Annotated in this window: 39 protein-coding genes and 2 tRNA genes; 22 read left to right on the forward strand and 19 right to left on the reverse strand. The window is 52.4% G+C overall.

All coding sequences use genetic code 11. From position 1 onward, the window contains the following. Positions 1-367: 367 nt before the first annotated feature. Both BUB38_RS14190 and BUB38_RS14195 read left to right on the forward strand, forming a co-directional pair. Positions 368-2,689, forward strand: a complete 2,322-nt coding sequence (locus BUB38_RS14190; RefSeq protein WP_073161397.1) for an ATP-dependent helicase — start codon at positions 368-370, stop codon at positions 2,687-2,689. Positions 2,690-2,796: 107 nt separating this feature from the next. Then, positions 2,797-4,317, forward strand: a complete 1,521-nt coding sequence (locus BUB38_RS14195) for a sensor domain-containing diguanylate cyclase (RefSeq protein ID WP_073161398.1) — start codon at positions 2,797-2,799, stop codon at positions 4,315-4,317. Here BUB38_RS14195 and BUB38_RS14200 read toward each other — a convergent pair whose 3' ends face one another. Together BUB38_RS14200 and hflX are read right to left on the reverse strand one after the other, a co-directional pair. Then, positions 4,318-4,899, reverse strand: coding sequence for a phosphatidylglycerophosphatase A family protein (locus BUB38_RS14200; RefSeq protein WP_073161399.1), 582 nt, complete (start codon positions 4,897-4,899; stop codon positions 4,318-4,320). Positions 4,900-5,098: 199 nt separating this feature from the next. Continuing rightward, entirely contained in the window at positions 5,099-6,280 is a 1,182-nt protein-coding gene (gene hflX, locus BUB38_RS14205) for a GTPase HflX (protein ID WP_073161400.1), read from the reverse strand. A gap of 51 nt (positions 6,281-6,331) precedes the next feature. Here hflX and BUB38_RS14210 point away from each other — a divergent pair, with 51 nt between their 5' ends. From BUB38_RS14210 to BUB38_RS14220, 3 genes are read left to right on the forward strand one after another with little or no spacing between them, the layout of a single operon-like run. Then, positions 6,332-8,911 (forward strand): hybrid sensor histidine kinase/response regulator, encoded by a 2,580-nt coding sequence (locus BUB38_RS14210; protein WP_073161401.1) that lies wholly within the window; start codon positions 6,332-6,334, stop codon positions 8,909-8,911. A 14-nt stretch (positions 8,912-8,925) separates the two neighbouring features. Next, positions 8,926-10,005 carry an ABC transporter permease gene (locus BUB38_RS14215; protein WP_073161402.1) on the forward strand — a complete coding sequence of 360 codons (1,080 nt, stop codon included), beginning with the start codon at positions 8,926-8,928 and terminating at the stop codon, positions 10,003-10,005. Beyond that, positions 9,998-11,107 carry an ABC transporter ATP-binding protein gene (locus BUB38_RS14220; protein WP_073161403.1) on the forward strand — a complete coding sequence of 370 codons (1,110 nt, stop codon included), beginning with the start codon at positions 9,998-10,000 and terminating at the stop codon, positions 11,105-11,107. Before BUB38_RS14215 ends, BUB38_RS14220 begins: the two co-directional genes overlap by 8 nt. Positions 11,108-11,142: 35 nt before the next feature. Here the strand turns inward: BUB38_RS14220 and BUB38_RS14225 are convergent, their stop codons facing one another. Then, a complete protein-coding gene (locus BUB38_RS14225; RefSeq protein ID WP_073161404.1) occupies positions 11,143-11,832 on the reverse strand; it encodes an NAD-dependent deacylase in 690 nt (229 codons plus the stop codon). A gap of 10 nt (positions 11,833-11,842) precedes the next feature. Then, positions 11,843-13,222 (reverse strand): M20/M25/M40 family metallo-hydrolase, encoded by a 1,380-nt coding sequence (locus tag BUB38_RS14230; protein WP_073161405.1) that lies wholly within the window; start codon positions 13,220-13,222, stop codon positions 11,843-11,845. 154 nt (positions 13,223-13,376) lie between these two features. Here BUB38_RS14230 and BUB38_RS14235 point away from each other — a divergent pair, with 154 nt between their 5' ends. Continuing rightward, a complete protein-coding gene (locus tag BUB38_RS14235) occupies positions 13,377-14,564 on the forward strand; it encodes a beta/alpha barrel domain-containing protein (RefSeq protein ID WP_073161406.1) in 1,188 nt (395 codons plus the stop codon). Between the two features lie 14 nt (positions 14,565-14,578). Further along, positions 14,579-15,349: a redoxin domain-containing protein gene (locus tag BUB38_RS14240; protein WP_073161407.1), complete on the forward strand. Its 771-nt coding sequence runs from the start codon at positions 14,579-14,581 to the stop codon at positions 15,347-15,349. 177 nt (positions 15,350-15,526) lie between these two features. On the opposite strand, the gene BUB38_RS14245 is transcribed toward BUB38_RS14240, so the two are convergent. Then, positions 15,527-15,883, reverse strand: coding sequence for a hypothetical protein (locus BUB38_RS14245; protein ID WP_073161408.1), 357 nt, complete (start codon positions 15,881-15,883; stop codon positions 15,527-15,529). 83 nt (positions 15,884-15,966) lie between these two features. On the opposite strand from BUB38_RS14245, the gene BUB38_RS14250 reads away from it, so the two are divergent. Next, positions 15,967-16,467 (forward strand): hypothetical protein, encoded by a 501-nt coding sequence (locus BUB38_RS14250; protein ID WP_073161409.1) that lies wholly within the window; start codon positions 15,967-15,969, stop codon positions 16,465-16,467. A gap of 42 nt (positions 16,468-16,509) precedes the next feature. On the opposite strand, the gene BUB38_RS14255 is transcribed toward BUB38_RS14250, so the two are convergent. The 8 genes from BUB38_RS14255 to BUB38_RS14290 form a co-directional block, all read right to left on the reverse strand. Further along, on the reverse strand, positions 16,510-17,751 hold the full coding sequence (locus BUB38_RS14255; protein ID WP_073161410.1) for a formylglycine-generating enzyme family protein: 1,242 nt from the start codon (positions 17,749-17,751) through the stop codon (positions 16,510-16,512). A gap of 19 nt (positions 17,752-17,770) precedes the next feature. Next, positions 17,771-18,610: a diadenylate cyclase CdaA gene (gene cdaA, locus BUB38_RS14260; protein ID WP_073161411.1), complete on the reverse strand. Its 840-nt coding sequence runs from the start codon at positions 18,608-18,610 to the stop codon at positions 17,771-17,773. Continuing rightward, positions 18,597-19,487: a dihydropteroate synthase gene (gene folP / locus BUB38_RS14265; protein ID WP_073161412.1), complete on the reverse strand. Its 891-nt coding sequence runs from the start codon at positions 19,485-19,487 to the stop codon at positions 18,597-18,599. Before folP ends, cdaA begins: the two co-directional genes overlap by 14 nt. A gap of 38 nt (positions 19,488-19,525) precedes the next feature. Further along, positions 19,526-21,721 carry an ATP-dependent zinc metalloprotease FtsH gene (gene ftsH, locus BUB38_RS14270; protein ID WP_305774184.1) on the reverse strand — a complete coding sequence of 732 codons (2,196 nt, stop codon included), beginning with the start codon at positions 21,719-21,721 and terminating at the stop codon, positions 19,526-19,528. Between the two features lie 54 nt (positions 21,722-21,775). Next, positions 21,776-22,720 carry a tRNA lysidine(34) synthetase TilS gene (gene tilS, locus BUB38_RS14275; RefSeq protein ID WP_073161413.1) on the reverse strand — a complete coding sequence of 315 codons (945 nt, stop codon included), beginning with the start codon at positions 22,718-22,720 and terminating at the stop codon, positions 21,776-21,778. A gap of 107 nt (positions 22,721-22,827) precedes the next feature. After that, complete coding sequence (gene hisI / locus BUB38_RS14280) at positions 22,828-23,178, reverse strand: phosphoribosyl-AMP cyclohydrolase (RefSeq protein WP_073161414.1); 351 nt, start codon at positions 23,176-23,178, stop codon at positions 22,828-22,830. A 68-nt stretch (positions 23,179-23,246) separates the two neighbouring features. Then, the gene (locus tag BUB38_RS14285) at positions 23,247-24,521 is read right to left on the reverse strand and encodes a glutamate-5-semialdehyde dehydrogenase (RefSeq protein WP_073161431.1); all 1,275 of its coding nucleotides are present in this window, start codon (positions 24,519-24,521) and stop codon (positions 23,247-23,249) included. 320 nt (positions 24,522-24,841) lie between these two features. Then, a complete protein-coding gene (locus tag BUB38_RS14290; protein ID WP_073161415.1) occupies positions 24,842-27,691 on the reverse strand; it encodes a glycoside hydrolase family 2 protein in 2,850 nt (949 codons plus the stop codon). A 216-nt stretch (positions 27,692-27,907) separates the two neighbouring features. Between BUB38_RS14290 and rplU the strand changes: the two genes are divergently transcribed. From rplU to BUB38_RS14325, 7 genes are all read left to right on the forward strand, one after another. Beyond that, positions 27,908-28,393 carry a 50S ribosomal protein L21 gene (gene rplU / locus BUB38_RS14295; protein WP_073161416.1) on the forward strand — a complete coding sequence of 162 codons (486 nt, stop codon included), beginning with the start codon at positions 27,908-27,910 and terminating at the stop codon, positions 28,391-28,393. A gap of 3 nt (positions 28,394-28,396) precedes the next feature. Then, a complete protein-coding gene (rpmA, locus tag BUB38_RS14300) occupies positions 28,397-28,657 on the forward strand; it encodes a 50S ribosomal protein L27 (protein ID WP_073161417.1) in 261 nt (86 codons plus the stop codon). Positions 28,658-28,727: 70 nt separating this feature from the next. After that, positions 28,728-31,157, forward strand: coding sequence for a hypothetical protein (locus BUB38_RS14305; RefSeq protein WP_254794971.1), 2,430 nt, complete (start codon positions 28,728-28,730; stop codon positions 31,155-31,157). A 30-nt stretch (positions 31,158-31,187) separates the two neighbouring features. Beyond that, a complete protein-coding gene (locus tag BUB38_RS14310) occupies positions 31,188-31,976 on the forward strand; it encodes an inositol monophosphatase family protein (RefSeq protein ID WP_073161418.1) in 789 nt (262 codons plus the stop codon). A gap of 377 nt (positions 31,977-32,353) precedes the next feature. Then, a complete protein-coding gene (gdhA, locus tag BUB38_RS14315; RefSeq protein ID WP_073161419.1) occupies positions 32,354-33,703 on the forward strand; it encodes an NADP-specific glutamate dehydrogenase in 1,350 nt (449 codons plus the stop codon). Positions 33,704-33,993: 290 nt separating this feature from the next. Further along, positions 33,994-35,964 (forward strand): glycoside hydrolase family 5 protein, encoded by a 1,971-nt coding sequence (locus tag BUB38_RS14320; RefSeq protein ID WP_073161420.1) that lies wholly within the window; start codon positions 33,994-33,996, stop codon positions 35,962-35,964. A gap of 138 nt (positions 35,965-36,102) precedes the next feature. After that, positions 36,103-38,187 (forward strand): FISUMP domain-containing protein, encoded by a 2,085-nt coding sequence (locus tag BUB38_RS14325; RefSeq protein WP_073161421.1) that lies wholly within the window; start codon positions 36,103-36,105, stop codon positions 38,185-38,187. 8 nt (positions 38,188-38,195) lie between these two features. Here BUB38_RS14325 and ligA read toward each other — a convergent pair whose 3' ends face one another. Together ligA and BUB38_RS14335 are read right to left on the reverse strand one after the other, a co-directional pair. After that, a complete protein-coding gene (gene ligA / locus BUB38_RS14330; protein WP_073161422.1) occupies positions 38,196-40,358 on the reverse strand; it encodes an NAD-dependent DNA ligase LigA in 2,163 nt (720 codons plus the stop codon). 48 nt (positions 40,359-40,406) lie between these two features. Beyond that, positions 40,407-40,961 carry a manganese efflux pump MntP gene (locus tag BUB38_RS14335; protein WP_073161423.1) on the reverse strand — a complete coding sequence of 185 codons (555 nt, stop codon included), beginning with the start codon at positions 40,959-40,961 and terminating at the stop codon, positions 40,407-40,409. A 35-nt stretch (positions 40,962-40,996) separates the two neighbouring features. Between BUB38_RS14335 and BUB38_RS14340 the strand changes: the two genes are divergently transcribed. Genes BUB38_RS14340 through BUB38_RS14360 form a run of 5 tightly spaced genes read left to right on the forward strand, consistent with a single transcriptional unit; the run spans position 40,997 to position 45,020 of the window. Beyond that, positions 40,997-41,368: a c-type cytochrome gene (locus tag BUB38_RS14340; protein ID WP_073161424.1), complete on the forward strand. Its 372-nt coding sequence runs from the start codon at positions 40,997-40,999 to the stop codon at positions 41,366-41,368. Next, complete coding sequence (locus tag BUB38_RS14345) at positions 41,365-41,898, forward strand: cytochrome c3 family protein (protein WP_073161425.1); 534 nt, start codon at positions 41,365-41,367, stop codon at positions 41,896-41,898. The genes BUB38_RS14340 and BUB38_RS14345 overlap by 4 nt, the downstream gene beginning before the upstream one ends. Before the next feature lie 4 nt (positions 41,899-41,902). Further along, the gene (locus tag BUB38_RS14350; RefSeq protein WP_083542239.1) at positions 41,903-42,784 is read left to right on the forward strand and encodes a 4Fe-4S dicluster domain-containing protein; all 882 of its coding nucleotides are present in this window, start codon (positions 41,903-41,905) and stop codon (positions 42,782-42,784) included. Continuing rightward, on the forward strand, positions 42,784-44,574 hold the full coding sequence (locus tag BUB38_RS14355; protein WP_073161426.1) for a c-type cytochrome: 1,791 nt from the start codon (positions 42,784-42,786) through the stop codon (positions 44,572-44,574). The genes BUB38_RS14350 and BUB38_RS14355 overlap by 1 nt, the downstream gene beginning before the upstream one ends. Further along, positions 44,571-45,020, forward strand: coding sequence for a hypothetical protein (locus tag BUB38_RS14360; protein WP_073161427.1), 450 nt, complete (start codon positions 44,571-44,573; stop codon positions 45,018-45,020). The genes BUB38_RS14355 and BUB38_RS14360 overlap by 4 nt, the downstream gene beginning before the upstream one ends. Here BUB38_RS14360 and BUB38_RS14365 read toward each other — a convergent pair. Together BUB38_RS14365 and BUB38_RS14370 are read right to left on the reverse strand one after the other, a co-directional pair. Continuing rightward, a complete protein-coding gene (locus tag BUB38_RS14365; protein WP_073161428.1) occupies positions 45,001-45,786 on the reverse strand; it encodes a glycosyltransferase family protein in 786 nt (261 codons plus the stop codon). The genes BUB38_RS14360 and BUB38_RS14365 overlap by 20 nt on opposite strands. Positions 45,787-45,811: 25 nt before the next feature. Further along, positions 45,812-46,822 carry a PorV/PorQ family protein gene (locus BUB38_RS14370; RefSeq protein WP_073161429.1) on the reverse strand — a complete coding sequence of 337 codons (1,011 nt, stop codon included), beginning with the start codon at positions 46,820-46,822 and terminating at the stop codon, positions 45,812-45,814. A 74-nt stretch (positions 46,823-46,896) separates the two neighbouring features. On the opposite strand from BUB38_RS14370, the gene BUB38_RS14375 reads away from it, so the two are divergent. Then, positions 46,897-46,969 (forward strand) — tRNA-Lys (locus BUB38_RS14375). 49 nt (positions 46,970-47,018) lie between these two features. Next, positions 47,019-47,092 (forward strand) — tRNA-Pro (locus BUB38_RS14380). A 140-nt stretch (positions 47,093-47,232) separates the two neighbouring features. Here BUB38_RS14380 and BUB38_RS14385 read toward each other — a convergent pair. Beyond that, a complete protein-coding gene (locus BUB38_RS14385) occupies positions 47,233-47,943 on the reverse strand; it encodes a hypothetical protein (protein ID WP_073161430.1) in 711 nt (236 codons plus the stop codon). Between the two features lie 365 nt (positions 47,944-48,308). Then, positions 48,309-48,509, reverse strand: coding sequence for an IS3 family transposase (locus BUB38_RS17070; RefSeq protein ID WP_083542242.1), 201 nt, complete (start codon positions 48,507-48,509; stop codon positions 48,309-48,311). Positions 48,510-49,305: the final 796 nt, after the last annotated feature.

A 49,305-nucleotide genomic window follows, 5' to 3' on the forward strand; every position in this document is an offset into this window, starting at 1 on the left:
TTTTGTCGCCAGCAGCTTTATAAACCAACATGCGGCTCTAAAGAAAGTCAACGGGGCGTCCGTCCGGTGCGCAAAAGACTACTAATCGGATAACTCTGTCAAGTTTTTTCGTACGGCCAGGGTCAGATTGCATAAACGCGTTTTGTTAGCTGTATTCTAACTGCAGGCTCTGTCAGTCCAGACTGTATGCTGCAAACCTACTGTAAATATGCTTTGGCGCCGAAGCTAATAAACAGCCTTGAAATGGCGTTTCTGGAGTAAAAATGCAGTTTTCGACGGGCTGACAAAACGGACTTTTTATGCTAGTTGCTCAAATGTGTATGGGGTGACTTGACAGAGCCTTTGTTAAAGTGTATTTTTGTGCAGTATGGATTTGCTTTCTAAACTAGACGCAGAACAGCGTGAGGCTGTTGAAAATACCGAGGGCTTTATTCGTGTGATTGCCGGGGCTGGTTCCGGCAAGACCCGCACGCTTACCCATCGCTATCTGTATCTGGCTAGGGAGCTGGGGATTTCTCCATCCAATATTCTTTGCGTTACCTTTACCAACAAGGCCGCCGGCGAAATGAAGAACCGAATCCGCACCATGCTCAAGGGCGACGATTCCGGTTATATTTCCACCTTCCACGGTTTTTGCGTACAGTTCCTTCGCGAAGATATTCATGTGCTGAATTATCCCAAGGAATTCATGATTCTTGACGAAGACGATCAGAAGACCTTGCTAAAGAAGTGCTATGCCGAACTGGGCCTGCACCTGAACGACCTTAAGATCAGTAGCGTCATGGATTTCATTGGCGGTCGCAAGGCCAACGAGGCGGATTATGTTTCCCTGTTTGCCGACAAGGATGCCGAAGGCCTTTTGGAATTGGTGGAGGCTGCGCCTGATAAGTGGCATCGGGTTTATTACCGCTACCTATATGAACAGCGCAAAAATTTTGCGCTGGATTTTGATGACCTCATTCTGGTAACGCTTTATATTCTGGAACGCTTCCCCGAAAAGCGGGAGAAGTGGGCCAAGCGCATGATGTATGTGATGGTGGATGAATTCCAGGATATTGACGGTCAGCAGTACCGCCTGGCGGAACTGCTTTGCAGCTACCACAAGAATCTTTTTGTTGTGGGGGACCCGGACCAGACGATTTATACCTGGCGGGGGGCCGATGTCAACCGCATTCTTGATTTTGATCGCCACCACGAAGGCTGCAAGACAATCCTTCTGCAGAACAATTACCGTTCGACGCCCTCGATCCTGAAAATCCCGGATTCCGTTATCAAGAATAACGAGTTCCGTATTCAGAAGGTGTTGAAGCCCACCAGGGCCGGCGGCAAGACGCCTGTGTTTTACCACGCCAAGAACACCCGCAAAGAGGCGGAATGGATTGTGGAACGGATCAAGCAGGCAATCGATAACGGCGTCAGTCCCAAGGATATCGCTGTCCTTTACCGTATGCATTCCCAGTCCCGCTCTGTAGAAGAAGCGCTGATGTCTTCGGACTTGCCTTACAAGGTTTACAGCGGTATCGGATTTTACCAGCGCCAGGAAGTGAAGGATGTGCTTTGCTACTTGCGTATGCTGGTATACGGCGACGACTTGAGTTTTTTGCGTGTGGTGAATACGCCCAAGCGCATGTTTGGCCCTAAGAAGCAGGCTATCTTGCAGAATTACGCCACTAGCCGCGGGCTGAATCTTTACGATGCCCTTCTAGAAATTTATGTGGCCGCCGAGGCGGAAAATGCCGCCGTCGAAAATGATGCTGTAAAGCCTGACCTGGATTGTGCCGCTTTCATGGCCCGCACCAAGGTGGGCGAGTTCGTCAAGCTGATCGAGAAGTACCGCGGGCTTTACCGCGATATGGCCGTCAGCGATGTGCTGACCAAGATGCTCCGCGAAACCGGCTACGAAGAAATGCTTCGCCTGGATGGTGACGAAGACCGCCTGGGTAACCTTGCCGAACTTAAGCAGGGCGTCATGGAGTTCGAAAAGAACTTCGAAGAAGATGCTACCCTTGATGAATACCTCCAGAACATCGTGCTGTTCACAAATAGCGATGGCTTGGGGGATGGAGCCGGCGATGGGGCGGGCGGTTCCTCTGACTCATCCGCTGAATCTGCAGAAGTCCGCAAGGATAAGGTTCAGCTCATGACCATCCACAACGCCAAGGGCCTGGAATTCCCTTATGTGTTTGTCTGCGGCCTTAACGAAGGCTGCTTCCCGGTAAAGCGTGTCAAGAACAAGGCTCAGCTAGAAGAGGAACGCCGTCTGGCCTATGTGGCTCTGACCCGCGCCGAAAATGTGCTGTGCATCAGCGATTCCGAAGATAGCGCCGGTGACGATGTCCAATGTCGCTACCCGTCACGGTTCCTGCTGGAAATGGATATGGACGACCTGGATGTGGTTCAGGGTTTTACCGAGGAATGGTACCGCGCCGCCAAGGAACATATTGCCGAGGTGGATCGCAACCGCGAACTGGGCGAGAATCTGGATGGCGAATCCGGTGTGGATGGTGTTGTCGGCAAGAAAGCTCCCATTGCCAAGTTTGGGGAAGGGGACCGTGTCGTTCACAAGATTATGGGGGCGGGTACCGTGGTTGGTGTCGATGCCGAGAACTTATACTACGAAGTCAAGTTCGATAAGATTGCGACTCACAGGGCAATTCAGTTCGATTACCCCCTGCAAGCCGAAGAATAGATCTATTCACTCCAAATTAGGCCAAAAATACCTTTTTTTAGATGATTTTCCTACGAAGTTGATTGGAAAATGTTCCCACGGGTATTTTTTTATTTACTTTAAAACTGATGAAACGATTTTTTGAATGGTTGCGCAGCTACATCCTGTATGCTTGTATTGATCCTAGGGAGTTTCCCAAGATTAAGACGGCTATGGACCGTAATAACCAGGCGGCCCTTCATGCTTTTTCAAGGATCGCGGTGGTGCTGTTTGCTACGGCCCTATTGCTTTCCCGTTCATTCCAGATTGAAGTTAAGATTGACCAGAATTTCGGTTACAGTTTTGGCCTGGTTCTATCGCTGATTATTTTCTTCGCCAACTACTATCTGGTTCCCCGCAAGCCCAGGTTGCTGCCTTGGCTGATATACCTGTTTGACTGTGTTCTGTTCGGCTTTGGATTCCTGTTGGCCTTTGTATGTTCGCCAAACCAGCTGACCATTTCGCTTTTGGTCATGTTCGCCATCGTGCCCATGTTCTTTACAGACCGCCCTTATCGATTGGCGATCCTGTATTTCGTTTTGGAATTGCTGTTCATTCATCTTGTGAAGATTTTCAAGCCCGCCGAAATGGTGAATCTTGAAATTGTGAACATGGTGGTCTACAGTAGCGTGGGCTTGATTCTTGGAACCTACATGACCCGAATGAAGCTGGAACGTTTTGTGTTTGAGTATCGAGTTAATGAATTGACGAACCAGGAACAGCTGACGAAATATTTGAAGTCCATTTCCAATATTTACGTTACCATGTATCATGCAGACCTTGATACCGGGATGTTCATGGAACTTCGTAATGATGTAGATGCCCTGAAGCCTTATGGCGCCATGGGCCCTCATGTGGAGCAGATGTTACATCATGGTGCCTTGCAGACTGTGGATCCCGATTTTCTTGAAAACGCAAAGAAGTTCCTGGACTTAGGGACTTTGAAGGAACGTCTGAAAGGGAAGACGACCATTACTCATGAATTCCTTTCGCAGAGCGGGATGTGGTGCCGCGCCCGTTATGTGAACGTGGACTTTGACAAAAAAGATGAATTGCCCCGCTACGTGATTTTTGCGGTGGAAAATATCAGCGAACAGAAGCAGCGTGAAAAGGCCTTGATTTCCCAGGCGGAAACCGATGCCATGACTGGCCTTTACAACCGCAACGGTGGCGTTTCCAAGATCAAGGAAAAGATGCACGACCGCCTGCAGGGAATGCTTTGCCTGTTTGACATAGACAAGTTTAAGTCCATCAACGACAATTATGGCCACCAGGCTGGTGACAAGGTGATTGTGGCTGTAGCCGATGCCATGCAGAGGACCTTTCGTGACGTCGATGTGCTGCTGCGTCTAGGTGGCGATGAATTTATGGTATTCCTGAGCAAGGTGACCAACGAGGAGTTGGGTGCACAGGCCATTGGACGATTCTTTACGGAACTGAATAAGGTCTCTATTGAAGGCCTTGAAGATTACAATATTGCCGTAAGCCTTGGTGCCACCTTCTTTAGGGGCGGCAAGGTTGACTTTGATGACCTTTATCGACAGGCCGACGACTGTACCTACGAAAGTAAGAAAATCGAGGGCCGTTCCTTTACCTTCTGGCGCGGCTGATTAAAGTCCGATTCCGAATGCGATGGCGCCCATGAGGATGCCTGCGTAAATACCGCCCAGCAAGTCATCTGCCATGACGCCCCATGCTCCGGGGAAGGCTTCGAACTTGTGGATACCTAGGGGCTTCAGGATGTCGAAGAATCTGAACAGTCCGAAGGCCACTGCAAGGGTCCAGGGATGGGCGAGTATACTTGCATTAGAAATAAATGCTAACGACATGAAAATGCCGCAGACTTCGTCAATGACAATCCAGCCCGGATCTTCGGTCTGCGTATCCTTCATGGCCTTCTTGACAAAAGGGATGGCGGCGAAGAATACGAAGATGGCGGCGATAAGGAAGGCGCTGTTCAGACCGGCGGATGTTCCGCGGATGCCCAGGTCGGGTGTGCCGATTTTGGCAAATAGCAATGCCATGGGGTAGGCGACGATGGCGGCGGCCAGGCTTCCCATGGTGCCGGGTGCCTTGGGGCTCATGCCCGAACCGAAAAAGGTGCAAATCTGTGCGGAGATGAAGTCGGTACCGCGCCACTGGTGAGGGACGCGCTTCTTGCCATATTTTTCTTTAAGTTCTTCTTTGTTCATAATTTTTAGGTATCAGGTACGAGGTCGGAGCCTGCGGCTCCTTTCAGCTAAATAGTCGCGCCGAAGGCGCCAAAGTTAGGTATGAGGTATCAGGTACGAGGGCGGAGCCTGCGGCTCCTTTCAGCTAAATAATCGCGCCGAAGGCGCCATATTTTAACTCATAACTCATAACTCATAACTCATAGCTCATAGCTCTTCACTATTCACTCTTCCATGGTGATTCTGCTTCTTCCTTGATTTTTTCTGCTTGTGCTTCTCGCTTCTTGTGCCAGTTGGATAGCTGCTCCCTGAAGGCTTCTCGCAGGCGTTCCATGCCGATGTTTTCGCGGGCGCTGACCTGGATGGCTTCGGGATAGTTTTCAAGCAGTTCGTTTCGGCGGGCTTCGTCGCAGACTTCCACCTTGTTGAATACGCGGAGGCGGGGTGTGTCCTTGCTGATGATACCTTCCAGAGTCTTGTGGGTGACTTCCAGATGTTCGCGGTAGTCGGGTGCGCTTCCGTCAACCACTTCCAGGATGCAGTCGGCGTGGGCGGCCACTCCCAGGGTGCTCTTGAAAGTTTCGATCAGGTTGTGGGGGAGTTTGCGGATAAAGCCCACGGTGTCGGAGAGGATGATGTTCTCGCCGTCAAGGAACAGCTTGCGGGTGGTGCTGTCCAGAGTGGCGAAGAGCTTGTCTTCGACGTAGACGTCGGCACCGGTGAGCCGGTTGGTAAGAGTACTCTTACCGGCGTTGGTGTAACCAACGATGCCGACGTGAAAGATGTCGTTGCGGTTTTCCGCCTGGCTTTCGCGGGCGTCCTCGATTTTTTCAAGTTTTTTCTTCAGTTCCTGTATGCGCTTGCGGATCAGTCGACGGTCCGTTTCCAGCTGGGTTTCGCCAGGGCCCTTGGTTCCAATACCGCCGTTATGTTGTCTACACAAGTGGGTCCACGCACCGGTAAGGCGGGGCATCATATACTGCAACTGGGCCACTTCTACCATGAGGCGGCTTTCGGCGGTAACGGCATGCTTTGCGAAAATGTCCAGGATTAACCCTGTGCGGTCAAGGACCTTGATTCCCGGCATTCTCTGTTCCAGGTTGCGGACCTGGGAACCGGATAGATCATCGTCGAAAACCACCATCTTGGCGTCGTTTTCTTCAAGGGCTTGTTTTACCTGATTTACCTTGCCTTCTCCAATAAGGGTAGCGGCATTGAATTGCTGAACCCTCTGTAAAAAGCTTTGCACAACTTCAGCTCCGGCAGTTTCTGCCAGTCGACCAAGTTCCGCCAATTGTTCGGTGGCGAGCCAGGGACGCACTTTTGGAGTGGCGATACCAACCAAAATGCAACGTTCCTTCTGGTCTTTCTCTTTCTTGTGCTCAATCGTCTTTTCTCTCATACGACTACATATTAGAAATTTGTTATTATTGTGTGCGAAAAAGGGCCTCCTATGGAAGACAAAAAGAACAACAGACCGATGGACATGAATCCCAAGTTTTTACTTGCGACTTCTGTTGCCGTTGGCGTTTTTATCGCTGCCGCTTTTTTTGCATACATTGTCCGTGAAGCTCATGTGAGACAGATTGAAATGTATGTCGCATGGGAAGTTAAGCAGAAATCGGAACTGCTGAATCATCATCTGGATGCATCCCGCGTAAAGGTTCAGTTGATGGCTTCGGAACTCTCTCGTCGGCTAAAGAGTTTGCCCGTTACGCCGGCTGCTGTTAAAGAGGTGGCGGAAAATAGTGAGGACTTTTTTGACTATGTGGACTTCCTTAGGCTCGATGGGGTCCTTGTAAGCGAAGACAATCAGTTCGATCTTTATGATGAACCCCTCTATAGGGAAGCCATTTCCAGAAAGAACAACGTCTTCTCCATTCTGAAGTCCAAGAGGAGTTTGCAGGCCCTAGCAGGATTTGTACAGCCCGTAACATTTAAGGATTCTGTTGTGGGCTATCTGGTGGGCTCCATGGGTGGCCGTACAAAATTACGCCATTTGCTTGATTCCTCCTTGAGTAACCGCCGTGCGTACGAATACATTCTGGATTCCAAGTTGAACGTGGTCTCTTCTCTGGATGAGGCGGAATATGGCCTCCCGTTCAGGTCTGTGCTGACTGGTAATTTTGCCGATCGCAATATGGACTTGTTCCGTAAGGCCGCCTTGGATGATTCCATTGTTGAGTTCACCTATGGCGACGAGAACGGTGCCCACGTAGCCGGTGTTTATGCCATTGGCGATTACGGATTTTACCTTGTGGTCCGGGTCCCTCCGGAAGAAATTTCAAAGGTTTCTATCCAGGTTGTGGTTGGCGCCCTTCTAATAGCCTTGATCATCGTCTTGATTGTTTTCCTGGTAATCTACTTGATGAACCGGGCCAGCCGCATGATCCATACAGAAAACAGGGACCACTTCCAGAGTGTGGTCGGCGCCTTGGCGGAATCGTACGCCAGTGTCTTCGAAGTGAATCTGGATACGGGTGAAAACCAGTGCATCCGTATTGCCCCCATTCTCGTTCAGAAGGCTGGCGCTCTCTTTAGCGGAGACGCCAAGTATAATCAGATCATGGCTGTGTACGCCAACCGTATGGTTATTCCCGAAGACAAGGCCTTGTTTGATCAGGTGTTGACCCTTGAAAAGGTGAAGGAGGCTTTTGCCAACAGGTCTCAGTTTGATTTCGTATTCCGTACCCAGGGGAACGGTACGACCCATTATATCCAGGCTCTTTTCGTAAGACCTTCCAAGATTCGTCCGGAATTTGTGATGGGCTTCAAGAACTTTGACGAAACCATGGAGTTGGAACGTTCAAAGCAGAAGAAACAACTGGAACAGCGAATCGCTCTGGAAACCGCCCTGGAAAAGGCTCGCTCTGCCGATAAGGCCAAGTCGAAGTTCCTGTTCAACATGAGTCATGACATCCGCACACCTATGAATGCGGTACTTGGCTATGATACGTTGGCCCTGCAGTATTTGTGGGAACTGGGTCTGCCTCCCGAACAGACTGAAAAACTTTCTCGCTGTCTGAATAATATCCAGATGTCCGGCAAGCAGCTGATGGGCTTGATTAACTCCGTGCTGAACATGGCTCGCATTGAATCGGGCGAAGTGTTTCTGGAAGAGTCTCCCACTGTGGTGGCCGAACTGACAGGCGAAGTTGCCGTGACCTTCGAAGAAACTGCTCGAGAAAAGAATATCATGCTTCTGGTGTCCAGAAACATGGGTCACAAGTATATTTTCTGCGACAAGGTTAAAGTCCAGCAGGTGATTCTGAATGTGGTCAGCAATGCGGTGAAGTATACCGAGAACGCTGGAACTGTCAGAGTGAACTTCCGCGAAATGCCTCACGAAAAGGAAGGCTGGTGCTATATGGTGACTACCGTTGAAGACAACGGTGTGGGTATATCAGAAAGTTTCCTGCCTCATATATTCGAAGATTTTGAACGCGAACGGTCTGCGACGATTAGCGGTGTCGTTGGTTCTGGCCTTGGCCTGAGTATCGTCAAGAAGTATGTGGACTTGATGGGTGGTACCATCGAGGTGAACAGCAAGGTTGGCGAAGGTACCAAGGTCGTGGTGAAAACTCCTCACCGTGTTGCAGAAAGCGATAGCGTGGGTGATGGTAAGAATTCGCCGAAGTACATTGCTAACCTTCAGGGCAAGCGAATCCTTCTTGTAGAAGACAACAAGTTGAATCGCGAGATTGCCGAAGAAATGCTGAAGAGTTTTGGCGTTCATGTGGAATGTTCCGAAGACGGCATGGAATGCCTTGAAAGGTTGGAACGTGAACCGTCTGGCAGCTACGACTTGATTTTGATGGACGTGCAGATGCCTCGCATGGACGGCTATGAGACGACCCGCAGAATTCGTCAAATGTCTGACCCGCTCAAGGCCTGCATCAAGATTTATGCAATGACTGCAAACGCCTTTGCCGAAGATGTCCAGGAATCGGTGAATGCCGGCATGGATGGGCATATTTCTAAGCCGGTTGACTTTACCAAGTTCTATAACCTTTTGCAGAAGGTGTTTAACTAGGGCGGGCTTGGCACATGAAAGTTCGATTGACTCAAGAAACCTTGAATCGTCTGAGACGTTTCCGCAGGAATCGTCGGGCTTTCTGGTCGCTTGTGGTTCTTGTGGCGGCTTACCTGCTTTCGTTGACTTGCCCCTGGACCGTGAACGACGAACCCCTGTACATGAGCTACAATGGCAAGAGCTATTTCCCGGCCTTTGCCCGATATAGCGACAAGGACTTTGGCGGTAGCTATGATACCGAGGCCGATTACGGTGCCTTGTTTGCTGCGGTTCGTGAATGCGAAGAAGATGCCGCCGAAGGTTTTACTCGAGCCGGTGGCTGTCCTGATCTCTGGACCATTATGCCTCCTGTGGCTCATGACCCGCTGAAGGCCGACCTGGATAATGACGGTGCGCCGCCTTTCGCCCCCAGCGCCAAGCATTGGCTGGGAACGGATTCCAATGGCCGCGACGTTCTGGCCCGCTTGATTCATGGTTTTAGGATTTGTATCAGCTTTAGTCTACTGCTAACGGTTCTGGGTACGTTCCTGGGAATCGTCATTGGTGGCATTCAGGGCTATCTTGGAAAGTTCTGGGATACCGGCATGCAGCGCATTATCGAAATCTGGTCTTCGCTGCCCATGCTTTATGTGGTGATTCTTATTGGCAGTATCTATGGCCGCAGTTTCTGGCTTCTGATTTTGATTATGGCTGCTTTCAACTGGATTTCGCTCAGCTACTATATGCGTGCCGAATTCATGAAGTTGCGCGGCATGACCTATGTGCAGTCCGCCCGCGTGTTGGGACTTGGACATCGTCATATTTTCTTCAAGGAAATTTTGCCCAACGCCATGACGCCTGTGGTGACGCTGTTCCCCTTTACCTTGATTGGCGGAATCGGAAGCCTGACCTCCCTGGATTTTCTTGGCTTCGGTCTGCAGCCGCCTACACCTAGCTGGGGCGAACTGATGAGCCAGGGATTGAATAATCTTTACGCCCCCTGGATTTCTGTAAGTACGGTGGCGGCACTCTTTGTGACCTTGCTTTTGACCACTTTTGTAGGCGAAGGTGTTCGCGATGCCATGGATCCCAAGTCTGGAGACCGCTATGAGTAACACGGTTCTTTCTGTAAAGGATTTGTCGGTGGCCTTCGGGGCTGCCCGCCTGCAGGTGACGGACGGTGTTTCCTTTGACATCCATGCCGGTGAATTCTTTGCGCTGGTGGGGGAGTCTGGTTGCGGTAAGAGCGTGACCGCCATGAGCATCTTGCGATTGCTGCCTCAGCCCTCCGCAAAAATTGTCAGCGGCGAAGTGCTGTTTGCTCCCAGCGCCATTCAGAACGCGTCTCAAGGAGCCATTCAGAACGCGTCTCAAGGAGCCTTTCAGAACGCGTCTCAATGTGTCATTCCGAGCGATAGCGAGGAATCTTGCATTGACTTGTCCAAACTCCCGCTGAAGGAACTTCAGAAGGTTCGCGGTTCCGAAATCGCGTGCATCTTCCAGGAACCCATGCAGGCCCTGAATCCGGTGGTGACTATCAAGAAACAGCTGCTGGAAGTTTTCAAGTTCAGTGCCCGCGCACGTTCCATGGTAGGCTCCGGGAAGGATGCCCCTGAAGCGGAAGTTCGCCGCATGCTGAACTTGGCCGGCTTTACGGATCCGGATCGTGTCTTGAATTCTTACCCTCATGAACTTTCGGGGGGTATGCTGCAGCGAGTCTGCATCGTGATGGCGTTGCTGCCTAGGCCCAAGCTGATTATTGCCGACGAACCGACTACGGCTCTTGACGTGACCGTGCAGGCTCAGGTTCTGGCGGTGCTTAAGGAAATGGCCGAAAGTACTGGAACCGCAGTGCTGCTCATTACCCACAACATGGGTATCGTTTCCCAGTATGCCAACCGCGTGGCTGTAATGTATGCGGGCCGCATTGTTGAAGTGGGCCCTGTCCGTGAAGTCATCAACAATCCGCTGCATCCTTATACCCAGGGCTTGCTGGCAGCCATTCCTGAAAGTCACAGCGAAATGAAGAACCTGAAGTCTATTCCGGGCTCTGTGCCGCATCCCAAGGATTTTGTGTCTGGCTGTCGTTTTGCGGATCGATGCGAACGTTGCTCCAAGCTTTCCGCCGACGCTCAGGCTCGTTGCCGCGGTAACGAAAAACCGCCCCGGAGTCAGGACTCCGAAGCGGATCATATCGCTTTCTGCTACGGTCTATAAAAACCGGTTAGCGGAAACTTTTTGACGTCCACAAATTATTTAAAGTTCTTGCACCATTCCGGTACAATGACGCTGGCCTTGCCCTGGATGCTTACATCGGTGTAGGGGTCGCTGGCGGGGACTTCCAAATTCAGACAGGTAACCTTGGCTCCGTAGGAATGGGCCAGGCTCTTGAAACCGGCGGCGGGGTAGACCACACTGCTGGTGCCAATGTAGACAAACTCTTCGCATTCTTCCAGGGCCTGCTGGATTTCTTCCATGTACTGCGGGGTTTCTCCGAAGAACACGATGTCCGGACGGCTCATGGCACCGCAGAAGGGACAGATGGTCTTCATGGTTTCTTCGCCCTTGAATACGAACTGGTGTCTGGGGTCTCGTTCGCAGGTCAGGCGCATCAGGTCGCCGTGCATATGCAACACCTGGCGGCTGCCGGCGCGTTCATGCAGGTCGTCTACGTTCTGGGTAATCAGCAGGAATTCGTCGCCAAGACGGTTTTCCAGTTCTGCCAGGGCGTAGTGGGCGGCGTTGGGCTGGTGTTCCTTGAGACCCATGCGCAGGAAGTTGTAGAAATCCTTGACGCGCTTGCGGTCGCGGTAGTAACCTTCGGGGGTGCATACGTCGTCGATGTTTTCGTGTTCCCACATGCCGTCGTTACCGCGGAATGTCCTGAGTCCGGATTCCGCGCTAATTCCTGCACCAGTTAAAACAACCAAACGTTTTTTCATAAGTGATCCTCTAGCAGATGCCTCCAAAGAACAAGGTTTCTGCTACGATACCCTTTTCGAAGTCGGGCAGGTAAAGGCTTTCGTTTTCGCCGTGGGCGTTACATTCGGGGTCTTCAAGACCGGTCATCAGCACGGGGATGTTGCCCAGGGTGCTGCGGAAAAGTTCTGCACCGGGGATGCTGGCGCCGCAACCGATAATCTTGGTCTCGCTTTCGTAGGCGGCGGTCATGGCATCGCTCATCTTCTTGAAGAAGGGGTGACTTGTGTCTGTGACGAAGGGGTTGGCGCCGTCTTCGGTAACGATGTTGCACTGGATTCCATAAGGAACGTGCTGCTTCAGGAAGTCCACCAGCAGCTGGGTGCAGCGGTCGGCGTCCATGCCGGGGGCCAGACGGATGCCGATGCGGGCGTAGGCGCTGTCTTGCAGAACGTTTCCTGCGTTCATGCGGCTGCCCACTTCCATGGCGGTAACCACCAGGCTAGGCTTGCGCCACAGGGTCGTCAAAATTTCATCTTCGGAACACTTCAGCTTGACGCCATCCAGGACGCCGCCGTCGTTGCGGAAGATTTCTTCGGTCATGCCCAGGCTCCTGTAAGAGGCCAAGTCTTCGGCGGTGGGCGGAACCAGTCCGTCTTCAAAGCCGGGAATCAAGATCTTGCCGGTACCGTCGGTCAGCTCCGCGATCATGCGGCAAAGGACCTGACCTACGTCGGGAATGGGGCCTGACCAGGAGCCGGAATGGAGGGGAGCCTTCGTTGCCTTCAGTTCCACGGATACGGCGCTCATGCCGCGAAGGGTGGTGGTAATGGAGGGCGTGCCCTTGGCGAAGTTGCCCAGGTCGGCGATGATTACGGCATCGGCCTTCAAAAGTTCGGCATGCTTTTTAAGGATGCCTGCGAAACCTGCGCTGCCGGATTCCTCTTCGCCTTCGATAATGAACTTCAGGTTAGGGCCGTCGTTCTTCTTAAGGGCGCGGACCTGTTCCAGGGCGGCCAGGTGCATAATGATGCCGGCCTTGTCGTCGGCGGTGCCGCGGCCAAAGAGACGTTCTCCGTCGGCACTGACGGTTGCTTCAAAAGGCTTGGTGTTCCAGAGGGCCTCGCGCATGGGGGGCTGCACGTCGTGATGGGCGTACAACAAGATGGTGGGCTTGTCCGGAGAGGTCAGGCTTTCGGCATAGACCGTGTGGCGGCCGCTTTCCGGAGTCAGGAACTGGATGTTGGTGAGACCTGCTTCGGCGAACATCTGCTTGACGGCCTCGGCGGATTCCAGAACATACTTCTGGTCAAAATTGTCGAAACTGATGGAGGGAATGCTCACCAGCTTGCTCAGTTGCTGAATATAGGTGGGCATTTTTGCCTTGATAGCTTTCTTGATCTGCTGTTCCATAAGTCTTGTTATATAGTTAGCGTTTTTGACCTGATTTAACCGCACATGAAAATAGTAAAGAAAAATGGGGCGCAGTGTCAGGCCTTTATATTTTCTATTTTAAAAGGCGTAATAATTGACGCTGACTATAAAAAGGCGATTAAAAGGTGTAATTATGGCATTCAATTGTGTAAATCACGAATACTACCTGAACTTTGGCGACCGCGTGTTGGCCATGATCCGCAAGATTTTCCACAACAATCCGGAATTCCGTCATGACTCCCTGAAGCATGCCGCCAGGTTTGCTCCCATCATTCCCTTTATGAGCGGCCGCCCCGACTTGAGCAAGACCCTCAAGCGCGTGGTCACTTTCCCGGACCATAGCAATTCCCTGTATTTCGGTTGCCCCATCATTCTGGCAGCCGGTGCCAACAAGACGGCCAAGCGCATTTGCGACTACGCCAATATGGGTTTCGGCGGTATTTCTGTAGGTACTGCCACCCGCAACTTCCGCGAAGGTAATACCCACCGTCCCCGCGTCGGTTTCATCGAAGAGGAACGTGCCATTCATAACAGCATGGGCCTGAATAACGAAGGTGTCGAAGTCATTGCCCGCCGTGTAGACGCCCAGCTGGCCAAGGCCCACAAGGTTGGCCTCTGTGTCGGTGTTTCCGTTGCCGAAACTCCGGGCCTGACCAACGATGAAGATAAATTAAAGGACGTGGTGGAAAGCTTTGCCATCGCCTACAAGGCTGGTGATTACATAGAAATTAACGTGAGCTGCCCCAATACCGGTGAATCCCGCGTAGACATGGACTTGTCCCTCACCGAAAAGATCTTCAGCGAAATCATGAAGTTCCGCAATTCCCAGACTTTGCGCAAGGCCGTTTATGCTAAAATCAGCCCGGACCTTTCTGAATGCCATCTGGTGAACATCATGGATATGCTGGTGCGCTGCGGCGTGAACGGTGTGGTGGTGGGCAACACTTACCCCACCAAGAAGATTAGCGAACTTCCCGTACAGACCAAGTTCGAAGACTTGACGCCCCTCCGCGCCGATGGAGATTGCGGTGGCATGTCTGGCCGCCCCCTGTACGAGAACATGGTATGGAACGTAAAGTATATCCGCGAACATTACCCCCAGATGAGCGTGATCGCATGCGGCGGTATCGACCATGGCTTCAAGGTGTTTGACCTGATCAAGATGGGTGTGGATGCCGTGCAGTGCTATTCTGTGGTGGCATTCCGCTGGATGGCCGCTCATTCCATGCGTAAGGAACTGGCTGCCGCCCTCAAGGAAACGGGTTATGCCACCCTGCAGGATTACGACAATCATAATCCCAAGGTGACGACTCTGAAGTAGGTGGGCGAGGCGTCATGAATCGCAATTTTGCATTTTTGATTCTTTGTGCGGTCAGCTTTGCCTGTGCCGTGCCCTGGCTTGGTGTTACCTTCAAGAAGGGAACTTTCGAAAATCACTTGGCCCTCCAGGTTATTGGCGTGCATCCCGGTTCCGGTTGCTTTACCGCAGGCATGGTGGCCGGTGACCAGATTGTGGGTGTCCAGGGGCAGCCCCTTCAGGATGTTGCACAAATCCAGCAGGCTATTTCCAAGGGCAAGGTGGGGTCGAACGTCAAGATTGATGTGGTTCGTGAAGGGAAGAAGATTCCCATGACCGTAAAGATTACGGATCGCCCCGATGATATCAGCAGCCTGACAGGTTCCGCTATCGGAAGCAAGATGGCTGAATTCGGCGCCAACTTCTACAAGAATGGCGAAAAGCGCAACGCCAAGCCCAAGGCCACCTTGCTGGACTTCTGGGCTACATGGTGCGGCCCTTGCCGTAAGACCTTGCCTGTGCTGGCCAATGTGTATGGCAAGTACGCCTCCAAGGGCCTGGAAGTCATCGGTATTTCTAACGAAGATACAAAGACTCTGAATGCCTTCTATGCGCAGCAGCACGCTTCGCCGTACCCCCTCTACCGCGATGCCACCCAGGAAATGTGGCGCCGCTATGGAATTAGGGCGGTTCCCACCTTGATGCTTCTGGATGAAAACGGTTACATCAAGCGTGTCTGGAGCGGCGCTCCCTCCCAGTCCATGGTTGAAAAATTGGTGGTCGAAGTGCTGAACGAAGCCAAGAACTAGGCTGGACCAATTTGGTTTTGAAGCTCGTGAGCTGGTTTGATGAATTCGCAAATAAATTGGAGTAGTTCTGCTGCCATAATATTGGATTAAAGCACAAAAGAAACCCCTCAGTTTTTACTGAGGGGTTTCTTTATAAAGTCAGATTTTTTAAAGAGCGGCAAAATCCGTATTATAGGATTACTGCATGCTCTTCTTCTGGTTGTCGAAGATCTGTTCGTATTCAGCCTGGCCGATACGCTTGTAACCCGTGGTGATGCCGCCGAATTCATAGTAAGCGGAGTCGCCCTTGACGGTCATGCAATACTGCATATCCAGGGAATTCTTGCCGCAGATTCTGCCGTCTTCGAACTTGGCGGTAAGGTCGCCATTGATGTTGCGGATTGTGAAGTTCTGATTGTCGTTGCTCAAAACTTCGAAAACCATATTGGATTCACCCTGCCAGTGGCCCACATAATTTGCGGAGTCGTTTCCGCATGCGGTAAAGAGGGTTGCTGCTGCAGAGAGTGTAATAGAGAGGGCGATAATCTTTTTCATGCCTCTAAAATAGTATTTTTGGCGTTGGAAAACGCGAAATCTATTGTAAAATGCAGTTTATTCTAAAACATATTCATCTTTTAATGCCTGTAATTGCTGTTGCGCTGGTATTTTTTGTCTACCAGCTAATTCAGGACAATCGTCGGCCCATCCCAAAGTTTGAAAGTAATTATGTTGAGGAATCCTGGTCTGCCGAGGAATATTTGCGCCACCTGAACAACCGAGCCTTTAATGGTGATGAGGTCCACCGTCTCTTGCTGAACCGCACCCGACAGAAACCGGGGGTGTACCTTGAAAGCCTGGAACCGGTTATGGATACGGTGGGTCTGACGGTGGTGAACGTCTTCCACAATGTGATGGGGGATGATTACATTCCCGTAATCACAAGCGGTAATGACTATCCTTTTCATGCCCGAAATTCTAAGCACTACTTTAACAAGGCTATTGATTTCCGTATTAAGAACATTCCCATTGAAAAACGCCGGATGGTTGTAACCGGCGTCGAAGATAAGCTTAAGGGCAAGGCCCGAGCAATTTGGGAAAAAGGCGATGCAGAACACCTGCACGTAGAGCTGTTGGAGTAGTGAGCTATGAGTTGTGAGTTATGAGAGCTGAAAACTCATGACTCACTTGCAGCAGCGGAAGCCTACGGAGGGGTACTGATTCTGGGGGTAGAAGCTGAACTTGCTTTCGGTACACTTGCTTCCATTGTTGGTGTTCCATGCACCACCGGCCACCAGATACATATTGGGGTGATCCTTGCTTGTGGTAGAAGTCCATTCCCAGAGGTTTCCGTTCATGTCGTACATGCCCCACCAGCTACGGCACTGTTCCTTGCGGCCTACGCGCTTGGCAGCCTTGGTGTTGGTGTTGCACTTGTTCTGCTTGTAGGTGTCACCATAGGAATACTTGGTGTTGTCCTTGCCACGGCAGGCGGCCTGCCATTCATCGATAGAGCAGAGGTGCTTACCTTCCTTGGCGCAGAGGGCCACGGCTTCTTCCTGGGAGACCATGTCCTTGGGAAGTTCGTCGGGGGAGTTGGGATATTCGTAGGCGTCTACGCAGACCTGCTTACCGCCAACAGGAACGGGGTAGGCGTTCTTTCCGCAGACGTTGTCGCTGGCCATGTCATACTTGGCTTCTTCCCAGGGGGTACGGTTGCCCACGGAGTCTACGGCGTAATAGAACACAGAACCGGTCTTGTTGTATTCGATGGCCTTGCCTGCTTCCACAGGATTGTTGGTGTCGCCAACAGAGAGGTAGGTCTTGCACTTGATTTCGTCGCACTTGACCTTCAGCTTGATGGGATCGTAGTAACGGCCTGCGGGGGGAGCGATTTCTGCAACCGGCGGAACCTGGTCGGCGGCGCGGATGGAGTCGGCGATACGCTTCTTTTCGGCTTCTTCGGCGCGGATCTTTTCGAGGGCCGCGAGACTGTCTGCTACGGCCTTCAGGCTGTCCTGACGGGCCTTTTCGATGGCGGCCAGGCTGTCGTTTACATGCTTGATGCTGTCGCGGACATGGCGGATGCTGTCGCGGTTCAGGGCGGGCTTTACCGGTTCCACGACGGCGGGGGTAGTGTCGGCAGGAACGGTATCCACTACGAGGGCGGCGAGACTATCGGCCCTGCGGATGGAGTCTGCGCGCATCTGCTCCAGCTGACGGAGGCTATCAAGGGTGCGGCGACGCTGCATTTCAAGGGCGGTTTCCTGTTCCTTGGCCAGGGCTTCCTGCTTCATCTGGTCCAGGTGGCACTGCACAATAAAAAGGCAGACCAACAAAAGGAACATGAGTACGAGTACGACAACGTTTCTTTTCTTGCGGCTAGATTTGCTTTCGGTGCCCTTGTTTTCTTGATTCTCTGCCATGATGCTTTAATTCCTTTCTTTATTCTGCTTTTTCTGCGGCGGCTTCCGTCTTACCGGTTTCACGAACGTCGTTAAAGAGTTCGCCCCAGTGGCGGATGATTTCCTGCTTCAGTTCCTGGACGCTGATGTTTCGGCGCAGGGAGTTTCTGTAGGCGATGGAAATGTAGCCCGTTTCTTCGGAGACCACGATGACCAGGGCGTCACATTCGGCGGCCAGAGCCTTTGCGGCGCGGTGGCGCATGCCGTAGCCCGCTTCCTTTTCGGCGTTGCCGGTGGGCATGGGGAGGATACAGCCTGCTGCAACAATGCGCTTGCTGTTTACGATAACGGCACCGTCATGAAGGGCGGAGTTGGGGAAGAACAGGGCGCGGAGGAGTCGGGCGCTAATGCGTGCGTCGAGAATTTCACCGGTGTCGGCGTAGTTCCTGAGGCCCACTCGCTTCTCGAGAACGATCAACGCACCGGTGCGGGTCTTTGCCAGGTCCTGGACTGCGGCGGCGATAGTCTTGGTAATGTCATCCAGGCCGCTGGCGTGGAAGAAGAAATTGTGGAGGTCCAGCTTACTGGCTGCGATACCGATTCGGGTCAGCGCGCTTCGGATTTCGGGCTGGAACAAGATCACCACGGCGATAATTCCCAAGGTAGCCAGGTTACTGATGAGCCACACGACGGTGTGCAGTTCCCACCACTGGGCGATAATCCAGGCGAGGATCAACAGCAATCCGCCAAAGAGCATCTGGGCTGCGCGGGTTCCGCGGAACAGCAAAAAGATGTAGTAGAGGATAATTGAAATCAAGAGGACGTCAAGGATGTCCGCCATACGGACATCGATGATGTCGAACAGTTTAAACAGAACCATTCATGCCCTCCAGATAGAGCATGGATTCCTTGGCTTCCTTTACATCGTGGACGCGGATGATACTTGCACCGCCCAGGGCTGCCACAATGCCTGCAGTAACGGTGGGGATCAGTCGGTCGCTGGTTTCGAGCCCCGCCATCTTGCCGATGTAGGATTTGCGGGAGGTGCCGATCAGAACGGGGTAGCCGTCTTCCAGCATGTCTTCCACGGACTTCATCAGGTCGATGTTGTCCTGTACCGTTTTGCCGAATCCGATGCCCGGATCCAGACAGATTTTCTGAGGTTCGACGCCCAAGTCCAGAAGGAGCTTTGCCTGGGCCAGCAGTTCTTCGCGGACTTCCTGTACCACGTTCTCGTAGGGCTTGAAGTCCTGCTGCATGGTTCCGAAGTTTCCGCGCATGTGGTTCAGCACCACACTGGCTCCAGTCTTTGCAACGACTGCAGGCATGTCCTTGTCCATGGCGCAGGCGCTGATGTCGTTGATGATGTGGGCGCCAAGATTCATGGTCTCCTGGGCGACCTTGGACTTCACCGTATCGACGGACATGTAGAAGGTGGGGGCGTCGCTGTTTTTAGCGAACTTGGCCAGACGTTCTACCAGCGGGCAGACTCGGTCCAGTTCTTCCTGTACGCTTACGGGAGCGCTTCCCGGACGGCTGCTTTCGCCACCGATGTCCAGAATGACAGCCCCTTCCTGGAGCAACTTCATGGAATGCTGGAAGGCGGCGTCTAGAGTGTTATGCTGTCCTCCGTCAAAGAAACTATCCGGCGTTACGTTGACGATTCCCATAATGAGAGGGGAGGGCTGGCAGGAGAGAACCTGGTCGCCGATTTTCCAAGGTAAGGCGCGGGACTTGCTAAGAACGGACTTGAACATAAATGCTTCTCGTGGTCGATAGGTGTGAGGTTGAGTTTTTAGTTTTCTTCTTTTGCTTCGGCAGTTGCACTGGCTGTGGTTTCAGCGGAGGCTTCGGCTGCTTCGGCTGGAACTTCAGCGGACTGGGAGCTGCTGTCGCTGGCGGTTTCGGAACCGGTTGCCGGGGCAGGCTTCACTGCTTCAACGGGAGCGTCACTTGCGGGAGCAACAGGAGGCTGTGCACCGGGGTCGGGAGGCGGAGTGTCTTCGGCCTTCTTCTTGGCAGCCATTTCTTCCATGGCCTTGTACTGGCGGCTCTTCTTGGTGCCTTCCAGCTTTTCGCCAGCCATGACGCGGTCGATTTCTTCGCGGTCCAGAACTTCGAATTCGAAGAGGGCTTCGGCCAGGTCGATCAGCTTGTCCTTGTTTTCTTCAATCAGCTTCTTGGCTTCTGCATCCAGACGCTTGATCAGTCCGTTAACAGCCTGGTCGATCTTCTGGGCCATCATTTCGGACATTTCCTTAGGCTTGCTGATTTCGCGACCCAGGAACACTTCGCCATCGGCGCGGCTATAGCAAACAGGACCGATTTCATCGTCGAAGCCCCATTCGGTCACCATCTTGCGGGCCAGTTCCGTGGCGCGCTGGATATCGTTGGAGGCGCCGGTGCTCTGATGGTTGAAGAATACCAGTTCTGCCAGACGGCCGGACATCATGATCATGATGCGTTCTTCGGCGTATTCGCGGCTGTAAGAAACCTGGTCTCGTTCCGGCAGGCTCATGGTTACGCCAAGGGCGCGACCGCGGGGGATAATGGTAATCTTGTGCAGCGGGTCGGAATGCTTGCACAGCAAGGTCATAAGGGCGTGGCCTGCTTCGTGGTAGGCGGTATGGCGCTTTTCCTCGTCGGTCATGAGGAGGGTTCTGCGTTCCGCACCCATAGAAAGCTTGTCGCGGGCTTCCTCGAAGTCCAGCATGGTCACCTTCTTGTTGTTGAAGCGGGCGGCCATCAAGGCGGCTTCGTTCACCAGGTTTTCCAGGTCTGCACCGGCAAGTCCCGGAGTGCCCTTTGCAACAGCCTTGATATCCACATCGTCTGCCAGAGGAACCTTGCGCTTCTTCAGGTGGACGCGGAGGATTTCTTCACGGCCCTTCAGGTCGGGCAGTCCCACCACAATCTGACGGTCAAAACGACCCGGACGGAGCAAGGCCTTGTCCAGAACATCGGGGCGGTTGGTGGCTGCAATGAGGATCACGCCTTCGTTGGCGGTAAAGCCATCCATTTCCACCAGCAACTGGTTCAAGGTCTGTTCGCGTTCGTCGTGTCCGCCACCAAGGCCTGCACCACGCTGACGACCGACGGCATCAATTTCATCGATGAACAAAATACAGGGAGCATTCTTCTTTCCGTTTTCAAAAAGATCACGGACTCGGCTAGCACCCACGCCCACGAACATTTCCACGAAGTCGGAACCACTCATGCTAAAGAAGGGGACTCCAGCTTCGCCGGCGACGGCGCGGGCCAGCAAAGTCTTACCGGTACCCGGAGGGCCTACCAACAATGCACCCTTGGGGATACGTCCACCAAGTGCGTCAAACTTTTTGGGATCCTTAAGGAATTCTACAAGTTCCTGCAAGTCCTGCTTGGCTTCGTCACAGCCTGCGACGTCGGTAAACAAGGTCTTCTTCTTTACGTCCAGCTGGCGGGCCTGGCTCTTGCCGAAGGCGAAGGGGTTCTTGCCGCCACCGCCCATCTGACGGCTCATCATAAAGTAGAAGAACACAATCAGGAGGATTGCCGGCATGAATGCCACCAGGGTATCCATCCAGGAGGATTCTTCGTGGATGACCTTGACCTTGACTCCCTTGAAAACTTCCCAGGCGGTAATCTGCTCGTTGGTGACGTCCAGCATGTGGCTGACGAAATGCTTGGTCTTGCCTGTATCTTCGTTCTTGGCGAAGCGGGCGATCACGCTCTGACTCTTTTTCGCGGCGGACTGCTCTTCGGCAGTCATTTCGCGGGCGCCTTCGATGATGATGCCATCCTTGGTCTTCTGCAGGCTCAGTTCCGTAATGACCTTGGTGGAATCTCCCATCATGGCCAGGAATTCCGTGCGGGTCATGTTGGCTTCTTCATTTTTCCCTGCCAGGGGGAACATAATGAATAGCAACAGGATCATCACGATAAGGATGATAAAGTTCTTGTTCTTGTATGGGGGCGTGGGCTTTCCACTTTTGCCGGGGCGTTGACTCATACTTTCCCTTTAGAATAGTTCAAAAAATTTCGTACACCGACAAAATACAAATTATTAAATGTCTGCTGAGGCCTTCTTCTCGCAAATTCTGATAATATTGCGTTTTTTCTCGATGAATCGGGTGCGGTAAGAGAGGTTCCTGATGTCGTTGAGCAGGGCCTTGCCCTTGAAGGTTCCTACGGGGAATCGGTAGCCTTGACGATCCAGCCATAAACGGAAAATTTCGTCCATTCCATTCTTTAGGGAAATCTTTCCTTTTTTGGTGTCGAGGGTAAGGCCGTCATCCCTTGAAATGACAAGCGGTAGGAATAGCTTGTCTGCAATAGTCAAGGTCCTTTCGTAGGCGGAGACAGTTTTTGACGCAATCCGGACCAGCTGACTTGTGGCCCCGGGATGCAATTTTTCTAGGGTGGGGAGTGCTTCGTGCCGAATCTGGTTGCGGGTGAACTTTACGTCGGAATTGCTTTCATCTTCACACCAGTCCAGATTATTATCGCGGGCGTATTCCTGCAGTTCCTTGCGGGAAACGTCAAGAAAGGGGCGGTAAAGGAAAACCGCTTCATGGGGGAGGTCCGTGTCGGTTGCTAGCAGGCGAACGCTCTGGATGCCCTGCAATCCTGCCAGGCTTACTCCGCGACGTAACCTGAGGTACACAGTTTCCGCCTGGTCTCCGGCGTGGTGGGCGGTAACGATGGCGTCGGCGCGGTTCTCGTGGGCGAATTTCCGCAATGCATCATAGCGGGCATCCCGTGCGTTATTTTCTAACGAACCCTCTGCGGCTTTTAACGCTTCTCCATCCAACGTTCCTAAAAAAAATTGGCTCTGGTTTTGTGCGGCAAAAACCTTAACAAATTCAGCATCCCGATCTGCCGTTCCTTCTCGCAGCCCATGATGCACATGGGCAATTCCCAGCCATTCAATGCCGAGGTCTGCTTTGTGGGTTACAAAAAAGTGGGCGAGGCAGATGGAGTCCAGACCGCCCGAAACAGCAAGAAGCAATCGCTTCCAGCCGTTTTGCTTGATTTTATTTCTAGTGGATTCAAGGAATGATGGGGGGGGATTGCTCAAAACAAAAAACCTTTATCCTCTATCCTTTATACTCTCCGCTATTTTTCGCAGACCTTGAAGAAGCAGCTGCGGGCTCCTGTGTGGCAAGCCACTTGCGGCCCCTGCATACGGACCTTGAACAGCAAGGCGTCGCTGTCGCAGTCGGTGGCCCATTCCACGACGGTCATGACGTTTCCGCTGGTGTCTCCCTTGTGCCAGTATTCCTTGCGGCTACGGCTCCAGAATACCATTTCGCCACATTCCTGTGTGCGGCGGAGGGCTTCCTCGTTCATCCATGCCATCATGAGAACGTCACCCTTGTCTGCATCCTGAACGATAGCGGGGGCCAGCATCACGCCGTCTACTTCCACTTCGAACTTCACTTCTTTCATGATATCTTCAAATTTCATTTTGAATCCTTTTTTTTGGATTCTTCGCTTCGATGCTTTTGCATCTTCGCTCAGAATGACGTTTGCTATTAACCGCGGACTTGGCCTTCGCCACGGAGCACCCACTTGTAGGTGCAGAGGCTTTCAACGCCCATGGGGCCACGGGCATGGAGCTTGTCGGTGGAAATGCCCACTTCGGCGCCAAGGCCGTATTCGCCGCCGTCTGCAAAACGGGTGCTGGCGTTCACCATGACGCTGCTGGAATCCACGTTGGCCACAAAGTAGTCCTGCACGCTTGTGTCTTCGGCAACCACGGCTTCGGTGTGGCGGCTGCTGTACTTTTCGATATGGTCGGCGGCTTCTTCTACATTTTCAACGAACTTGACGCTGGCCTTCAATGCCAGATATTCGGTGTGGTAGTTGGCTTCATCGCCGATGTCGGTGACGTTGGTGATGCCTTCCAGACGCTTCTGGGCGTCGGCGTTACCGAACAGTTCTACGCCGCGGCTGGTGAGGGCTTCCACAAGACGCTTCACGTCGGAGGAGGGGAGGGCCTTGTCAAACAGGACGCATTCCATGGCGTTGCATACGCCGGTGCGCTGGGTCTTGGCGTTGATCAGGATGTTCTCTGCCTTTGCGATGTCGGCGGACTTGTCCACATAAACGTGGCAGATACCGTTAAAGTGCTTGATGACAGGAATCTTGCTCTGGTCCACAACGGCGCGGATCAGGCGTTCGCCACCGCGGGGAATCACCAGGTCTATGCAGTCGTTGCGCTGCAGCAGCATGCTGACCAAGTCGTGGCTGGATTCCGTTACCAGCTGGACGGCATCTTCGTCAACGCCATTTTCGGTGAGGGCCTTGCGGAAAATATCAGCCAGACACTTAGCGCTGTTGATGGATTCCTTGCCGCCACGGAGAATCACGGCGTTTCCCGCCTTAAAGCAGAGGCATGCCCCGTCGATGGTCACGTTGGGGCGGCTTTCGAAAATAAAGAACACGGAGCCGATAGGCACTGCCACGCGGCTGATCTTGATTCCGTTCTTCAGTTCGCGGGCTTCCAGAACCTTGTTCAGCGGGTCAGCGAAGGCGGCGATCTCTTCGGCACCCTTGGCCATGGATTCGATGCGGGCGTCATTCAAAGTCAGACGGTCCAGCATGGAGTCGCTAATCTTACCCTGGGCGGCGTCGGTGTCCAGCTTGTTTGCGGCGAGAATTTCCGGCTTGCTTGCGCGGAGCAGTTCTGCCACGCGGGCCAGAACCTTACTGCGGGTCTCTGCGCTGAGGGTGCGGATTTTCTTGCTTGCCTTGCGGGCGTTTTGGGCCAGAAGGTCGGAATATTTCTCTAAATCGACAGTGTTCATGCTGTAAATATAGCTATCGCGACGGCCATCGTCCAAGTTGGAATATTCTTCGCTTGGAATTTTGGGAAAACTGCTTGCTTTTTGTAGTAAAAAAGTATACTTTGAAATCAATACAGGTTTGTTTTTACTCGCGACATTAACGGGTAGTCGCCAGGGTATCGGACTTGGGTGTTTAGACTCGGTGCTTGCCTTCTCTCTCATAAGGCACCGAGTCTTTTTTATTTATAGGTAAGCGGGTCGGTCCCGCTAATTTTATATAAAATAAAAGACCGCGGAGTGTATCCGCGGCCTTTTAGCTTTAACCTGTTTGCTTTTCGCTATTACAGCAGTTCCACGATCTTGGTGAACAGTGCGTCGGCGAGGGCGTTGGTTTCAAGACCTTCGAAGACGTTGAACTGGTTGAACATGATCTTACCCTTACCGAAGGGGTAGAGCTGCAGGTCGCAACCGGTCTTCACTTCGCCTTCCTTCAGGGAGACGGAACGTGCGAACACCTGTGCGCCGGGCAGTTCGTTCAGGGAAATGCTGGGCATAACCGCTGCGGCGTTGTGGTCCAGAACTGCGGTTTCTCCAAATACGGATGCCAGGGCGGAACCCTTGGGCAGGTAGTGGAGGCTCATTTCGTTGGCACCGGTGCTCCAGTGAGATTCAATGTTGCTGTCGAAATGGTGGCTCTGGTTCAGGAAGTCGATGTCGTCCTGGGTCATGTCAGAAAGCAGCAAGGTCTTGCCGCCGTTCTTGACCACGTCGATTAGCTTGTCCAGAATTTCATCGGGCCAGGAGCTGAGGTTTGCGGTAAAGATGATGGGTTCCTTGCCGGAGAGTGCGGCCAGTGCGTCGCTGGATTCTTCGCTTTCGTCCAGGAAGCAGACCTTCTTCATGGCGGAACGTACATCGGCCTGGTCGATAACGATCAAGTCTTCTGTAGACGTATGGATGGTGTTGCCGTTGTCCAGCAGGGTAATCTGCAGCTGGTACTTGCCCTCATTGCGGGGGGCCATCATGGTGCAGATGCCCAGCTGAGTCAAGCTGGTCTTGCCGGCCGGTTCTTCCGGTTCCATAGTCTGGCTAGAAATTTCCTTGCCCTTGGCGTCCAGCAGCTTGACTTCTACAGAAACTTCTTCGAGACGCTTGTTGTTCAGGAGGGTAATCTGGAAGCTGATTTCGCTCTGGGGGGCGACCACGTGTTCCAGTTCGCTGACAAGAGCGCGGCTGGGGGTGGTGATTTCCTTGGTGAAATCTTCGAAGCCCTTGCTTACGCGGTTTTCGTCATTGATACCGCAGAAGTCGGTGCTGCAGTCTGCCCACTGATCCAGGAAGAAACCGGAAATCTGGGGGTTGCTCTGGAAGGCGCTGACCTGGTCCAGCTTGCTCTTGAGGCCAATGCCGTTTACGTCGCTGCAGAAGTCCCTGTAAGACTTCCATACAGAAAGGTCGCTTTCCACAAAGTTTTCGATGGACTTGACGAAAGTCTTGACGGCCTTCTGGTTCTTGGTGCAACGGGGACCCTTGATGGTGGTTGCATCCTTGGGAAGAAGGGTGTGGTTCTTCAGGGTCACCAGCATCTTGTTGGAGATATCCTGTGCTACGTTTTCTTCTTCGTCCTGGAAGTGAGCGTCGCCAAGACCTGCATCCGGAACCATCAGCTCTTCGTTGTCGCGGTCGAAGCTGTGGGCCAGGTAGTGGGTGTAGGTGGCGCTGGGGCTCATGCGGGGGTTCACGCGGAGCGTTGCGTAAGCAGAAATGCGGTCTACGGTAACGGGCAGGAGCTTGCCGGTATCCTTGCGGAAGTTGCCTTCGTTATCCAGGTAGATACTGTTCAGGTTGCTGATTACCGGGCGGGTCATGTCTACGGGGCCGATGGCGTTCAGCATCTTGTTGCCGTTCTGCAGCAGGAAGGTGCCGTTTTCGGAACCCAGGACCCACACACCGATACAGGGGTGGTTGTGCTGTTCCTTGATCAGGTCGTTAATCAGCTTCTTGGCGATTTCCAGACCCTGGGGGGTGGAACGCATGGTGTGGATGGGGAATTCCTGGAAGACGATCAAACCGATCTTGTCGCAGATGTTCAGGGCTGCCTCGGTCAGAGGTGCGCCGCAAGAACGGATGGCGTTGAAGCCTGCTTCCTTGACGGCCATCAGGTCCTTTTCCAACTTGGGGTTGTTGTCGGTCCAGAGACCGCCTTCGCTCCACTGCTGGTTGTAGCTGACGCCCTGGATCTTGAGAATCTGGTCGTTCAGGTAATAGTCGCCCTTAAGGCAGTCGAACTTGCGGAAGCCGAAGGTGCGGACGACGGGGAAGGCATATTCGGGACGCTTGATTTCCTTGCCGTCCTTTTCCTTGGCGGCCTTGATTTCCATCTGGAATTCGATGGCGAAAACGTTGGGGTGGTCGGGGCTCCACTGGAACTTGTCTCTCTTCAGTTCCTTCACTTCGAACACGTAGCGCTGGGTGGCGTTTTCCTTGTCCAGCTTGATGTTATTGATGAAGTGTTCGTAGACTTCGCCTGCCGGATTCTTCATGAGAACGCGGAGACGGGTCTGGAAGCCACGGGGGTTGTTGAAGCTGACTTCGCAGGCGATGCGGTCCTGGTCCAGGTCCGGTTCCACGTGAACGTCAGAAATGAAGGCTGCAGTACCGAGAACCAGGCTTACATCGCCATAGATACCGCCAAAGGGGTACTGGTTCCAGGGGAGGCCGACGGGCATTTCGCTAGGATGGGCAAAACGGTCGTCTGCGCCTTCCTTGGATTCGCGGCCGAAGTCGATACGGCTGTTGGCGGCGCCCATGTTGGCAACGCGTACGCAGAGCACGTTTTCTTCGCCGATCTTCAGGGCCTTCTGTGTTTCAAATTCGAAAGGAGTGTAGGCGCCGAAGTGGGTGCCCAGCAACTTGCCGTTCAGCCAGACAGTTGCATGAGTTGCGATACGGTCGAAATGCAGGAAAATACGCTTGGTCACCTGCTTTTCATCTTCGATGGTGAAACGTTTGAAATAGTAAGCGCAGTCCTGGGACATCAAAAACTTGTCGAATGCGCGTTCCCAGACGTGGGGAACCTGGACAGTTTCAGTGTTTGCCGGATAAGTTGCGTACCAGCGGTTGGAAATACCGGTGTCTTCGGTATCCCAGAGCATCTGCCAGTCGCCATTTAGACTCATTATCTTACTCATTTGAGGGTCCTTTATAGTTATACGGGGGCAAAGTTAGGAAAATAATGGGCGGCGAACAACGATTGTTAGGCGAAGGAGGGGCTAAAAAGGGGGGATTTTCGGGATGGTACCGCAAATTTTTAAAAATATGTTCATTTTCTGTGGATAAACCCTTTAATTTTTTTGACGGCGTTGCTAAATTTGTGGTCCCAATAGCAACTTAAAAAGGATTACAAAATGTATTCTATTGTTGAAACAGGTGGTTTCCAGTATAAAGTCGAACTCGGCAAGACCTACAAGGTTCCGACCCTCGACGCAGCTGTTGGTTCCGAACTGGAGCTCAAGTCCGTTCTTCTTTTCGCAGGAAAAGAAGTGCAAATCGGCACCCCTGTCCTGAATGATGCTTCCGTCAAGGTTGAAGTTCTCGACCACGGCAAATACGATACCATTATCGTGTTCAAGAAGAAGCGTCGTACTCGTTACGAACGTCGTAACGGTCATCGTCAGGGCTATACCGAGGTGCTCGTAACGGAAATTCGCTCCGGCGCAGAATCCGCAACTGTTGAACCTCAAGTTATTACCCGCAACCGCGCTCGCGTGGCTGCCCTTGCTAAGCAGAAGGCTCAGAACAAGCCCCTCACTCGCAAGGAAAAGATCGCTCAGGGTCTCCCGAAGCCTGCTAAGGTCAAGAAGAACTCTCTGCGTAAGGCTAAGGAGGCTTAATCCATGGCACATAAGAAAGGTCAAGGTTCTGTTCGTAACGGTCGCGACTCTAACGCCAAGTATCTTGGTGTCAAGAAGTATGCTGGTGAAGTTGTCAAGGCTGGCAACATCATTGTCCGTCAGCGCGGTTCTCACTTCCACAACGGCAAGAATGTCGGCATGGGCAAGGATTTCACCTTGTTCTCCCTCATTGATGGCGTCGTGAAGTTCGAATACGTCGATGCAAAGCGTCAGAAGGTTTCCGTTTACGCTGAAGAAAACTAATTAAGACGCAAGGGAAACCCGAAGGTTTCCCTTGGAGCCTTTCCTAGAATCTTTGAGTAAACAAGCTAAAATGCTTTTGAGTAAGGTCATCCGCAAGGGTGGCCTTATTTTTTTTGCTAATTTTTCTTCTATGGTCAAGAGATTTTTGTCTTTTTCTGTTTTTGCGTTGCTGGTTGCTTGTTTGGGCTCCGTTTTTGTCGCTTGCTCCGATGATGATAGCGAGGTTGAATACCTTTTTAACAGGGAAGTTTCCGAACTGACTGTCCTTAGGGAGTGCGCCTCTTCTGCCGACAGCGGGGCTTTCTGCTATCAGGTCCGTTATCAATATCCCATCGACAAGGATGATCTTTCCAAGATTTACCTGTGGTTCGATTCTACGGTTGTGAAGGACTCCACCAGGTCTGTGGGAAGCAAGGAGCTGGACAGGGCCGATACCGTTATCGAGTATAAGAAGACCAAGGCTCTCTACGATACGGTGGATCTTACCGGAAGCGACATTCTGGAAAGTGTCAGGGAATCGAAGCGCGAAAGCCTGATGGTGGCCATCTATTGCGAGTATACCAGCGGCGGTCCCGGTTCGGTACAGCATGTGTATATTCATTTCCGGGATGATATCGCCCCTCTGTTTTCTGTGCTGGACCGTCCTGAAACGAAGTGGACTACGGGCGCGGAATTTAAGTGGACCCGACCCACAGACCAGACGGACTATTACGACCCCAACGACTTGAGCGGCGTGATTGCCGGCTACAACATTATCATCTATGCCGAAAACCAGGATGAAGATCTTTCCAAGATCAAGGTGACGGTCAAGTCTCCTGATGGCGTTGATTCTACCGGCAAGGAAATCTACAAGCGTAATGCCCATTTTTTCTCCAATGGTGATTCCCTGTGGGAAGAATCTGTGGAAGTTCGAAAGTCCAACAAGAACCGTCTTCACCTCTTGATCAAGGATGGCAAGGGGTATAATGCAGACGAACCCGATTCGAATATTTTCAGTTTGGTGATTGAAGGCCTGAAAGCCGAAAGCAAGTACAAGATTGCGTCTACCGCCTTTGATGCCAACGCCCAGTATGCGGGTAACGATTACATGTCCGAAAGTTCCTGGCATGACTTCTCGACCACCGATTCCATTGCACCCTTGATGCCTACAAAAATCTTTACTCTCAAGGATACCTTGTTCCCCAACATGGCCCGCCTTGATAGCAATAACCGCCTGCGTATTTTCTGGAGCCGTAGTGTAGACCCGCTGAAGGAAGATCATAATATCGATGTGGATTCAGTCCTGACCTTGCCCAAGGACTGCCTGATGTTGCTGTGCTACGATACCGTTGAAACCTACGAAATTGAAACCTTCAACAAGAGTGCCAACAAGTGGGAAAGGCATGAATGCCCGGATGACACCTGCCAGTACAACAAGCTTTACCAGATAGACGGTGACAGCGTGCAGATCGTGGCTGACGAAGTAAGCGCCAAGGGCGTTTCCGCATTCGTTACCGATACGATCCGCTGGGTGTCTCCCGGCGATACGTTGATCCTGCGAATCCGCGCTGTGGACAGGTCTGGCTACAGTTCCATCGCCCTTGTCGATACAGTTGTGGTCTCTCCGGGAGAACTGGCTAGCCAGGTGGAATGCCCCGAGGGCTTTATTGCGGTGAAGGCTTCCGACACTACCGGCGTCTTCTGCATGGAACGTTATGAACACCGTAACGATTCCGGCGAATTCATGGTGAACGTCCTGCATTCCGAAGCGTTGGAGGCTTGTAGTTCGATTTCTGCAAGCGGGTTTACGGTGAGCCTGTGCAAGGAACGCGACTGGGAACTGGTTTGCCTTTCTGGTGGGTCGTTATCTTACGGCGTTGTGGAAGATGCTTCCGATGGAGTCGTGGATTACCTCTATTCCTATTGCAATGTGGCGACCAACGATTCCTTGTCTGCGGCATCTATTGCTACGCGCAGTTCTAGATGCGTGAATCCCATGGGCGTGTTCGACCTTCCTGGCCAGTATCAGGAATGGGTGCTGGGCCGCTCCGAAGATACCTCTGTCGTGGTTCGTGGTAGCAGCTATAAGAAGATGGGTGGCGTCGACCTGGAATCCCAGGCCCTGTGTACCAACCGCAGCTTCCCCTACTATACCCGCCCTGAATATACGACGGATTCCGTGTTCCTTTATCGCGAAGGTACTCGAGTGGATACGGTGTATACGGCTGACACTTCTAGGACGCTGTACAAGATTCTGACCAAGAAGGACTTCAAGGATTCCTTGCAGTTCTTTGATGTTCAGGATTCCAACGGCAATTCCGTGGGTGTGGACTATGCTCCCTATGGCGAGTACAAGAAAGGCGGCGAGAAGTGGCTGGAGACTTTGGGTGGCAGTCTGAAGTATGTCCCTGACCATATCGAGGTGGTATTCCTGACGGGGAAGAAGACCATGTATCGCGAAGCTTCGGCTTTCTATAAGTCTTCGTCGATTGGTTTCCGTTGCTGTGCCTACCCCGAGTAAGCCGTAGGCCGGATAATTCATTGGATTTCTATGGAAAACGTTTCTGAATTTTTGAAAGTGGCCGAAGAACTTGCCCGCAAGGCGGGGGAGGTCTGTCTGGAGCTGCAGAACAATCTGGGTGACGTCAAGTACAAGTCGGCCAAGGACGTGGTGACTATTGCCGATGTCACTAGCGAAAAGCTTATTGTGGAAGGCCTCCGTGCCGCATTCCCCACCCATTCTATCCGTACCGAGGAAGCGGGTGTTATTGAAGGTTCCGATTCGCGTTACCGCTGGATTATCGACCCGGTAGACGGAACCGTGAACTTTAGCCGCGGGATCCCCCTGTGGGGTATTTCCATTGCGCTCCACTTTGAGGGTAAGCCTCTTGTGGCCTGCGTCAACCTGCCCAAGCTGGGCGAGATGTTCACCGCTATCAAGGGCCAGGGAACTTTCATGAACGGCAAGCCCGTGCATGTGAGCCGCGAAGACAATCCCACTCATGCCATCGTTAGCAACGGCGACTTCAACGTGGGCGATCCTCAGAAGATTAATGCCCAGAATTCCAAGAACTTTGCGGCGGAGGCGGTTGCCTTTGAACGTGTGAAGTGTCTCGGTTCTGCGGTTATCGAAGGTTGCTTTACCGCTTGCGGCCGCCTGGATTGCTTCGTGATGACCATGAGCTATCCCTGGGATATTGCCGCTATCGCCCTTCTTGTGGAAGAGGCCGGTGGCCGTTCTACCCATATCGACGGTTCCGAAATGCAGTTCGTGGATGCGGAACAGGTTATTTTCAGCAATGGTCTGCTTCACGAAGTACTTGTTCAGACGGTCAAGTAAAGTTAGACGGACTGAGCCCGATTTTTTCCAAAAATTGTAATGAAGAGCCCTCGAAAGGGGGCTCTTTTTGTCTGTTTAAGGGGGTTGGGATGACGTTTTTCGTAAAATGAAGTGTAAAACTATGTTTACAAATTAGAGTGAAAATAGTGGGCTTACAAAAATGTAGGTTTTTGGAAGTATGACCCTTTAAATTTAATCAAAAAACGCAATTGTAAAATCTGCTGAAAAACTAACTTACAAAAATGTAGGAAATGAACGTTTTTTGTACAGTACCACTTGTTTTTTTTCATTATTTGTTATCTTTATTTCCGTAACAGAAATACCACTCGATGGTACAAAGTTTTATCTAAACAACAACTCTCATTGGAGATAATATTATGGCAATCCAGAATGCTTACCTCAAGTCCGTCTATGAAAAGGTCGTCGCTCGCGATCCGGACCAGGCTCTCTTCCACCAGGCTGTTCGTGAATTCCTCGAATCCCTGGACCCCGTTCTCGCTCAGGACAAGTCCTGGGAAACCAACGGCGTGATCGACCGCCTCGTCGAACCGGAACGCGTGATCACTTTCCGCGTACCTTGGCTGGATGACAAGGGCAACGTTCAGGTTAACCGCGGTTACCGCGTTCAGTTCAACTCCGCTATCGGTCCTTACAAGGGCGGTCTCCGTCTCCGTGGCGAAGTGACTCTCTCCATGCTGAAGTTCCTCGGCTTCGAACAGATCTTCAAGAACTCCCTGACTACTCTCCCCATGGGTGGCGGCAAGGGTGGTTCCGACTTCGAACCCAAGGGCAAGTCTGATAACGAAGTGATGCGCTTCTGCCAGTCCTTCATGACTGAACTCTGCAAGCACATCGGCGCTGACACCGACGTTCCGGCTGGTGACCAGGGTACTGGCGCTCGCGAAATCGGTTACATGTTCGGTCAGTACAAGCGTATCCGCAACGAATTCGTTGGCGTTCTCACTGGTAAGGGTCTCTCCTACGGTGGTTCTCTCGCTCGTACCGAAGCTACCGGTTACGGCCTCTGCTACTTCACCCGCGAAATGCTCAAGGACCTCGCCAACACCTCTTTCGCTGGCAAGACCGTTGTTATTTCCGGTTCCGGTAACGTTGCTATCTACGCTACCCAGAAGGCTCAGGAACTCGGTGCAAAGGTTGTTACCGTTTCTGACTCCAACGGCTACATCTACGACCCGAACGGCATCAAGGTTGAAGTTGTTCAGCAGATCAAGGAAGTCGAACGCGGCCGTATCTCCGAATACGCAAAGCGCGTTCCGGGTTCTGAATACCACGAAGGTTCTAAGGGCGTTTGGACTGTCAAGTGCGACATCGCTCTCCCGTGCGCAACTCAGAACGAAATCGACGAAGAATCCGCAAAGGCTCTTATCGCTAACGGCGTGATGGCTGTTGCTGAAGGTGCTAACATGCCTTCTACTCCGGAAGCAATCGAAGCCTTCCTCAAGGCTGGCGTTCTGTTTGGACCTGCTAAGGCTGCAAACGCTGGTGGCGTTGCTACCTCCGGTCTCGAAATGTCTCAGAACTCCGAACGTCTCTCCTGGACCTTCGCTGAAGTCGACGCTAAGCTCGATGGCATCATGACCTCCATCTACCAGGCTGCTTCTTCCGCTGCTGCAAAGTACGGCGACAAGAAGAACCTCGTTATGGGTGCAAACATCGCTGGCTTCCTCAAGGTTGCTGACGCTATGAAGTGGCAGGGCGCTTGCTAAACAAGACCGCTCGCGCAAATCGCCGGTAAAGAACCTCCGATAGCGCTCGCTCTCACAAAAGGGACTGGTCGAAAAGACCAGTCCTTTTTGCTCACGTCAAGACCGCTCGCGCTAGAATCAGGTAGAAATACTCTGATAAGCGCTCGCTCTCACAAAAGGGACTAGTCGAAAAGACTAGTCCTTTTTGCATTTCGGAGGTGTGTACAAGAGAAAACAACTTTTTCATCTTAGTTGATTTCCTGTATTCCGAATTGGAATAGATTATGGGTGTACATAAGAAAGAGGTTGGTATGAACATTTCAAAATATCTCGAATCCAAGATGAAGTTTTGCATGACCGGTATGGTTGCAGGTCTTCTGGCATTCGGCCTGTCAGCTTGCTCTGACGATTCTTCTTCTTCTGCATCTTCCGAAGACGATGTGGTGGTTTCTTCTGATTCCAAGGATGAAGACAAGGATGAGTCTTCTTCTAGCGTCAAGGATTCTACGGATGAGGAAGTTTCTTCTTCGAGCATCGTTTACGAAGTGAAGGCCCGCGCAAATCAGCTGGTCAAGGACATGGGCGCAGGTATTAACCTGGGCAACGTTTTCGAAGCTCCCAATACGAACTTCAAGGGGTTTGACGATTCCCAGTTCAAGAGCAACTGGAGCGAAACGATCAAGCCCAAGGATTTCAAGGCCTTGGCCGATTCCGGTTTCAAGAACATCCGTATTCCTGTAAGTTGGGAAGAACATGTGACTGGCGAAGGCGCAGAATGCGTCGTAGATGAAGATTGGATGAAGCAGGTCTTCTGGGCTGTAGACCATACGATCAAGAATGGTATGATCGCTGTAATCAACACCCACCATTGGGATGCCATGTACGAGAATCCTGACGAGGAAACTCCTTGCCTCTTGAGCGTGTACAAGCAGATGATGGCTAACGTGATCAAGTATTCTCCCGACTCCCTGGTCGTGGAAACCTTGAACGAACCTCGCGGCAAGCTGACCAACGATAAGTGGAACAGTGTCGTGGCTTCCATTATCAATGTGGTTCGCGAAGCTGATCCTGCCCGAGTTATCATGGTGGGTACCTACAACTACAATTCCTACAACTCCGCAGCCGCTCTTTCTCTGCCTGCCGGCGTTGAAAATATCATCGTGACCTTCCATTACTACGATCCGTTTAACTTCACTCACCAGGGTGCAGACTTTGTGGATCCCAAGTACGAAACGGGTACCGAATGGCGTGCCACTCCGGGTCAGAAGAGAGCTGTAAGGACAGCTTTCAGCAAGATCAAGGACTGGTCTGACAAGCATGATATTCCTGTATACCTGGGTGAATTTGGCGCCTATGAAGCCGCAGACTCTGTCTCTCGCGAAACCTGGACTTCCTACATCTCCTACCTGGCTCACTCCCTTGGCTTCGCAACTGCCTACTGGGAATTCAGCTCGGGCTTCGGCGTGTATGACGAAAACAAGGACGAATGGCGTAGTTACCTGATGCGTGCCTTGCTGCACCCCACCATGACTTTCGATGACGCTGTCTATCCGGATCTGGATACTCTGGGTTATGTGCTGCTGGACGACTTTGACGGTTTCGATGGCGATTCCATTCATGTTAGCGCTCTCGCCGCTAAGGTTGCCAAGTCCAAGGGCGACGAACTTTCCGATGCCCCCAGCTGGTATGCCTACTGCATTCCCACCAGCAATATGACCATTGAATCTGGCGATACCATTATCACCGGAATCATGGTTGCCGATACCACCAATTCCTACGAAAAGACCAACTTCGAACAGATGATCACGAAGAATGGTCACGATGGTCGCGGTCTCTATGTGAAGATCCACCTGGAAGGCGATTCCTACCCGTGGGCTGGTTTCGGTACTCAGTTCGATAGCGATAACAAAAAGCGCTTCGACTTCAAGAATCTGAAGGCAATGACCTTCTGGGCAAAGGGTACCGGTTCCTTCAAGATCAACTGGAAGACTGATTACGCCGATACCTGCTGCGCCGATACCTGGGGTGCTTTCGGTACCGAAATCGACTTGACCGATGAATGGAAACAGTATACGGTCTGGTTCGACCAGTGGGTGGCAAGCGCATGGTCTGACTTGCAGATTAGCGGTGCCGAATGGCTGGACCACAACGACGACATTTTCAACCTTCAGTTTAGCAACGGCTCCTCTTACGGAGAAGTGGTTAACGAAGACCTGGAAATCTGGCTGGACGACATCCGCTTCTATGGCATGAGCGACAGCGATTTCGGAATAAAGAAATAGGTTCCTGGATTTCTCCCATAAAAAAGGTCCCTGAGCGATCAGGGGCCTTTGTCTTGTGGACTTATTGGCAATGCTATTGCTTTATTTCGTTAATTTGATTGGAGGTTATGTTATTATATTGGAGAATGAGGGTTTGTTATGAATTTATTTGTTGTATTTGTTCTTTTTTTGTGTTCCGTGGCTTTTGCCCATGTTGAAAAGATGCCTGACGTTCAGGATAATCGCGATGGACGTGTCTATAAGACGGTCCAGATTGGCGAACAGCGCTGGATGGCCGAGAATCTGCGTTATAACGTAAGAGGAAGCGTCTGCTACGAAAAGAAGGACTTCAATTGTGAAAAGTATGGCCGCCTTTATAACTGGGCCATGGCCATGATGCTGGTGGATTATTACAACTCCCATTCCATCCAGAAACTCGTGGGCAAGTACAAGAAGGGCAAGATCCACGACATTTGCCCCACGGGCTGGCACCTTCCTTCTAACAAGGAATGGAAAAAGCTGAAGTTCTTCGTGGCCAAGAAGGGCGTGAGCGATGGTGTGGCCTTGAGCCTCAAGTCTACCGAAAGTTGGGAAAAGGAATTGCGTATTCCTGGCGGAACCGATGAGTTTGGCTTTAATGCACTGCCCGGTGGTGAACGTGATTTTGAAGGCCGCTTTTTTGACCTGGGCCGTTCCGCTGTATTCTGGACTTCTACTGAATATGATGACGGCGGTGCGCGAAACTGGTGGATCTACTATGACTCCCGATCCATGGAAGGCAATTATGATACCAAGGAAACGGGTGCCTCTGTGCGTTGCGTAGAAGACCGCCTCTATGAAATTAAGGAACCGCCTCCTCCTGTGCCTAAGGTTGAACCCAAGGTGGTGGAAATTCAGGGACGCAAGACCCAGACCGTTCATATTGGTGATCAGGTGTGGATGGCTAACAATTTGGACGTGAAGGTTCCGGGTAGCTATTGCTATGCCAACAAGGAAGAAAATTGCCAGAAGTATGGACGTCTCTATACATGGGCCGGTGTGGTAAAGCTGGACCAGAAGTTCAATCAGTCTGTGGGTAAGGATTCTATTTCGAAGCGTAAGCCCAAGGGTATCTGCCCCAATGGCTGGCACGTCCCCACGTCTCTGGATTTTGCCCGACTGAACACCTACCTGAAGGATATCGACGAAGCTGTTGGCGTGGGTACCAACCTCCGTTCTAGAACTGGTTGGGACGAAAGTGAAGATGCGCTGATGGGCGAAAATGGATTTGGCTTTAATGGCGAAGCCTTTGGCGTGTGCAAGTACACCAAGCCTAAGGAAACTTGCGTCAGCGTTATCAAGGCCATTTTGCCTGGCCCCACCAAGACGTCTCCGGCCGATACCGTCTACGCCGATTCCTGCGTGGTGGATCCGACCTGGGTTCCGTCGCTGGCCTTTGAGGGTAACGGTACTTTGACTGGCTTCTGGAGCGGAACCGAAGTGGATTCCTTGAGGGCGGAAGTCCGCAAGCTGAGCTTTGACGATGACGACTTCATTCTGGATACGGCCCGCAAGGATGAGGCTTACTACCTGCGTTGCATTATGGATCCGCCTGACGATGACGAACTTTACGACAGCACCGCCTTTGTGGATAAGCGCGACGAAAACAAGTACAGGACCGTTGCCGTTGGAAGTACAATCTGGATGTCCGAAAACCTGAGGTTTGCCGCTCCGGGCAGCTACTGCTACGAAGACAAGGATTCTCGCTGCCGTTCCTATGGCAGACTTTACCCCTGGTCTGTGGCCATGCGCTTGCCTGCTGACTATGTGGACAATTCCATGTCTGGCGGAATCACCCAGGAACACCAGGGTATCTGCCCCGATGGCTGGCATATTCCCACCAACGAAGAATGGATTGAACTGGGGCAGTTTGCCTTGAGCAAGCGTAAGGGTGGCGTAGGAGCCGCCTTGAAGAACAGGGAATTCTGGGCCCGTGGTGGCGCTCCGATTTCTGCTGCATCTGGTTTTAACGCCTTGCCTTCGGGTAGCCGTATGTCTGACGGCGAATACATGGAGCTTGGATCCAGCACTTACTTCTGGACCGCTGCCGGTGGCGATGGCCTCGGTGCCGTCTACTGGTACTTAGTGAACAACAGGGATGACTTTACCAGTGCCGAAGATTTCGACAATGCAGCATTCTCCCTGAGGTGCGTCAAGAACAAGCTGACAAAGGCCGCTGCCCCTGCAGCAACCGCAGTTCCCTAATTGATGTTCTAGAAAAGGCTGAGCTGTTCGCCAGAGTTGGCGGGCTCGGCTTTTTTATTGTCTGAACTTTCTGCGGCGGCTCCATCGGCATTGGAATCGTTTGCAGAAATCTGTTCCAGCAGCCAGGCCTCGTCGTGGACGGGGATTCCCAATTCATTTGCCTTGGTAAGCTTGCTGCCTGCAGCTTCGCCTGCCAATACCCAGCTGGTCTTCTTGCTTACAGAACCGCTGACCTTGCCGCCATTCTCTTCGATAAGTTTGCGGGCCTCGTCGCGGTCCATGGTGGGCAATGTTCCTGTAATGACTGCGGTCTGACCGGCGAACAGAGTCTTGATAACTCCCTTGAATTCGGTGGGGCAGCCCAGCTCCACCAGCTCGTCGATTTCGGCGGTGTACATGGGCTTGTGGAAAAATTCATATACGGAATTGGCGATGACTAGTCCGGCGTCCTGAACTTTTAGCAGTTCTTCCATGGGGGCGGTGCGGATGGCTTCTAGCGTGCGGAAATGCTTTGCGAAATTGCGGGCGCTGGTACGTCCGACGAAACGGATGCCGAGACCGTGGAGCAGATTTTCGAGGCTGCGTTCCTTGCTGGCCTGGATGGCGTCGAAGACGTTCTTGGCGCTCTTCTTGGCCATACGTTCCTGGCTTTCCAGGTCTTCTTGCGTAAGGCGGTACAGGTCGGGAATCCGTTTGATTTTCCCGGTGGCGATAAGACTTGCGATAAGACTGGGCCCCAGGTTTTCGATGTTCATGGCTTCGCGGCTAACGAAGTGTTCGAACAGACATTGTACCTGAGCCTGGCAGTGCAAGTTTTCACAGCGCAGAATCACTTCGCCTTCGATGCGGGTGAGGGGCGTGCCACATTCCGGGCAGTTGGCAGGGGCGGTTACGGGGAGGGCTCCTTCGGGGCGCAATTCCTTTTTGACGTCGGTAATCTTGGGGATGATCTCACCGCCCTTTTCTACACCGACGGTATCGCCAAAGTGGAGGTCCAGTCGAGCCACTTCGTCAAAGTTGTGGAGGGTGGCGCGCTTGACGGTTGTTCCTGCCAGACGGACTGGAGCCAGGTTGGCAACGGGGGTGACGGCACCGGTACGCCCTACCTGGAATTCTACAGAAAGCAGGGGAGTGTAGGCACGTTCCGCCTTGAACTTGTAGGCGATGGCCCAGCGGGGGCTCTTGCTGGTGGTACCCAATGCGCGCTGCTGGTTTAGATTGTTTAGCTTGACCACCATGCCGTCGATATCGAAGGGGAGGTTATCGCGGTCGGCACCAATCACTTCTGAAATCTTCATGATTTCGTCGGCGGTGTTGGCGGTCCAGAACTGGTTGGTGTTAAAGCCCAACTTCCTGAGCTGTTCCAGGTTTTCTTGGTGGGTGGCGTTGCCGCTCTGGGGAATATGGTAGGCAAAGAAGCGCATGGGGCGGGTCTTGCATTCGCTGACGTTCTTCAGCTTCAAGGAACCGGAAACGGTGTTGCGGCAGTTCTGGAAAATCTTCTTGCCTTCAAGGATCAGCTGTTCGTTCAGGCGGTCAAAGGCCTCACGTTCCATATAGACTTCACCACGGACTTCGAATGTTCCCTGGGGAATTTCTGACGGATCCAGTTTCAACTTCTTGGCGTCAAAAAATTCAGGAATGTCGGCGATGGTCAAGGCGTTCAAGGTGACGTCATCGCCCTGGGCGCCGTCGCCGCGGGTAACGGCCTGCTTCAGGCGGCCATTTTCGTAAACCACACTAAGGCTGACGCCATCGATCTTTCGTTCACAAATCCACTTCGCGGTTCCTGCCTTGAGGTCTGAGGCACTAGCTTCCTGCTTCTCGTCTGAATCCCGTCTCTCACCTAAATCCTCCAGCCCTCTTTCGGCGGCTTCCACGAACTCCGCCATCTCTTCGGCGCTGTACACGTTAGAGATACTGAGCATCGGCACGGCATGGGTCACTTTGGCAAAGTCGTTGGTCAGGTCGCTGCCCACGTTGCGGGTCAGGCTGCTGTAATTTCCCAGTTCAGGATATTTCTTTTCAAGCGCTTCCATCTCCTTGAGGCCAAAGTCAAAATCCTGGTCGCTCATGGGGGAGACGCCTTCCTTGTAATAAAGGCGGCTGGCTTCTTCCAACTGAGTCTTCAGTTCAAAATATCGGCTGCGGTCAATTTCCTTCTGATCCATATAAACCCTGTTTTTAAAGTATGCGTTCCTGAACTGATTAACCCATATCTAGAATAACATTTTTACGCCGATGCCAATGAGGATGGTTCCTGCAATAATCTCGGGAATCTTGGTCTTGAACTGCTTTGCGGCATGGCGGCCGATTTCGTAACCGATAACTCCCATCATAAAACTGGCCACGGCGATTGCCGAAGTGGCGAACACCATGTTGGCGTTAATAAAGGCGAATGAAATTCCCACGGCAAAGGCGTCGATGCTTGTGGCGACGGACATGAGCAAAATGTTGGCTACGCTCAGGTTCTTGGCGCTGGCCTCTGCCGCCTCGTCGCTACCACGGACTGCGCCCCAGATCATGCGGCCGCCCAGAACGCAGAGGATGGTGCAGGCGATGGGGGTGCCGATGGAGCTGAACCAACGTTCTGCAAAGTTGCCCAGGAAATACCCCAGCAAGGTCATGCCGCCCTGGAAAACTCCAAAGGAAATAGATTGAAGTAATGCCCTGGAATAGGGGATCCCTGTCTTGCTTAAACCCGTAGCGATGGAAACCGCGAAGCAATCCATGGCTTCTACAATGGCGATAACGATGATTTCGATAATACCCATAAGACAAAAAATAGAAAAATGGTATATTTCACTTTATGATGGGAGTTCGTTTTAAGTTTTTAGTCGGTGTGTTTGTGCTGGTGAGCGGCCTGTTCGCTCTTGATTTTGCCTTGCCCGAAGTAACCCCGGAACTTAAGACCAACGCCCGTGAGTTTTTCGATGACGAGTGCAAGGGCTGTCATCGTTGGGCCCGAAAGTTTGCCGCCCCTCCCATGCACGACAACGCCGCCCAATACGAGTCTAACCCCCAGGAACTGGTGCAGTACTTGATGCACCCCACGCCCAAGCACCCCGAAGAATGGCCCGCCATGGACATTACGCCCCTGACCGAGCCCCAGGCCAAGATGATGACGGCCTGGCTTCTGTACCTGCTAAAGAATCCCGATGACCAGACGAGGCCCAAATGAAGTTTCTGGGCTTGGCATTTGCCATTGTCTGTGCCTTCTTGCTTGGGGATTTCCTTTGGAGCCAGAGCCCTGTGGATTCTCGGGTAGGAAACGCAAACTTTAAAGACAACGCAATTCCCTTCGATCATCAGCTTCATGGTGACTCCATCGGCATGGACTGTGCCGCCTGCCATAGCGGATCCCGTTCCGGTGGGCGGGCCCTGCTGCCTTCTAAGAGGGACTGCATGGATTGCCACCGCCTGCCTTTAACCGAAAGCGAAGGCATCGAAAAGCTGGATGAAGTTTTGGCCAAGGCTCCCGAAGAACCCTGGAAGGTGGTCCCCAAGCTGCCGGAACATGTGGTGTTCCATCACGGCGTTCATAATGCCGCCGGCGTAAAATGTGCCGATTGCCATGGGGGTGTCGCCCGCAACAACTACGGCGGCGAAAAGTTCGACATGAAGTCTTGCCTGCAGTGCCATCGGGGCGAAACATTCCAGGATCGCCAATTCAAGAAGGCGGCCACTTACTGCGCCGCATGCCATAGGTAATTTTATGAACCGTCGTGAATTCATTAAGGCATGTTCTCTGATGGCTGCGGCCGGCCTGCTGTTTGGCTGCCGCAAGATTCCCTTTGTGGGGGAGACTCCTTCGGCCCCCAGCCTAAAGCGATTCCAGGACGAAGTCAAGCTGGCCCTTTCGAAGGCCAAGGAAAGTTTGAACCTGGTGCGAGTCAATGCGCCCGGCCCCTTGAAGGTCGCCGGAGCCTCCCACGTCAACCGCTTTGGCATGGCCATCGACCTGGATGCCTGCGACGGTTGCGGCAAATGCATTCTGGCTTGCAACCTAGAGAATAATGTGCCGCTGGTAACCGACGAAGAAGCCGCCGACGGTCGCTTTATGCATTGGATCGAACCACACGGAGCCGCCCCCTTTATGTGCGCCCACTGCGAGGACGCACCCTGCGAAAAAGTTTGCCCCACAGGAGCCGCCAACCACACACCCGACGGCGTTAGCGCCATGATGTACAAGCGTTGCGCCGGCTCCCGTTTTTGCGGAGCCAACTGCCCCATGCATGCCCGCAAGTTCAACTTTAACGATGCTCAGAAAATGGGACTGGCTCACCAGTTCAATTCTCAGGTTCCCCTCCGCGAAAAAGGCGTCATGGAAAAATGCAGCCTTTGCCTCCATCGCCTTCAAGATGACCGCGCCCGCTTCAAGACCGAGGCCGCCCTTTTGCCCAATGGCGGTGAATGGCTTGGTCGCGGTGTAAAGACCGCCTGCGCCGAAGCCTGCCCCAAGGGGGCGATCGTTTTCGGAAACTGGCTAGACGAAAAGTCTCCCCTGGTTGAGGCCACCCGAAACCGTCAACTGTATGCGCCCAAGGAACTGGCTGCCTTTGGTCCGTCTGTTGTCTACATGATGGGGAAGCGCTAGTGCAGGGTTGGACTATCCAGAAAATCTTGTTCTACGTGGGCCTGGTGCTGTTCTTGCCTGGGCTTGCCGCCTTGGGCTATACCCTTTACGAAGGCCCCGCAGCGTGGGCCACCGATGGCAACACCTTCTGGGGAACGCCCATCGCATTGTTCGTTTTCTGGATCGGCCTTGCCCACGCGGGTACGCTGATCTCTGCCATCTTCTTGGCGCTGGGCGTGCGTATGGACCGTCGCACCGCAGTGATTGCGGAGCTTTCGACACTCTGCAGCCTGGTGATTGCGGCGCTGTTCCCCCTGATGCACCTGGGCGTTATGGAAAACTTTTATATGGTGGCCCCCTTTGCCGATGCCCGCGGAAACTTTGCCAACCTGCGTTCGCCCCTGGTCTGGGATTTCTGCTGCATCGCCGTTTACGGCACCCTGTCGCTGGTCTTCTTCTTTACCCATTTAAAAAGCAACGTGGTTCCCGCCCTGGCGAAACTCCGCCGCCCTCTGGCCTGGCTGCTGTTCCCCCTGGTGCTGTGGGTGCATACCATCGTAAGCCTAGACTTTGCCACCACCTTCGTTCCCCAGTGGCAGGGGGCGTTCTTCCCCATGTACTTTATTGCGGGGGCCATCTACTCGGGGCTGGCTCTTGTGAATGCGCTGCTCTGGGCCGAAGGCTATCGCGTGCGTCTGCTGGAACGCCTGATGCTCTGCTGTTCCTGGACCTTGATCGTCATCTGGTTCTGGGATTTCTTGCAGAAGGGTGAAATCTGCCTGCCCGCTGTAATCCTTGCCGGCGTGATTCCCCAGCTGCTTTGGGTGGAAGCCATTCGCGATAACAGGACCTTGCGAGCCCTGGTGAACTTCTGCATTCTCTTTGGACTGTTTGCGGAACGCCTCTACCTGGTGATCCCCTCCATGAACACCCGGGATGGAATTCTGCACTGGGCCGATTACGGCCTCATGTCGTTCTCTGTGGGGCTGTTCATCTTGATGTTCTTCCGCCTGCGTAAAAAGCTGGACTCCTACATTGCTGTAGACAGCGCCTACTTTGGCGAAGTGGACGGCAGCGAGCTGGCCCAGAACGAAACGCCCGAAATCGAAGAAGACAACAGCTACAAAGTCCCCTGGACAACCGTGGAATTCAAGATGCTCTGGATGCCGCTGCTGGTGGGCATCCTGTCGGCGGTCCTGTTCTGCGTCTGGAGCTTTGACCAGGAAGTCTTCATAAGCGCCGGGGCAGGCTTTGTAAACGTGATCCCTGTGCTGTACCCCATCGTGGCCCTGGTGACCACCTTTTTGCTCTGCCTTAAGTTTGTACGTGAAAACCGGGTTTTCCCGAATTTTGGGGTTCGCGGGAAGGTACTGCTAACCTTGATGATCATGATTGTGGCGCTCCTAGGGGGAATGCTTTATGGAGGCGGCTCCTCTACGGCGGCAAGCGTTTCTGCCGACAAACCCTTAAGCGTTTCGGCCAACAGCCACAACCCTGTGCTGCTGTGGAATTCCCGCTGCGCCACATGCCACGGCGCCGATGGAAATTTCAACCAGAAGTTTGTTCGTGAATATTACCCCGTGCCTCAAAAGCTGGACCTGGCCCGCATCGATTCCCTGGGCCTGGATTCCCTGACCGCGGTTATCATGAACGGGCGCAACAACATGAACGCCTTTGGAAATCGTATGACCCAGGCTGACGCCCACGCCCTGGCCGCCTACATGAAACAGCTGGCGGAGCAAAAATCCGCGGAACAAAAATCCGCGGAACAAAAGGCCGCCGTTGAACCCTCGGACAAGGAGGCTCCATGACAACCTTGCCCAATGCCTTGGCTTGCGTCTTTATTCTGGGCTGCGCCACTTTCCTCTGGCGCAAGAATTCCGGATTCTACAAGAACGGCCTGCTGCTGGCCTTCGCCCTCTTGCTGTTCTGCCTGTTCTCCTTCTTCGCCTTTGATGGAAGCCTGGGCCCGGCCGGAGAAATGTACCCCTTCCGCATGATGGGCCTGTGCCTCTGCTTTTCTACAACGTCGCTGCCCAAGTACCGCCGCCGCTATCTGGTGCTGGCTCAAGGGCTGTGGTGCTGGATCGAACTGTTCGGTGGAATCTCGTTGTACTACCGCGGGATGGATGTGGCCTGGACCCGTATTATAGCGCTTGTTGGGATGACCTTCTGCAGCACCCTGCTCTCTAGAATCTCTAGAGAAATGGAATTCTGCCTGATGGTCTTCTGGATCGCTATCTGGATTTTCTTTTAGCTGAAATATCCCTTAAATGCTTTTCGGTCAGCTTGCTCAGGGCTGTGGCCTTGTCTCGCTTGATCTTCAGTTCGCGGGTCTTGAAAAAGTCCAGAAACGTGGTGGGGTGGCATGCGGTAAACTTCATCAAGTTGCTTACGGGGAGCGTCGTGTAAAGCACGTTCCACAGCGGATGAACGCTGGACTCTGCCTTTAAGAATTCCCCGTCTATAACCTTGAATAAATCGTTAGACGTACCTGTTGCTTCTCCCAAATCATTTTCGTTGGCGTGGGCCACCAGATAGGGGACGCTGAACATCTTGCCTCCGGCATGGGCCATGCGCAAACTATAATCCATGAGCCTGAATTCCTTGGGCAATGTCAAGTCGAAAAGTCCGGTACGCTGGATAATGCGCCTAGAGAAAACGCCGATCAGGGGGATGGGGGCCGCCACGTAGCGCAGTTCCTCTTCTTCGCCGATGGGGCTGAACCCGCGGCCGCCATCTACGGCCAGTCCGCCAAAGAAATGGTCACGGGCCTTTACGCGGGGGGCGAAGGCGTCTACCATGGGGAAGCTGTCGGTCTCGATGGCCAACTCGTTCAAGAAGTCTCGGTCGATCTTGATGGAAGGGTGGGCGAATACAATCCACTCGGCTTCCAGCTTTTCTAGGTCGCCGTTCCAGCGGTTGGTATGGAACCAGCCCAGGGCCGGGTCTGTAAAAGGGGGAGCCCAACGGTCGAAATCTTCGCCAGGTTCATCAAAGACAAAAACGTCGAACTGTCGCATGGGTCAACTGCCGAAAAATGCGGGGCTAGAAATTCACGCGGAGGCCAAGGCGGTGTTCGATGCCAAGGCTCTCGGCCAGGTAAGAGAAGCTGTAGTCCAGGGAGAACAGGTTGGCATTGTAGCCCAGACCTGCGCTAACCATGTGGGCATTCTGAGTTTCGTCGGGGCGGCTCTCGGATGCCATCAGTTCCTTGGCGTCGCGGATCAGGTCTAGCCAGGCGCGTTCAAAACCCACGCGGACTGCGAAACTCTGGCCCAGGGCGTATTCGCCACCCAGACTCAGGAACGCTTCTTGATAGCGGGGGAAGTCGCTGTCGGCAAAAACCGTAAGGCGGGGGAGTGACTTGGGCCTAAAGTAGGTGGACACGGCAAAAGTCTGGGACATGGGGTAGTATTCGTTCTCGCCGTCATCGACATAGTCGCGGAGCAGGGAGCCGAAGTCCCTGGCCATAACGGCAAACCCCCAGCGCTTGGAGTCGGATTGCCAGGTAACACCCCAGTCGAATGCCGCACCGACAGCCATACGGTCGCCAGCCTCTTCGGCCAGCTTGTCGGTGGCCACCTTCGCCGTTGCGCCGAAGCTAAAATGCTTGAGGGGGAACGAAATAGAGGCGGTAATCAACTGGCTAAAAGGCTTGTATTCTATATGGGTGGCTTCGCCCAGTTCGTCGTAACCGTCGATGGTGCCGTAATCCAGCCAGTTGTAGGAAACCTGGAAAATATACTTGTCGTAATGCCCTGTATAATAAAGGCTACCCTGATTTTCGGCCAGGTCGCCTGTTTGCCAATGGGCGGCCACAACGTGGTTCTTGCCCTCTGGGAGCCTGACCGAAGCCGGGTTGATCTGTACGATAGAAGGGTCGGTAGAGGGCAGGGCGCCCGCCGACTTTTCGAGAGCCGCATTGCGGGGGCTGTCGAAGGTGTTTATGAAGGAGAAGACCTCTTGACCCGCGTCGCCCTGGGTAAAATAGGCGAAGCTACTAGACGGAATTGCAACGGCCAATGCCAGTACGGGTAAAGAGAATCTGGAAGTCATGGTCTAAATTTATAAATAAATTCCAAGGTCTGTCTTTACAAAACGGGAAACCTTTAATATATTTGGTCTCACTCGGGCTACTAGCTCAGTTGGTAGAGCAACGCCCTTTTAAGGCGTGGGTCGAAGGTTCGAGCCCTTCGTAGCTCAGGAAAGGCCGGTTTCGAGTAATCGGAATCGGTCTTTTCTTTTAAATAATCGGGGTGTAGCTCAGCCTGGTAGAGCGTCTGCTTTGGGAGCAGAATGTCGTCAGTTCGAATCTGGCTACCCCGATACAAGAAAGGCACCCCCTAGGGGTGCCTTTCTTGTATTTGTGCAGTCAGTAAGAGACGGACGAATCAGTTCGATTGAAATTGTCGAGAGCGAAGCGAACATTTTGGCCATCTTCGTGATGTGCCGGGCGAACTTTATAACTAATGAGAAAGTGCGAGGACAAACCAATCCAGCGGTATCAAAAACGCCGCTCCTGCAAAATACAGATTAGCGCTAGAATCATCATTAGATTTTTTATTCAAACCCACATCCAAAAGCAAAACCGTACCCAAAGTCATTGCGATACCAACATAATTCATTATCTTGGAAGTTCTTATCGATTTCTGGTTTGTTTCATTCCCCACCATTACATCGCCACCAAGCGTGTAGCTATCTATAGACATCTGATAATACCGATTAGATTCATACAGCAGCAACCAATCTAGAGGGATAGACGCGATAATCGCGTTTCCAGTTTTCGTCACCCATTCAGGAGTCGATTCCCTATCTGTATCAATCCAAAGAGGTGCAGTCAAGGCAACAGAAAGCAAAAAAGCAAGCCCGCCAATAGCTAAAGTCGCGGCAGAATACCCCATTATTTTGGATTTAGTCAAATACCCGCTGGAATATTCATTTTGCTCTAAAATATTATTTATTTCTTTTGTCGTCGAGACCGTATCGCCGTCTAGCGTATATCTCCAGCCAAAACCTAAAAGCACCCACGCATTCGGGCTAAAATAATCAATGCGATGCGATGGTTCGTCCTGTATTGTTTCTTCTGCCAGTTCTTCTTGTTCACCAGGTAACACCTGCGCAAACAACGCGCAGGGAAACAGAAACGTTAAGATAATCGTTCTAAGTAGGTTATTCATGCACATTCACTAGAAAATGTTGTACAGAACAGAAAGACCAATACCACCGATAAACTGGACTTGTTGATTTTTTAATAGAGGGTTTCTCATAAACCATATTCATTAGTTGAAGACATAAATATACATTTTTTTTCGTATCGACAGTTACATCTTAAGCACAAAGTTTCTGCAAGCGATATGCAACCGACAGGCAGCCCGGCGCGCTCATAGAAGGCTCTATGCCAAAGTCATTAAGCAAATTACGATACCCGCGACTGCTGTACTGCGTGCCGCGATTAACTACAGCCGGATAGATCCAGCCAAGGTTCGTGCGGATATGCGTGATATCGCCACACCAGTACTGGTTCAGGCCGAACGGTGCGAAATTACGTTGTAGCAAGTTCTGCGCATACATCCCGTCGCTCTTGCCCGGTCTCGCGCATGATACGGCGTAGTTTGTACTCGTTGATATCTACGGAACGGTCGTTAAGTTCCCTCAGGAGCTTTGTGCAGCCGTAGATGCAGAAGTACTCCTCAAATACGCTGCGGACTGTTTGCACGAGGTCTGCTTCACGCTGCCGCCGCAGGCGTCAAGATGTGCAGGGATTTCCAGAAATCCAATCGCCTCAATCATGTCGATTTGCAAGCTAGCTTGCAATCGCCGCGATATTCGGCACATAGATTTTTTTTAGAATTTCAACGGTCTCCTTCTCGTCTGCCAGTTCCTTCTCTTTTTGCTTGAGTTTCCGCTCTAGTTCCTTGTTCTTGGCGGCAAGTTCTTCGATGGAGACCTTGCGTATCCGCCGTTCTTCCTCGTAAGTCTGGAGGTTGTTCTGTTTCCTGTATTCATAAATGGCATAATTTTAACTTCCACGGTGAAAAATAACCTGGATCTTAAATCGCAGTCAATGGCCGCAAATTAGGCTTTTTTTTATGATTTTTACGCTTGTAGCTGAACAAATGAGTAAAATTTGAGGCGTTTGCTGTACAAATTGGTAGCTAAAAAGTGGGGAAGGGCACCGGATTGCATCCGAAGGGGTATCCCTTGCGCGGGATAGTGCGTAGGATTGCATCCAATGGCAAATCCCTTGCGCGGGATAGTGCATTGGATTGAATCCCAAGGCAAATCCCTTGCGCGGGATAGTGCATTGGATTGAATCCTATGGCAAATCACACTTTGGGGCTGCCAAATTATGTAGACGGAGGGGTATAACCCCAAAAAAATGGTTTAAAGCAGGACAACAAGCGCTAACTATATAATAAAGGCTGATGGTTCAAAAACCACCATTTTTTTTCAGAGTGTCATCCTGAACGCAGCCGTAGGCAGAGTTGAAGGATCTAGATGTCAAAATCACTGCATTTCTTTCTGCAGTCCAAGAACTT

Origin of the sequence: Fibrobacter sp. UWH5 (assembly GCF_900142505.1) — a bacterium.
Lineage (GTDB): Bacteria > Fibrobacterota > Fibrobacteria > Fibrobacterales > Fibrobacteraceae > Fibrobacter.

What these genes read in the sequence shown, in the direction of transcription:
- BUB38_RS14255 (WP_073161410.1), bottom strand. Translation starts at nt 17,751, where the DNA reads ATGGCAGAGAATCAAGAAAACAAGGGCACCGAAAGCAAATCTAGCCGC.
- BUB38_RS14385 (WP_073161430.1), bottom strand. Translation starts at nt 47,943, where the DNA reads ATGAATAACCTACTTAGAACGATTATCTTAACGTTTCTGTTTCCCTGC.
- BUB38_RS14240 (WP_073161407.1), top strand. Translation starts at nt 14,579, where the DNA reads ATGAATCGCAATTTTGCATTTTTGATTCTTTGTGCGGTCAGCTTTGCC.
- BUB38_RS14200 (WP_073161399.1), bottom strand. Translation starts at nt 4,899, where the DNA reads ATGAACAAAGAAGAACTTAAAGAAAAATATGGCAAGAAGCGCGTCCCT.
- hisI (WP_073161414.1), bottom strand. Translation starts at nt 23,178, where the DNA reads ATGAAATTTGAAGATATCATGAAAGAAGTGAAGTTCGAAGTGGAAGTA.
- BUB38_RS14195 (WP_073161398.1), top strand. Translation starts at nt 2,797, where the DNA reads ATGAAACGATTTTTTGAATGGTTGCGCAGCTACATCCTGTATGCTTGT.
- BUB38_RS14365 (WP_073161428.1), bottom strand. Translation starts at nt 45,786, where the DNA reads ATGCGACAGTTCGACGTTTTTGTCTTTGATGAACCTGGCGAAGATTTC.
- BUB38_RS14290 (WP_073161415.1), bottom strand. Translation starts at nt 27,691, where the DNA reads ATGAGTAAGATAATGAGTCTAAATGGCGACTGGCAGATGCTCTGGGAT.
- BUB38_RS14215 (WP_073161402.1), top strand. Translation starts at nt 8,926, where the DNA reads ATGAAAGTTCGATTGACTCAAGAAACCTTGAATCGTCTGAGACGTTTC.
- BUB38_RS14235 (WP_073161406.1), top strand. Translation starts at nt 13,377, where the DNA reads ATGGCATTCAATTGTGTAAATCACGAATACTACCTGAACTTTGGCGAC.
- BUB38_RS14225 (WP_073161404.1), bottom strand. Translation starts at nt 11,832, where the DNA reads ATGAAAAAACGTTTGGTTGTTTTAACTGGTGCAGGAATTAGCGCGGAA.
- BUB38_RS14245 (WP_073161408.1), bottom strand. Translation starts at nt 15,883, where the DNA reads ATGAAAAAGATTATCGCCCTCTCTATTACACTCTCTGCAGCAGCAACC.
- BUB38_RS14360 (WP_073161427.1), top strand. Translation starts at nt 44,571, where the DNA reads ATGACAACCTTGCCCAATGCCTTGGCTTGCGTCTTTATTCTGGGCTGC.
- BUB38_RS14350 (WP_083542239.1), top strand. Translation starts at nt 41,903, where the DNA reads ATGAACCGTCGTGAATTCATTAAGGCATGTTCTCTGATGGCTGCGGCC.
- ligA (WP_073161422.1), bottom strand. Translation starts at nt 40,358, where the DNA reads ATGGATCAGAAGGAAATTGACCGCAGCCGATATTTTGAACTGAAGACT.
- rpmA (WP_073161417.1), top strand. Translation starts at nt 28,397, where the DNA reads ATGGCACATAAGAAAGGTCAAGGTTCTGTTCGTAACGGTCGCGACTCT.
- BUB38_RS14285 (WP_073161431.1), bottom strand. Translation starts at nt 24,521, where the DNA reads ATGAACACTGTCGATTTAGAGAAATATTCCGACCTTCTGGCCCAAAAC.
- BUB38_RS14340 (WP_073161424.1), top strand. Translation starts at nt 40,997, where the DNA reads ATGATGGGAGTTCGTTTTAAGTTTTTAGTCGGTGTGTTTGTGCTGGTG.
- cdaA (WP_073161411.1), bottom strand. Translation starts at nt 18,610, where the DNA reads ATGGTTCTGTTTAAACTGTTCGACATCATCGATGTCCGTATGGCGGAC.
- BUB38_RS14320 (WP_073161420.1), top strand. Translation starts at nt 33,994, where the DNA reads ATGAACATTTCAAAATATCTCGAATCCAAGATGAAGTTTTGCATGACC.
- BUB38_RS14325 (WP_073161421.1), top strand. Translation starts at nt 36,103, where the DNA reads ATGAATTTATTTGTTGTATTTGTTCTTTTTTTGTGTTCCGTGGCTTTT.
- rplU (WP_073161416.1), top strand. Translation starts at nt 27,908, where the DNA reads ATGTATTCTATTGTTGAAACAGGTGGTTTCCAGTATAAAGTCGAACTC.
- BUB38_RS14305 (WP_254794971.1), top strand. Translation starts at nt 28,728, where the DNA reads ATGCTTTTGAGTAAGGTCATCCGCAAGGGTGGCCTTATTTTTTTTGCT.
- BUB38_RS14250 (WP_073161409.1), top strand. Translation starts at nt 15,967, where the DNA reads ATGCCTGTAATTGCTGTTGCGCTGGTATTTTTTGTCTACCAGCTAATT.
- ftsH (WP_305774184.1), bottom strand. Translation starts at nt 21,721, where the DNA reads ATGAGTCAACGCCCCGGCAAAAGTGGAAAGCCCACGCCCCCATACAAG.
- folP (WP_073161412.1), bottom strand. Translation starts at nt 19,487, where the DNA reads ATGTTCAAGTCCGTTCTTAGCAAGTCCCGCGCCTTACCTTGGAAAATC.
- BUB38_RS14220 (WP_073161403.1), top strand. Translation starts at nt 9,998, where the DNA reads ATGAGTAACACGGTTCTTTCTGTAAAGGATTTGTCGGTGGCCTTCGGG.
- BUB38_RS14210 (WP_073161401.1), top strand. Translation starts at nt 6,332, where the DNA reads ATGGAAGACAAAAAGAACAACAGACCGATGGACATGAATCCCAAGTTT.
- BUB38_RS14230 (WP_073161405.1), bottom strand. Translation starts at nt 13,222, where the DNA reads ATGGAACAGCAGATCAAGAAAGCTATCAAGGCAAAAATGCCCACCTAT.
- hflX (WP_073161400.1), bottom strand. Translation starts at nt 6,280, where the DNA reads ATGAGAGAAAAGACGATTGAGCACAAGAAAGAGAAAGACCAGAAGGAA.
- gdhA (WP_073161419.1), top strand. Translation starts at nt 32,354, where the DNA reads ATGGCAATCCAGAATGCTTACCTCAAGTCCGTCTATGAAAAGGTCGTC.
- BUB38_RS14335 (WP_073161423.1), bottom strand. Translation starts at nt 40,961, where the DNA reads ATGGGTATTATCGAAATCATCGTTATCGCCATTGTAGAAGCCATGGAT.
- BUB38_RS14370 (WP_073161429.1), bottom strand. Translation starts at nt 46,822, where the DNA reads ATGACTTCCAGATTCTCTTTACCCGTACTGGCATTGGCCGTTGCAATT.
- BUB38_RS14310 (WP_073161418.1), top strand. Translation starts at nt 31,188, where the DNA reads ATGGAAAACGTTTCTGAATTTTTGAAAGTGGCCGAAGAACTTGCCCGC.
- BUB38_RS14345 (WP_073161425.1), top strand. Translation starts at nt 41,365, where the DNA reads ATGAAGTTTCTGGGCTTGGCATTTGCCATTGTCTGTGCCTTCTTGCTT.
- BUB38_RS14190 (WP_073161397.1), top strand. Translation starts at nt 368, where the DNA reads ATGGATTTGCTTTCTAAACTAGACGCAGAACAGCGTGAGGCTGTTGAA.